The organism is Achromobacter sp. MFA1 R4 (genome assembly GCF_900156745.1).
Lineage (GTDB): Bacteria > Pseudomonadota > Gammaproteobacteria > Burkholderiales > Burkholderiaceae_B > Achromobacter.
This window is the reverse complement of record NZ_LT707065.1, coordinates 2102016-2159686: the sequence shown is the minus strand read 5'-3', so window position 1 is coordinate 2159686 and position 57671 is coordinate 2102016. Positions and strand designations below refer to the sequence as shown.

The 57671-nt window shown below is 63.4% G+C and carries 48 protein-coding genes and 4 tRNA genes (2 of these 52 cut by a window edge); 7 read left to right on the top strand and 45 right to left on the bottom strand.

Annotation, left to right across the window (positions count from 1 at the left end; translation table 11 throughout):
• The 10 genes from rplB to BXA00_RS09690 all read right to left on the bottom strand — a co-directional run.
• Positions 1-511, bottom strand: the 5' portion of a protein-coding gene (gene rplB, locus BXA00_RS09735) for a 50S ribosomal protein L2 (protein ID WP_076518326.1). It extends 317 nt beyond the left edge of the window; only the first 511 of its 828 coding nucleotides appear in the window; it begins with the start codon at positions 509-511; the stop codon falls past the left edge of the window.
• Positions 512-808: a 50S ribosomal protein L23 gene (gene rplW / locus BXA00_RS09730; RefSeq protein ID WP_006216557.1), complete on the bottom strand. Its 297-nt coding sequence runs from the start codon at positions 806-808 to the stop codon at positions 512-514.
• Positions 805-1425 (bottom strand): 50S ribosomal protein L4, encoded by a 621-nt coding sequence (rplD, locus tag BXA00_RS09725; protein ID WP_076518325.1) that lies wholly within the window; start codon positions 1423-1425, stop codon positions 805-807. The genes rplW and rplD overlap by 4 nt, the downstream gene beginning before the upstream one ends.
• A gap of 4 nt (positions 1426-1429) precedes the next feature.
• Positions 1430-2119, bottom strand: a complete 690-nt coding sequence (gene rplC, locus BXA00_RS09720; protein WP_076518324.1) for a 50S ribosomal protein L3 — start codon at positions 2117-2119, stop codon at positions 1430-1432.
• Between the two features lie 404 nt (positions 2120-2523).
• A complete protein-coding gene (gene rpsJ / locus BXA00_RS09715) occupies positions 2524-2835 on the bottom strand; it encodes a 30S ribosomal protein S10 (RefSeq protein ID WP_003806903.1) in 312 nt (103 codons plus the stop codon).
• Between the two features lie 74 nt (positions 2836-2909).
• Positions 2910-4100 (bottom strand): elongation factor Tu, encoded by a 1191-nt coding sequence (gene tuf, locus BXA00_RS09710; RefSeq protein WP_062839263.1) that lies wholly within the window; start codon positions 4098-4100, stop codon positions 2910-2912.
• A 78-nt stretch (positions 4101-4178) separates the two neighbouring features.
• A complete protein-coding gene (fusA, locus tag BXA00_RS09705) occupies positions 4179-6281 on the bottom strand; it encodes an elongation factor G (protein WP_076518323.1) in 2103 nt (700 codons plus the stop codon).
• A gap of 18 nt (positions 6282-6299) precedes the next feature.
• Positions 6300-6770, bottom strand: a complete 471-nt coding sequence (gene rpsG, locus BXA00_RS09700) for a 30S ribosomal protein S7 (protein WP_006216561.1) — start codon at positions 6768-6770, stop codon at positions 6300-6302.
• Between the two features lie 166 nt (positions 6771-6936).
• Positions 6937-7314, bottom strand: coding sequence for a 30S ribosomal protein S12 (gene rpsL / locus BXA00_RS09695; protein WP_005017264.1), 378 nt, complete (start codon positions 7312-7314; stop codon positions 6937-6939).
• A gap of 535 nt (positions 7315-7849) precedes the next feature.
• Complete coding sequence (locus BXA00_RS09690) at positions 7850-8644, bottom strand: response regulator transcription factor (RefSeq protein ID WP_304528814.1); 795 nt, start codon at positions 8642-8644, stop codon at positions 7850-7852.
• 163 nt (positions 8645-8807) lie between these two features.
• Here BXA00_RS09690 and BXA00_RS09685 point away from each other — a divergent pair, with 163 nt between their 5' ends.
• From BXA00_RS09685 to BXA00_RS09675, 3 genes are read left to right on the top strand one after another with little or no spacing between them, the layout of a single operon-like run.
• Positions 8808-9524, top strand: coding sequence for a response regulator transcription factor (locus BXA00_RS09685; protein ID WP_076518322.1), 717 nt, complete (start codon positions 8808-8810; stop codon positions 9522-9524).
• Between the two features lie 34 nt (positions 9525-9558).
• A complete protein-coding gene (locus BXA00_RS09680; RefSeq protein WP_076518321.1) occupies positions 9559-10665 on the top strand; it encodes a FecR domain-containing protein in 1107 nt (368 codons plus the stop codon).
• Between the two features lie 8 nt (positions 10666-10673).
• Positions 10674-12977: a CHASE2 domain-containing protein gene (locus tag BXA00_RS09675; protein WP_076518320.1), complete on the top strand. Its 2304-nt coding sequence runs from the start codon at positions 10674-10676 to the stop codon at positions 12975-12977.
• A gap of 33 nt (positions 12978-13010) precedes the next feature.
• Here BXA00_RS09675 and BXA00_RS09670 read toward each other — a convergent pair whose 3' ends face one another.
• On the bottom strand, positions 13011-14282 hold the full coding sequence (locus tag BXA00_RS09670) for a serine/threonine protein kinase (RefSeq protein ID WP_076521881.1): 1272 nt from the start codon (positions 14280-14282) through the stop codon (positions 13011-13013).
• 157 nt (positions 14283-14439) lie between these two features.
• Between BXA00_RS09670 and BXA00_RS09665 the strand changes: the two genes are divergently transcribed.
• Positions 14440-14835 (top strand): TssQ family T6SS-associated lipoprotein, encoded by a 396-nt coding sequence (locus BXA00_RS09665; RefSeq protein ID WP_076518319.1) that lies wholly within the window; start codon positions 14440-14442, stop codon positions 14833-14835.
• 173 nt (positions 14836-15008) lie between these two features.
• On the opposite strand, the gene rpoC is transcribed toward BXA00_RS09665, so the two are convergent.
• The 21 genes from rpoC to BXA00_RS09560 all read right to left on the bottom strand — a co-directional run bounded on the left by rpoC (position 15009) and on the right by BXA00_RS09560 (position 38602).
• A complete protein-coding gene (gene rpoC / locus BXA00_RS09660) occupies positions 15009-19253 on the bottom strand; it encodes a DNA-directed RNA polymerase subunit beta' (RefSeq protein WP_076518318.1) in 4245 nt (1414 codons plus the stop codon).
• A complete protein-coding gene (gene rpoB, locus BXA00_RS09655) occupies positions 19253-23365 on the bottom strand; it encodes a DNA-directed RNA polymerase subunit beta (RefSeq protein WP_076518317.1) in 4113 nt (1370 codons plus the stop codon). Before rpoB ends, rpoC begins: the two co-directional genes overlap by 1 nt.
• 161 nt (positions 23366-23526) lie before the next feature.
• On the bottom strand, positions 23527-23907 hold the full coding sequence (rplL, locus tag BXA00_RS09650; protein WP_008157777.1) for a 50S ribosomal protein L7/L12: 381 nt from the start codon (positions 23905-23907) through the stop codon (positions 23527-23529).
• An 81-nt stretch (positions 23908-23988) separates the two neighbouring features.
• Positions 23989-24513: a 50S ribosomal protein L10 gene (gene rplJ, locus BXA00_RS09645; protein WP_056320723.1), complete on the bottom strand. Its 525-nt coding sequence runs from the start codon at positions 24511-24513 to the stop codon at positions 23989-23991.
• A 273-nt stretch (positions 24514-24786) separates the two neighbouring features.
• Positions 24787-25488, bottom strand: coding sequence for a 50S ribosomal protein L1 (gene rplA, locus BXA00_RS09640; protein WP_056320726.1), 702 nt, complete (start codon positions 25486-25488; stop codon positions 24787-24789).
• 2 nt (positions 25489-25490) lie between these two features.
• Positions 25491-25922: a 50S ribosomal protein L11 gene (gene rplK, locus BXA00_RS09635; protein WP_043542688.1), complete on the bottom strand. Its 432-nt coding sequence runs from the start codon at positions 25920-25922 to the stop codon at positions 25491-25493.
• Between the two features lie 63 nt (positions 25923-25985).
• Positions 25986-26519 (bottom strand): transcription termination/antitermination protein NusG, encoded by a 534-nt coding sequence (gene nusG, locus BXA00_RS09630; RefSeq protein WP_006389586.1) that lies wholly within the window; start codon positions 26517-26519, stop codon positions 25986-25988.
• Positions 26520-26528: 9 nt separating this feature from the next.
• Positions 26529-26909, bottom strand: a complete 381-nt coding sequence (gene secE, locus BXA00_RS09625) for a preprotein translocase subunit SecE (protein WP_056571941.1) — start codon at positions 26907-26909, stop codon at positions 26529-26531.
• Positions 26910-26973: 64 nt separating this feature from the next.
• Positions 26974-27049 (bottom strand) — tRNA-Trp (locus BXA00_RS09620).
• Positions 27050-27240: 191 nt separating this feature from the next.
• Positions 27241-28431 (bottom strand): elongation factor Tu, encoded by a 1191-nt coding sequence (tuf, locus tag BXA00_RS09615; protein WP_062839263.1) that lies wholly within the window; start codon positions 28429-28431, stop codon positions 27241-27243.
• Positions 28432-28486: 55 nt separating this feature from the next.
• Positions 28487-28561 (bottom strand) — tRNA-Thr (locus tag BXA00_RS09610).
• Between the two features lie 21 nt (positions 28562-28582).
• Positions 28583-28656 (bottom strand) — tRNA-Gly (locus tag BXA00_RS09605).
• 147 nt (positions 28657-28803) lie between these two features.
• Positions 28804-28890: transfer RNA gene (locus BXA00_RS09600), tRNA-Tyr, on the bottom strand.
• A 113-nt stretch (positions 28891-29003) separates the two neighbouring features.
• Positions 29004-30167 carry an iron-containing alcohol dehydrogenase gene (locus tag BXA00_RS09595; protein ID WP_076518316.1) on the bottom strand — a complete coding sequence of 388 codons (1164 nt, stop codon included), beginning with the start codon at positions 30165-30167 and terminating at the stop codon, positions 29004-29006.
• 55 nt (positions 30168-30222) lie between these two features.
• Positions 30223-31611 carry an aldehyde dehydrogenase family protein gene (locus BXA00_RS09590; RefSeq protein WP_076518315.1) on the bottom strand — a complete coding sequence of 463 codons (1389 nt, stop codon included), beginning with the start codon at positions 31609-31611 and terminating at the stop codon, positions 30223-30225.
• Between the two features lie 30 nt (positions 31612-31641).
• Entirely contained in the window at positions 31642-33027 is a 1386-nt protein-coding gene (locus BXA00_RS09585; RefSeq protein ID WP_076518314.1) for a glutamine synthetase family protein, read from the bottom strand.
• A gap of 57 nt (positions 33028-33084) precedes the next feature.
• On the bottom strand, positions 33085-33891 hold the full coding sequence (gene hisN / locus BXA00_RS09580) for a histidinol-phosphatase (RefSeq protein WP_076518313.1): 807 nt from the start codon (positions 33889-33891) through the stop codon (positions 33085-33087).
• A 181-nt stretch (positions 33892-34072) separates the two neighbouring features.
• On the bottom strand, positions 34073-35074 hold the full coding sequence (locus BXA00_RS09575; protein WP_076518312.1) for a tripartite tricarboxylate transporter substrate binding protein: 1002 nt from the start codon (positions 35072-35074) through the stop codon (positions 34073-34075).
• A gap of 149 nt (positions 35075-35223) precedes the next feature.
• Positions 35224-36819, bottom strand: coding sequence for a rhodanese-like domain-containing protein (locus tag BXA00_RS09570; protein WP_076518311.1), 1596 nt, complete (start codon positions 36817-36819; stop codon positions 35224-35226).
• Positions 36819-38012 (bottom strand): cystathionine beta-lyase, encoded by a 1194-nt coding sequence (gene metC / locus BXA00_RS09565; RefSeq protein ID WP_076518310.1) that lies wholly within the window; start codon positions 38010-38012, stop codon positions 36819-36821. The genes BXA00_RS09570 and metC overlap by 1 nt, the downstream gene beginning before the upstream one ends.
• A gap of 2 nt (positions 38013-38014) precedes the next feature.
• The gene (locus tag BXA00_RS09560; protein WP_076518309.1) at positions 38015-38602 is read right to left on the bottom strand and encodes a cysteine dioxygenase family protein; all 588 of its coding nucleotides are present in this window, start codon (positions 38600-38602) and stop codon (positions 38015-38017) included.
• Positions 38603-38757: 155 nt separating this feature from the next.
• Here BXA00_RS09560 and BXA00_RS09555 point away from each other — a divergent pair, with 155 nt between their 5' ends.
• A complete protein-coding gene (locus BXA00_RS09555) occupies positions 38758-39633 on the top strand; it encodes a LysR substrate-binding domain-containing protein (RefSeq protein ID WP_076518308.1) in 876 nt (291 codons plus the stop codon).
• A gap of 19 nt (positions 39634-39652) precedes the next feature.
• On the opposite strand, the gene BXA00_RS09550 is transcribed toward BXA00_RS09555, so the two are convergent.
• The 8 genes from BXA00_RS09550 to BXA00_RS09515 form a co-directional block, all read right to left on the bottom strand.
• Entirely contained in the window at positions 39653-40657 is a 1005-nt protein-coding gene (locus tag BXA00_RS09550; protein WP_076518307.1) for an asparaginase, read from the bottom strand.
• On the bottom strand, positions 40650-41567 hold the full coding sequence (locus tag BXA00_RS09545; RefSeq protein WP_076518306.1) for a ParB/RepB/Spo0J family partition protein: 918 nt from the start codon (positions 41565-41567) through the stop codon (positions 40650-40652). The genes BXA00_RS09550 and BXA00_RS09545 overlap by 8 nt, the downstream gene beginning before the upstream one ends.
• Positions 41568-41612: 45 nt before the next feature.
• Positions 41613-42434: a GNAT family N-acetyltransferase gene (locus BXA00_RS09540; RefSeq protein ID WP_076518305.1), complete on the bottom strand. Its 822-nt coding sequence runs from the start codon at positions 42432-42434 to the stop codon at positions 41613-41615.
• 9 nt (positions 42435-42443) lie between these two features.
• The gene (locus BXA00_RS09535; RefSeq protein WP_076518304.1) at positions 42444-43244 is read right to left on the bottom strand and encodes a ParA family protein; all 801 of its coding nucleotides are present in this window, start codon (positions 43242-43244) and stop codon (positions 42444-42446) included.
• Positions 43241-43930 carry a 16S rRNA (guanine(527)-N(7))-methyltransferase RsmG gene (rsmG, locus tag BXA00_RS09530; protein ID WP_076518303.1) on the bottom strand — a complete coding sequence of 230 codons (690 nt, stop codon included), beginning with the start codon at positions 43928-43930 and terminating at the stop codon, positions 43241-43243. Before rsmG ends, BXA00_RS09535 begins: the two co-directional genes overlap by 4 nt.
• Positions 43927-45846 carry a tRNA uridine-5-carboxymethylaminomethyl(34) synthesis enzyme MnmG gene (gene mnmG, locus BXA00_RS09525; protein WP_076518302.1) on the bottom strand — a complete coding sequence of 640 codons (1920 nt, stop codon included), beginning with the start codon at positions 45844-45846 and terminating at the stop codon, positions 43927-43929. The genes rsmG and mnmG overlap by 4 nt, the downstream gene beginning before the upstream one ends.
• Before the next feature lie 2415 nt (positions 45847-48261).
• Complete coding sequence (locus BXA00_RS09520; protein ID WP_056566091.1) at positions 48262-48468, bottom strand: cold-shock protein; 207 nt, start codon at positions 48466-48468, stop codon at positions 48262-48264.
• Between the two features lie 222 nt (positions 48469-48690).
• Positions 48691-49761: an AbrB family transcriptional regulator gene (locus BXA00_RS09515; RefSeq protein WP_076518301.1), complete on the bottom strand. Its 1071-nt coding sequence runs from the start codon at positions 49759-49761 to the stop codon at positions 48691-48693.
• A gap of 74 nt (positions 49762-49835) precedes the next feature.
• Between BXA00_RS09515 and BXA00_RS09510 the strand changes: the two genes are divergently transcribed.
• Positions 49836-51002, top strand: coding sequence for a pyridoxal phosphate-dependent aminotransferase (locus BXA00_RS09510; RefSeq protein WP_076518300.1), 1167 nt, complete (start codon positions 49836-49838; stop codon positions 51000-51002).
• A gap of 161 nt (positions 51003-51163) precedes the next feature.
• Here the strand turns inward: BXA00_RS09510 and BXA00_RS09505 are convergent, their stop codons facing one another.
• The 5 genes from BXA00_RS09505 to BXA00_RS09485 form a co-directional block, all read right to left on the bottom strand.
• A complete protein-coding gene (locus BXA00_RS09505) occupies positions 51164-52690 on the bottom strand; it encodes a tripartite tricarboxylate transporter permease (RefSeq protein WP_076518299.1) in 1527 nt (508 codons plus the stop codon).
• Complete coding sequence (locus tag BXA00_RS09500; protein ID WP_076518298.1) at positions 52687-53124, bottom strand: tripartite tricarboxylate transporter TctB family protein; 438 nt, start codon at positions 53122-53124, stop codon at positions 52687-52689. Before BXA00_RS09500 ends, BXA00_RS09505 begins: the two co-directional genes overlap by 4 nt.
• A gap of 122 nt (positions 53125-53246) precedes the next feature.
• The gene (locus BXA00_RS09495) at positions 53247-54212 is read right to left on the bottom strand and encodes a tripartite tricarboxylate transporter substrate binding protein (RefSeq protein ID WP_231952270.1); all 966 of its coding nucleotides are present in this window, start codon (positions 54210-54212) and stop codon (positions 53247-53249) included.
• 151 nt (positions 54213-54363) lie between these two features.
• Positions 54364-55848, bottom strand: a complete 1485-nt coding sequence (locus BXA00_RS09490; RefSeq protein ID WP_369825603.1) for a sensor histidine kinase — start codon at positions 55846-55848, stop codon at positions 54364-54366.
• Complete coding sequence (locus BXA00_RS09485; RefSeq protein ID WP_076518296.1) at positions 55838-56515, bottom strand: response regulator; 678 nt, start codon at positions 56513-56515, stop codon at positions 55838-55840. The genes BXA00_RS09490 and BXA00_RS09485 overlap by 11 nt, the downstream gene beginning before the upstream one ends.
• 489 nt (positions 56516-57004) lie before the next feature.
• Between BXA00_RS09485 and BXA00_RS09480 the strand changes: the two genes are divergently transcribed.
• Positions 57005-57671, top strand: partial view of a ClcB-like voltage-gated chloride channel protein gene (locus BXA00_RS09480; protein ID WP_076518295.1) — the beginning only. The gene runs 713 nt beyond the window's last position; only the first 667 of its 1380 coding nucleotides appear in the window; the start codon lies at positions 57005-57007; its stop codon lies off the right edge, out of view.

Genomic DNA, 57671 nt, shown 5'->3' with positions numbered 1-57671 from the left:
AGATGCCTTCGCGAGCCAGCAGGACGGCGGAAGCGCCGGCCGAGCGGACCATCTGGGCACCCTTGCCAGGCAGCATTTCGACGCAGTGAATCGTCGTACCCACCGGGATGTTGCGGATCGGCAGCGTGTTGCCGGCGCGGATCGGCGCGTCGGTGCCCGACAGCAGGGTCGCACCGACTTCCAGACCACGGGGAGCGATGATGTAACGACGTTCGCCGTCGGCGTAGCACAGCAGAGCGATGTGCGCCGTACGGTTGGGGTCATATTCCAGACGCTCGACCTTTGCCGGGATGCCATCCTTGTCGCGACGGAAGTCGACGACGCGGTAGTGCTGCTTGTGACCACCGCCACGGTGACGGATGGTGATGTGACCGTTGTTGTTACGGCCAGAACCACGGGTCTTCTTTTCGAGCAGCGGCGCGTAGGGCTCACCCTTGTGCAGGTTCGGGCTGACAACCTTCACCATGCCACGGCGGCCAGCCGAAGTCGGCTTAACTTTTACGAGGGCCATTTACTTCACCTCCGCAAAGTCGATTTCCTGGCCGTCCTTGAGCGAGACGTAAGCCTTGCGCTCATTACGGCGGCGGCCAACGAATCGGCCAAAGCGCTTGACTTTGCCCTTACGGTTGAGGACCTGCACGGACTCGACCTGCACCTTGAAGAGCAGTTCGACGGCAGCCTTGATTTCCGGCTTGGTAGCGTCAGCCACGACACGGAAAGCGACTTGCTGATTCTTCTCAGCGACGAACGTGGCCTTTTCGGTCACGATCGGAGCCAGAATGACTTGCATCAAGCGTTCAGCGTTCATCCCAGCATCTCCTCGAGTTGAGCGATGGCCGGCTTGGTGATCAGCACTTTCTTGTAGTGGACCAGCGACAACGGATCGGCATAACGGGGCTCGACAACGGCAACGTGCGGCAGGTTGCGGGTGGCGAGGTAAACATTTTCATCGACGCTGTCGGTGATGATCAGGACCGAATCCAGGCCCAGGCTCTTCAGCTTTGCAGCGGCAGCCTTGGTCTTGGGCGATTCCAGATCAAACGATTCAACGACGGCGATGCGGTCTTCACGAGCGAGCTGCGACAGGATCGAACGGATCCCGGCGCGGTACATCTTCTTGTTGACCTTCTGGCTGAAGTTCTCTTCGGGCGAGTTCGGGAAGGTCCGACCACCACCACGCCACAGCGGCGACGAAGTCATACCGGCGCGAGCGCGGCCGGTACCCTTCTGGCGCCAGGGCTTCTTGGTGGAGTGCTTGACTTCCGTACGGTCCTTCTGAGCGCGGTTGCCAGCACGGGCGTTGGCTTGGAAAGCCACCACGATCTGGTGAATCAGCGCTTCGTTGAAGTCACGGCCGAAGATCGTGTCGGGCGCGCTGAACGTAGCAGCGGCCTGACCTTGGTCGTTCAGGAGCTTGAGATCCATTTACTTACGCTCCCTTCTTGGCCGGGGCCTTGATGGCCGGGCGCACAACGATGTCCGCGCCAGCGTGGCCGGGGACAGCGCCCTTGACCAGCAGCAGGCCGCGCTCAACGTCAACGCGAACGACGTCGAGGTTTTGAACGGTGCGGGTGACGTCACCCAGGTGACCAGCCATGCGCTTACCCGGGAAAATACGACCCGGATCTTGAGCTTGACCAATCGAGCCGGGAACGCGGTGCGAACGGGAGTTACCGTGCGACGCGCGCTGCGAACCGAAGTTGTGACGCTTGATGGTACCGGCAAAGCCTTTACCAATGGTCGTGCCCGTGACGTCGACCTGTTGGCCGGCTTCGAACACGGATTCCACGGCGATCACGGAACCGGCCGAAAATTCAGCGGCGCGAGCGGGATCAAGGCGGAATTCTTTGAGGATGCTACCGGCTTCAGTGCCGGCCTTGGCATAGTGGCCCGTTTGCGGCTGAGCCACACGCGAGGCACGACGATTGCCATAAGCCACCTGGATGGCGGCGTAGCCGTCGGTTTCCAGCGACTTAACTTGGGTCACGCGGTTGTTGGACACGTCCAGCACGGTCACCGGGATGGATTCACCTTCCTCGGTAAAAATGCGGGTCATGCCGACCTTGCGACCCACCAGCCCCAGCCGGTGAGCGGCGGGCGTGGGTGTCGAATTCGACATCGTTTTCTCCATTCCCGACTGCGATTGGTCGGGGCTAATCAGGCAAAAGGTAACGGCCTTTGCCCTACGACTATGTACAACCTGGGCTAGGCCCGTCAGTGCCAAACAGCGGAAATGACCGGCGCTTTGCCCATAGTTAGTCTTGCCACAAAATGGCAAGCTTCGCATATTAGCATGATTTTTTCAGGCGGCACAAGCACTTAGCGGATTTGCGGCGTGCGGGCGTAGGCATTTTCGCGACGTTCTGCGCGTGCAGAAGTGGCCGTCGCTGCCAGGTTCGGTTGGCGCCGGTAGTAAGCGCCCGCTCACATGGCTGCGCAGAAAAACAAAATGGCCGCAGTCCGTGAGGAGTGCGGCCATTTTTTGACGAACCTGCCGGCGAAGGTAGCAGGCCCGCGAGCGCCTTATTGCAGCGCGATTTCGACGTCGACGCCGGCCGGCAGGTCCAGACGCATCAGGGCGTCAACGGTCTTGTCGGTGGGATCAACGATGTCCATCAGGCGCTGATGGGTGCGGATTTCGAACTGGTCGCGCGACGTCTTGTTGACGTGCGGCGAACGCAGGACGTCATAGCGACGGATACGCGTGGGCAGCGGCACCGGACCGCGGACGACGGCGCCGGTACGCTTGGCGGTGTCGACGATTTCAGCGGCCGATTGATCGATCAGCTTGTAATCGAAGGCTTTCAAGCGGATGCGGATCTTTTGGTTTTTCATGGCGTTTCCTAAAGAACGAAATGCGAGGGCGGGATCACGCCCTCGCTGGTTGGGTGCTGCTTAACAGATCCGGATTACTTCAGGATCTTGGCGACGACGCCGGCGCCGACGGTACGACCGCCTTCACGGATGGCGAAACGCAGACCTTCTTCCATGGCGATCGGGGCCAGCAGCTTGACGGTCATCGTCACGTTGTCGCCCGGCAGAACCATTTCCTTGTCGGCCGGCAGGTCGATCGTGCCGGTCACGTCCGTCGTGCGGAAGTAGAACTGGGGACGATAGCCGTTGAAGAACGGGGTGTGGCGGCCGCCTTCTTCCTTGGACAGGATGTACACCTCGGACGTGAAGTCCGTGTGCGGGGTGATCGAGCCCGGCTTGGCCAGAACCTGGCCGCGCTGGACGTCTTCACGCTTGGTGCCGCGCAGCAGGATGCCCACGTTGTCGCCGGCTTGACCTTGGTCCAGCAGCTTGCGGAACATTTCCACGCCCGTGCAGGTCGTCTTGACCGTCGGCACGATACCGACGATTTCGATTTCTTCGCCGACCTTGATGATGCCGCGTTCGATACGGCCGGTCACCACGGTGCCGCGACCCGAGATCGAGAACACGTCTTCAACCGGCATCAGGAACGCGCCGTCGATGGCACGCTCAGGCGTCGGGATGTACGAGTCCAGCGCAGCAGCCAGCGCCAGGATGGCCTGTTCGCCCAGTTCGCCCTTGTCGCCTTCCAGCGCCAGCTTGGCCGAACCCTTGACGATCGGGGTGTCATCACCCGGGAAGTCGTACTTGGACAGCAGTTCGCGAACTTCCATTTCCACCAGCTCGAGCAGCTCGGCGTCGTCAACCATGTCAGCCTTGTTCAGGAAGACGATGATGTACGGCACGCCAACCTGGCGGCTCAGCAGGATGTGTTCACGCGTTTGCGGCATCGGGCCGTCAGCGGCCGACACGACCAGGATCGCGCCGTCCATCTGGGCAGCGCCCGTGATCATGTTCTTCACATAGTCAGCGTGGCCCGGGCAGTCAACGTGCGCGTAGTGGCGCGTTTCCGTTTCGTACTCGACGTGGGCCGTGTTGATCGTGATGCCGCGGGCCTTTTCTTCAGGAGCTGCATCGATCTGGTCGTAGCCCTTGGCTTCGCCGCCGAACTTGGTCGACAGAACGGTCGTGATCGCCGCCGTCAACGTCGTTTTGCCGTGGTCAACGTGACCAATCGTACCCACGTTCACGTGCGGCTTGGTACGTTCAAACTTGCCTTTTGCCATGATCTCTATCCTTTAAACTTTCAAGGAAACTTGATTTCTGCCAGGGCCGCCCGAATGGGCGGACCCGGCAAGGGTTATTTACTTGGCCCGAGCGGCGATGACTTCGTCAGCGACGTTCTTGGGGGCCTCGGAGTAATGCTTGAATTCCATCGTGTACGTGGCACGACCTTGCGTCAGCGAACGCAGGTTCGTGGCGTAACCGAACATCTCGGCCAGGGGCACTTCAGCCTTGATGGTCTTGCCACCGCCGACCATGTCGTCCATGCCTTGGACCATGCCGCGACGCGAGGACAGATCGCCCATCACGGTGCCTGCGTAGTCTTCCGGCGTTTCGACTTCAACGGCCATCATCGGTTCCAGCAGCACGGGGCTAGCCTTGCGCATGCCTTCCTTGAACGCCATCGAGCCGGCCATCTTGAACGCGTTTTCGTTCGAGTCCACGTCGTGGTACGAACCGAAGAACAGCGTGACCTTGACGTCCACGACCGGGTAGCCGGCCAGGATGCCCGAAGGCAGCGTTTCCTGGATGCCCTTGTCCACCGCGGGGATGTATTCGCGAGGAACCACACCGCCCTTGATGGCGTCCACGAATTCGTAGCCACCGCCAGGAGCCAGGGGCTCGACCTTCAGCACCACGTGACCGTACTGGCCGCGACCGCCCGACTGCTTGACGAACTTGCCTTCGACTTCTTCGCACGTCTTGCGGATGGTTTCGCGGTAGGCCACTTGCGGCTTGCCGACGTTGGCTTCCACGCCGAATTCGCGCTTCATGCGGTCGACCAGAATTTCCAGGTGGAGCTCGCCCATGCCGGAAATGATGGTTTGGCCGGATTCTTCGTCGCTGCGCACGCGGAACGACGGATCTTCCTGAGCCAGACGCGACAGCGCCAGACCCATCTTTTCCTGGTCAGCCTTCGACTTGGGTTCGACGGCCTGCGAAATCACGGGCTCCGGGAAAATCATGCGTTCGAGCAGGATGTGGGAGTCGATGTCGCACAGCGTTTCGCCGGTGGTCACGTCCTTCAGGCCGACCACGGCGGCGATGTCGCCTGCCAACACTTCCTTGATTTCTTCGCGGTTGTTCGCGTGCATCTGCAGAATGCGACCGATACGTTCCTTCTTGCCCTTGATGGGGTTGTAGACCGTATCGCCCGACTTCAGGACGCCCGAGTACACGCGCACGAAGGTCAATTGACCCACGAACGGATCGCTCATCAGCTTGAATGCCAGCGCCGAGAACTTCTCGTTGTCGTCGGCATTGCGCTTGATCGCGTTGCCATCGTCGTCCTGACCGTCGACCGGGGGGATGTCCACGGGCGAAGGCAGGTAATCGATGACCGCGTCCAGCATGCGCTGCACGCCCTTGTTCTTGAAGGCGGTGCCGCACAGCATCGGCTGGATTTCGCCAGCGATGGTGCGTTGGCGGATGGCCAGGTTGATTTCGGCTTCTTCCAGCGAACCCGTTTCCAGGTACTTGTTCATCAGCTCTTCCGACGACTCGGCGGCGGCTTCAACCAGCTTTTCACGCCATTCGTTCGCCAGACCTTCCAGCTCGGCCGGAACGTCCTTGTAGTCGAACTTGGTGCCTTGGCTGGCCTCGTCCCAAATGATCGCCTTCATCTTGACCAGGTCGACCACGCCTTGGAACGTGTCTTCGGCGCCGATGGGAATGACGATCGGCACGGGATTGGCGCGCAGGCGGTTCTTCAGCTGGTCATAGACCTTGAAGAAGTTGGCGCCGGTACGGTCCATCTTGTTGACGAAGGCCAGACGCGGCACGCCGTACTTGTTGGCTTGACGCCACACGGTTTCGGACTGGGGCTGCACACCGCCCACCGCGCAGTAGACCATGCAGGCACCGTCCAGGACGCGCATGGAACGTTCCACCTCAATGGTGAAGTCCACGTGTCCCGGGGTGTCGATGATGTTGATGCGGTGCTCGGGGTAGTTGCCGGCCATGCCACGCCAAAACGCCGTCGTAGCAGCCGACGTAATGGTGATGCCACGCTCTTGCTCTTGCTCCATCCAGTCCATGGTGGCTGCGCCATCATGCACTTCGCCAATCTTGTGATTGACGCCGGTGTAGAACAGGATACGTTCGGTCGTGGTGGTCTTCCCTGCATCGATGTGCGCAGAGATACCAATGTTGCGATAGCGCTCGATCGGGGTTTTGCGGGCCATGGTGGATTAATCCTTAAATTACCAGCGGAAATGGCTGAAGGCCTTGTTGGCCTCTGCCATCTTGTGCGTGTCTTCGCGCTTCTTCATCGCGGCGCCACGACCTTCGGAGGCGTCGATCAGTTCGCCAGCAAGGCGCAGATCCATCGACTTCTCGCCACGCTTCTTGGCGGCTTCACGGAGCCAACGCATAGCCAGGGCCAGGCGGCGCACGGGGCGCACTTCAACCGGCACTTGGTAGTTGGCACCGCCAACGCGGCGGCTCTTGACTTCGACGATCGGCTTGATGTTGTTGATCGCCAGGCTGAAAACCTCGATCGGCTCCTTGCCGGTCTTGGTTTGCACTTGCTCGAGGGCGCCGTAAACGATGCGCTCGGCGACGGCCTTCTTGCCGTCCAGCATGACGACGTTCATGAACTTGGCGAGTTCGACGCTGCCGAACTTGGGATCGGGCAGAATCTCGCGCTTGGGTACTTCGCGACGACGGGGCATTGTTGCTTCCTTGTGTCTGTTCAGTTGAACCGTGTTTCATTACACGGCCATGGCCGCCCATTGGGACGACCCCTTACGTGCCGCGCACCTTCCCATCATCTGGATGGCGCGGTCGCACTTCCCTGGTGACGGACTTCCGCCACGTGGGGGTACTACTGACTTGTTATTAAGCCTTCTTCGGGCGCTTGGCGCCGTACTTCGAACGGGCTTGCTTACGGTCCTTGACGCCTTGCAGGTCAAGGGAACCGCGCACGATGTGATAACGCACACCGGGCAAGTCCTTCACACGGCCGCCACGCACCAGAACCACCGAGTGCTCTTGTAGGTTGTGGCCTTCACCGCCGATGTACGAAATGACTTCGTAACCGTTGGTCAGACGCACTTTGGCAACCTTACGCAGAGCGGAGTTCGGCTTCTTGGGGGTGGTGGTGTACACGCGAGTGCACACGCCGCGGCGTTGCGGGCAGTTTTCGAGCGCGGGGCTCTTGCTTTTGATGATGCTGACTTCGCGCGGCTTGCGCACGAGTTGGCTAATGGTAGGCATGACCTTTGAAATCCCTTTTACGTACCACTGGTAAGTACTTACGTACTCGTCTCCTGGAGCGGACGCGCTTTTGGAGAAGGCAGTTCGCGCAAAACCGCCTCAAACGTTCAAATACGTAAAAGAGCGGGCTTGCCAACAAACCATGACAAACGCACAAAACCGGAAAGCAGCCAGATCGGACAGTTGCTACTGATGGGCCGAATAACAAAAGGCTCGTGACGCACCTTCGTTAAGGGCCCTGAACTGCCTGCCTGAGCGTGCAGATTTTGCGCGCGAAATAAAGCAGTAAGCCCTTTAGCATAACTGAGATAAGGGACTACTGTCAAAATTTTTTGTAAGCGCCACCTAGCGGCAAGTTCGCGCCAGGAGACGGGAACTTGCACGGTGCTGGTGGAAATTGGGGCCACGTAGCGGAAAGTTGCGCGGCGCGGCAATGCGGCGGCTGCAACGATTTGCGGTGGCGGGAACAGCTCCGCGATGAATCCATGCGGTGAACCCGGACGCAGTGTACCGCGTGCAGCCTTGGGCAGTGCGTCTATCGGTCGGTAAACAGGTAGCCGCTGCCGTAGACCGTCCGGATCGGCAGGACCACACCCGCCTGTTCCGCCTTGCGCCGCAACCGGCTGACAATGACGTCGATGCTGCGGGCGCTGCTCGCGCGCGCTCCGTCCCCCTCTACCTGCAGTTCACGGCCGAGCGCCTCGCGGCCCACTGCCTTGCCCGCCGCATTGAGCAAGGTGCGCACGATGAGGCGCTCGTTGGCCGACAGCGACAGGATGACCCCGGACGGCGCGGCCAGGGTCCAGCCCTGGTCGCGCAATTCCCAGCGGCCGTTGCCCGTTCCACCCATGTCGGCGGGATCCGCGGCGGCCGGCAGGCGCCGGGACAGGGATAACAGGATACAAACCAGTTCGCGGGGGTCCTGGGGATCGGGCAGGCAGGCATCCGCGCCACTTTGCAGGCAGCGCAGACGGTTGTCCACTGACATGCCCCGGCCGATGACGACGATTCCCAGCGGCGCGGAACCATGCAGGCGCGCCACGAGGGCGTAGCCGATTTCGCCCGACGCCCCCAGATCGAGCACCACGGCGTCGTAATGCGTGCTGTTGAGCAGGCTGAACAATTCCAGCGAAGTCGAGCAGCCGCGGGCCGATATGCCGGCCTGTAACAGCGTGGACACGGCGGATCCGCGTACAGCGTCGTCCATGGACATCACAAGTATGCGCAATTGATTCATCTTCTTTCCCGTCTGCATTCCCTCCCCTTGCACCGCCGGCTGTGATCGCGGCTGGTGGATACCTTTGAGACAGTGTGGCGCGCGGTAACGCAACAACTCCAGTCAAGATTCGTCAACTTTGCAATGTTTGACAGTTCTTGCCATAACGTTGCCGCCGAAGGGTTTTCCCGAGTTATCATTCGTTTACATAAATCCCCCGTTTTGCTAGGTCGCCTCGCGCGCGCCTGCGCAGCCAACTCTCGCGAGAACTCTTCTAATGAAAATCGCGTCGCTGGAAGACGACCTTGACCAGGCTCGGCGCATTCAGCAGGTCCTGTCCGCCGCTGGCTATGCTTGCACCAGCTACCACCAAAGCCGGGATCTGCTTGCGGCCCTGCGTACTGAAGTGTTTGACCTGGTGCTGCTGGACTGGCACCTGCCCGACATCGATGGCGACGACGTGGTCCGCTGGCTGCGCGCCCACATTGGCGCACGCATCCCCGTCATCTTCCTGACCAACCGGTCAAGCGAGGACGACCTGGTCGAGGGCCTGCGCGCGGGCGCGGACGACTACATCGTCAAGCCGCTGCGCCCCCTGGAACTGCTGGCCCGCGTGGCGGCGCTGCTGCGCCGCAGCCAGATCTCGGAGCCCGTCGACGAAACCATCGAGGTTGCGCGATATCGCGTCGATCCCGCGGCGCGAACCATTTCGCTGGACGACGTGGCGATCCCGCTGGCCCCCAAAGAATTCGAACTGGCGCTGCTGTTCTTTCGCAACGTGGGCCGACTGATGTCGCGCGACGTGCTTGCCGAATGCGTATGGAACCGCGAGATTCCCGCCACCTCGCGCACGCTGGACACCCACCTGTCGAACATCCGGCAAAAGCTTCAGCTCCGTCCCCAGCACGGTGTGCGACTGACGTCGTCCTATGCGCTTGGCTACCGGCTCGAACTGGTCGGTCCATCTGAAGACAGCCACGGCAGTTCGTCTTAGCCGCGTTGCCTGAATCCCTGGAGAATCGATTGCCATGAGCCGCTTCCGCGCGCTTTCTTTGCTTGTCCTGATTTCCTCGATCACGCTGGGCGCCCCCGCGCGCAGCCAACCCGCCGGCGCATTGGGGGAAGACTTCATCCATCGCGTCCGCCAAGGCGATACGCTGATCGAACTGGCCACGCAATACACGCGCAACCAGGCCAACTGGGGCCGACTGCAGACGATCAACAACGTCCTTACTCCGGAACGCCTGCCCATCGGCCTGGAGCTGCATATCCCCTTGTCGATGATTCCGGTGCGCGACGCGCAGGCGCAGGTGGTCCACGTCAGCGGGCAGGCAAACCTGAATGGCAAGTCCCTGCAGCCCGGAACGCCGGTGCCCGAAGGCAGCACGCTGGAAACCGCGCCCAATGGCTTCGTCACGCTGCAGCTTGCCGACGGCTCCCGGCTCACGCTGCCCTCCAATGGGGCGGTCGAGCTCACGCGCCTGCGCCAGTTCGAAGGGACCGCGCTGACTGATTCGGTCATCAACGTGCGACGGGGAAGCGTGGAATCGAGCGTCGCGCCAGCCGGCCAGGGCGTGGGCCGATTCGAGATCCGCACGCCCGTGGCGGTGACGGGCGTGCGCGGCACGCGCTTTCGCGTTCAGAGCGGCGCGCAGGGCGTTCATAGCGAAGTGCTGCAGGGCAGCGTGAGGCTGCAGGCCCACGCGCCGGGCGACGCGCCCGCCAAACCCGTCGCGGTGTCGCAGGGCTACGGCGCCGCGGTGGGAGCCGACGGCACCGTGTCCGGCGTGCGCCCGCTGCTGGCGGCGCCGCAACTGGGCGAGCCGGTCCGCTCGGGCGGCACCTGGTCGGTCCCATTTGGCCCGGTGGAAGGCGCGCTCAGCTATCTGGTGCGCGTCTCGCGCGACGCAGAAGGCACCTTGCCGGTGTCGTCCGCCAGCTTTCCCACCAACGACATCCGCTTTTCCGCCCCGGGTCCCGGCACGTTCTACGTGTCGGTACGCGCCGTCGACAACCTGGGCCTGCACGGACAGGATTCGGTCCGCGCTTTCGAAGGGGCGAACATGCTGATGACATCGTACGGACTTGGCGTCAGCAGCGGCACAGGCGGACTCGTGACGCTCACCGCGTACTAAGGCGCGCCATGGCCGACGCCGCCGACTCGCACGATCGGCCCTCGCGATCGGGGCTGTGGCTGACGATGGCGCTGGCTGCGCTGGCGGCGTTTCTCGGTTCATTCAACGGACTTGGCCGGCTCGACCAGGTCTTCTATGACCGCGCGGTCATGATGACCGAGCGCGCCGCCGATCCTGACATCCTGGTGGTGGCGATCGACGACGCGAGCATCGAGGCGCTGGGGCGCTGGCCCTGGCGGCGCGCGGTCCACGCGGCGCTGCTCGACCGGCTGAAGGGTGCGCGCGCCGTGGGGCTGGACCTGATCTTTGCCGAGCCGGATACGGTGAATGCCGGCGACGACGCGATACTTGCAGACAGCATCCGGCGCAACAGCCATACCGTGCTGCCCGCGATCCTGGATCGCTTGAGAAATCCGAGCGCCATCGGCCTGCCCCTGCCCGAACTGGCGCAGGCCGCGGCGTCCATCGGCTTCATCAATGCGGTGATCGACCCGGACGGCGTGGTGCGGGAAGCCGTGCTCACGACGCAGTTCGCGGGACACCGCTGGAACCATCTCGCCATCTCGATGCTGGAGGCCGGCGGCGAAGCCGAACACGCCCGGCGCCTGCTCACACGCGCCAATGCCGAGGGCCGTATCCTGATTCCGTATGCCGGCCCACCGACCCACATTCGGACGGTGTCCTACCTGTCCGTGCTGCGCGGCGACATTCCCCCGCAAACCCTGCGCGGCAAATATGTGCTGGTGGGCGCCTGGGCAACCGGCCTGGGCGATGACTACCCGACCCCGGTGTCGCATGACGTCAGCGGGATCTCCGGCGTGGAGATCATCGCCAACATCCTGCAGGCGGCCCGCACCGACGTCGTCTATCAACGTCCGGCGGCCGGGTGGAATGCGTTGTTCGCGCTGCTGCCGGTGCTGCTCGCGTGCCTGTCCCTGTGGCGCCTGGCGCCCAAGAAGGCGCTGCTCGTCAGCCTGGCGCTGCTGGCCGTCATCCCGCTGGCGTCCTGGCTGCTGCTGGCCCACGCGTTCCTGTGGTTTGCGCCGACGGCCGCGTTGGCCGGCGTGGCGCTGTGCTATCCGCTCTGGAGCTGGCGCAACCAGGAAGCCGCGCTGCGCTATATGGACAACGAGCTGCGGCGGCTGCAGCGCGAATACCCGCCGATCCTGAACGAGGCTCGTGTCCCGCTCGCCAATCCGAATGCATCACTGGAAAGCCGTGTCGGCGAACTGCGCCGCGCGCTCGCGCGCGTGCGCAACCTGCGGCGGTTCCTGGCCGACGGGCTGGACGGCATGCCGGATGCGACGCTGGTCTTCGATCAGGATGGCCGCATGCGATTCCGCAACCAGGCCGCCGTCCTGTTCTTCCAGCACCTGGGCATTCGCGCGCCCCGCATCGGCCGGCCGGCGGCGCACCTGCTGGAGCGCACCCTGGCCGACGAAGGCGCGCGAGCGCGCGTGGCCGAGGCCCTGAGCGGACGCCACGCGGCCGATCCGGGAACGCCCTGGAGCGCGGACCTGGAAGTGCGCGACCGCGCGGGACGCGACCTGATATTGAAGTGCGCCCCCATCCACACGGCCGAAGGCCAGTTCGCGGGAACGGTGGCCACGCTGACCGACATCTCGCGCATCCGGCAGGCCGAGCGCCAGCGCGAAGAGACCCTGCGCTTCATCTCGCACGACATGCGTGCGCCGCAAAGCTCGATCCTGGCGCTGGTGGAGCTGTCCCAGGAGGCAGGAGCGCAAGCGCTTGGCAACGACACGCTGGACCGCATCGCAATGCTGGCAAACCGCACGCTGCGGCTGGTCGATGACTTCGTGCATCTGACGCGCGCCGAATCCATGACGATCAGCGCCATCGAACTGGACCTGGGCAGCCTGCTGCAGGACGCTGTCGACGATCTCTGGCCGTCCGCCAACAGGCGCGGCATTACGCTGGAGGTCACGACTCCGCTGCCGGTCGCCTACACGCGCGGCGAACAGACATTGCTGATGCGCGCGCTCTGCAACCTCGTCGACAATGCCATCAAGTACAGCGCCTCCGGCACGCGCATCGAATGCGGCATCGACGAGCAGCCCGGCTTCTGGCGGGTGTGCATCCAGGACCAGGGCCAGGGAATCGCGCCGCAGGATCTGGCGCGGCTGTTCGAACCCTTTGCGCGCGTGGGGGTGGAAAACCGCGGCGATATCGGCGGGGCGGGTCTGGGGCTGGCGTTCGTGCGCACCGTCGCCGAGCGCCACGGCGGACGCATCGAGGTGCAGAGCGAACCCGGCGTGGGCTCGCTGTTCATGCTGCACTTGCCGCAGGTGTAGTCCCGCCGCGTGCCGCCTGCGTTCCTATTCGAACTATTCGAACGTATGCGAAATGACGGCCGGCTTGCCCGGCCTGACTTCCAGCGTCATGCGTTTGGGCGGAAGGTCGGCGTTGCGCACGACGACCTGGTACTTGCCCGGCACCAGCTTGAGTTCCTTGACCGGCGGACTGATGCCGCGCGCCACGCCGTTGATCCAGACTTCGCCCCAAGGACGGATGTCCAGGCGCACCGTGACCGGGACCGGCTTGGGCTTGGGCGCCTCGTCGACGGCGGCGGGCGCCGGGGTGGATTCCTGTGCGGCAGGCGGCGGCGCGGGCGTGCTCGTGACATCGGCCGGCGCCGCGGGATTCGCCGTCGACGGTGTGGCGGCGGAATTGGCTGCCGACTCCGGACCAGGCATCGCGCCGCTGCCCGGCTGGGGCGCGGGATCCGCGGGCTTCTGCGCCACAGCGGGCGGCGGGGCCGGCGCCGCGGCTTGCGGCAAGGGATACACCGCCGGCGGATTTGGCTGCACGACTTCCGATCGGGTGATGAGGGCGTTGGGCGTTCCCAGGCCCCATTGAAACCACGCGTACACGCCCGCGCCAATAAGCGCGAGGATCAGCAGCAGCAACAGCAGCGGTCCGCGCCGACGGGCGGGCGGGCGGGGCTCCGGGAAGCCGGGCGCGGGCGCGACCTTGGCCGACTCGTCCAGGTCGTCCGTCTCCGCGACGGGTTCATCATAGGCGGCCACGCCCAACAGGCTGGCCAGCTCGGCCAGGGTTTGGGGCCGCGCCTGCGGATCCATCGCCAGCCCCGCATCGATGACCTGGAGGAATGCTTTGCCGTACTTGGGCAGCTCCATCGAGGCCAGGGGCTCATACGCGTCGTGGGCGCGGCGCTCCGGCGCGGGCGGCGGCCGGGTCCCGGTCACGAGAGCGTGCGCCACCGCGCAAAGCGAATAGATGTCGGTCCAGGGGCCTCGCGGCCATTCCATGGAATCGGTATAGAGTTCGAACGGCGCAAAGCCGGCAGCCGGCGTCCTGCTCGCGCGCCGCGAGCGCGCCACCACCAGTTCGGGCAGCAGGTGCGCACGCGCCCCCTCGTCCATGCCCACGGTTTCCAGCGAAATATCGCCGCAGACTTCGCCCTGGGCGTGCAGGGCGACGAGGGACGGCAGCAGGTCGGAAAGGAGCCGCTTGATGCGCGATTCCGGGACGCCGCCCGCCGCGCTGGCGGCAATGGCGCTCAACGGGCGCAACGCCAACGGCGCGGCGCCGGAAAACGGGCCACGCGGCGTCAACAGGCCGGCGGGAGTAGACATCATCGAGAAGCTGCGCGGGCGCGCCAAAAACGGTTCAGGGGCTATTTAGGCGGAATATTATCCAATCCGCAGCATCAGGACATTGCCGAAGATGTCCGAGCGCATCAGGCTGTGGCACGATAGCGTACCGCGTCACCACCCTACATCTTTGGAAGCCATGAAAATTCGCATCCTGAGCAGTCTGCTTGGCGTATCGGCCCTCCTGGCCGGCTGCGCGGGCATCTCCGCATCACAACCCGAGAGCCCCCCCACGGCCGAAGCGCTGGCCGAGCTGCAACAGGTGCGCGACCAGTACGGTGCCGGCCGTTACGGCGAGGTGATCCGTGGCGTCGCCACCTCCGATACGCTGGCGGCCTCGTCCAAAGCGGTTCGCATCGAAGCCTACAAGCTTCAGGCTTTCAGCTATTGCGTCACCCGCTACACCCAGCTTTGCGAGGACAGCTTCTCCCGCATTCTTGCCCTGGATCCGACTTTTGAACTCGCCCCCAACGAGGCCGGTCATCCGGCTTGGGGCCCCGCCTTTCAGCGCGCACGCGCACAGCTTGTGAAGTAGTCCTGCCGTCCCCTGTCAGTCGCACGCTGCACGCCGCACACAGCACCCAATACGCAACACACAACACACAACACACAACACACAAAAAGAAAGGCCGCTGATTTTCATCAGCGGCCTTTGATTTTCAGGCTGTCCCCCGCATCGCTGCGGGGGAACCTGTCCGGGAATCCCGCTTATTCGGCGGAGTTCTCGGCGCCGGTGTCGGGCGCGGGCGTTTCCACATCCGAGCCCACCGTGACCGGCGCGTCCTCGAACGGGTTGGCCTGCTGGCGAGCGGCTTCGCGTTCCGCCGCCTCCAGCTGTTCCTTGTCGCGGCGAGCGTGGTGGTACGCCAGGCCGGTACCTGCCGGGATGAGGCGGCCGACGATGACGTTTTCCTTCAAGCCGCGCAGGTCGTCGCGCTTGCCCATGATGGCGGCTTCGGTCAGGACCCGGGTGGTTTCCTGGAACGAAGCGGCCGAGATGAACGAGTCGGTCGACAGCGAGGCCTTCGTGATACCCAGCAGCACGTTGTCGTACGTTGCCGGACGCAGGTCGGCTGCCGTGACGCGGTCGTTTTCGTTCAACAGCTCGGAGCGCTCGACCTGCTCGCCCGGGATGAACTCGGTGTCGCCCGCGTCGACGATGTTCACACGACGCAGCATCTGACGAACAATCACTTCGATGTGCTTGTCGTTGATCTTCACGCCCTGCAGACGGTAGACGTCCTGCACTTCGTCGACGATGTACGTCGCCAGCTTCTCGATGCCTTGCAGGCGCAGGATGTCGTGGGGATCGGCCGGGCCGTCCACGATCATTTCGCCCTTGTTCACCACCTGGCCGTCGTGCACCAGAACCTGCTTTTCCTTCGGAATCAGGAACTCGTGGCTCACGCCTTCCAGGTCGGTGATGACCAGGCGCTGCTTGCCCTTGGTGTCCTTGCCGAACGAGACCGTACCGGTGACGTCGGCGAGCATGCCGGCGTCCTTCGGCGAACGGGCCTCGAACAGTTCGGCCACACGCGGCAGACCGCCGGTAATGTCGCGGGTCTTTTGCGATTCCTGCGGAATACGCGCCAGGACTTCACCCACGGCAACCTGCTGGCCGTCACGCACGGTGATCAGCGCGCCCACCGGGAACGAGATGTTCACCGAGTGATCGGTGCCGGCGATCTTGACGTCTTCGCCGTTCTCGTTGACCAGCTTGATCTGCGGACGCATGACGATCTTGCCGCCACGGGTCTTGGGCGTGATGACGACGAGCGTCGACAGGCCGGTGACTTCGTCCACCTGCTTGGCAACGGTCACGCCTTCTTCGATGTTCTCGAAGCGGACGGCGCCGCCGTATTCCGACACGATCGGACGGGTCAGCGGATCCCACGTCGCCAGGCGCGCGCCAGCCTTCACGGCTTCGCCATCGCCCACCAGCACGGTCGCGCCGTACGGGATCTTGTGGCGTTCGCGTTCGCGGCCGTTGTCGTCGAAGATCGCCAGTTCGCCCGAGCGCGAGATCGCGACACGTTCGCCCTTGGCGTTCGTGACGTAGCGCATCGTGCTGGCAAAGCCGACGGTACCGGTGGACTTCGTTTCCACCGCGCTGGCCAGGGCCGAACGCGAGGCCGCGCCACCGATGTGGAACGTACGCATCGTGAGCTGCGTGCCCGGTTCACCGATGGACTGGGCAGCGATGACGCCGACTGCCTCGCCCTGGTTGACCGACGAGCCGCGACCCAGGTCACGGCCATAGCAGTGCGCGCACAGGCCGTGACGCGTTTCGCAGGTCAGCGGCGTGCGGACCTTGACTTCGTCCACGCCGATGCGGTCGATGGTGTCGACCAGGTCTTCGTCCAGCAGGGTGCCGGCGACGATGGCCGTTTCCTGCGTGTCCGGGTTGACGATGTCCACGGCAGCCACGCGGCCGAGGATACGGTCGCGCAACGGTTCGATGACTTCACCGCCTTCGACCAGGGCTTTCATGTTGTAGCCCTGCGAGGTGCCGCAGTCGTCTTCGGTGATGACCAGATCCTGCGTCACGTCGACCAGACGGCGGGTCAGGTAACCCGAGTTCGCGGTCTTCAGTGCCGTATCGGCCAGACCCTTACGCGCACCGTGGGTGGAGATGAAGTACTGGAGTACGTTCAGGCCTTCACGGAAGTTCGCGGTAATGGGCGTTTCGATGATCGAGCCGTCCGGCTTGGCCATCAGGCCGCGCATGCCGGCGAGCTGGCGGATCTGGGCGGCCGAACCGCGGGCGCCCGAGTCAGCCATCATGTAGATGGAGTTGAACGATTCCTGGCGCACTTCCTCGCCGTGACGGTTGATCACGGGCTCGGTCGCGAGCTGTTCCATCATCGCCTTGCCGACCTTGTCGCCAGCCTTGCCCCAAATGTCCACAACGTTGTTGTAGCGCTCTTGGGACGTGACCAGACCCGACGAGTACTGCTTGTCGATTTCCTTCACTTCGCGGCTGGCTTCGGCCAGGATGCCTTCCTTGGCGGTCGGGATCAGCATGTCGCCCATGGCGATCGAGATACCGCCGCGCGTGGCCAGCCGGAAGCCCGACTGCATCAGCTTGTCAGCGAAGATCACGGTGTCGCGCAGGCCGCAGCGGCGGAACGACTGGTTGATCAGGCGCGAGATTTCCTTCTTCTTCAGCGCCTTGTTCAGGACGGTGAAGGGCAGGCCCTTGGGCAGGATCTCGGACAGCAGCGCACGGCCGACCGTCGTCTCGTGACGGCGGATGACGGGCTGCCATTCGCCGTTCTCGTCGCGCTCGTGTTCCTTCAGGCGCACGGTGACGCGGCTTTGCAGCTCGACTTCGCCGTTGTCATAGGCGCGCTGGACTTCAGCGACGTCCGTGAAGAAGATGCCTTCGCCACGGCCGTTGATGCGCTCGCGGGTCGTGTAGTACAGACCCAGCACGATGTCCTGCGACGGCACGATCGACGGTTCGCCGTTGGCCGGGAACAGCACGTTGTTCGACGCCAGCATCAGCGTGCGCGCTTCGAGCTGGGCTTCCAGCGACAGCGGCACGTGAACGGCCATCTGGTCACCGTCGAAGTCGGCGTTGAACGCCGCGCAAACCAGCGGGTGCAGCTGGATGGCCTTGCCTTCGATCAGCACCGGCTCGAACGCCTGGATGCCCAAACGGTGCAGCGTGGGCGCACGGTTCAGCATGACCGGGTGTTCGCGGATGACTTCTTCCAGGATGTCCCAGACCACCGGTTCCTGGCTTTCGACCAGCTTCTTGGCAGCCTTGATGGTCGTGGCCAGGCCCATCATCTCCAGACGATTGAAGATGAACGGCTTGAACAGTTCCAGGGCCATCAGCTTGGGCAGGCCGCACTGATGCAGCTTGAGCTGCGGACCCACCACGATGACCGAACGGCCCGAGTAGTCGACGCGCTTGCCCAGCAGGTTCTGACGGAAACGACCGCTCTTGCCCTTGATCATGTCGGCCAGCGACTTGAGCTGGCGCTTGTTGGCGCCCGTCATGGCCTTGCCACGGCGGCCGTTGTCCAGCAGCGAGTCGACAGCTTCCTGCAGCATGCGCTTTTCGTTGCGCAGGATGATTTCAGGCGCCTTGAGCTCCAGCAGGCGCTTGAGGCGGTTGTTGCGGTTGATGACGCGGCGGTACAGGTCGTTCAGGTCGGAGGTCGCGAAGCGGCCGCCGTCCAGCGGCACCAGCGGACGCAGGTCCGGCGGCAGCACGGGCAGCACTTCCATGACCATCCACTCGGCCTTGATGCCGGACTTCTGGAAGCCTTCCAGCACCTTCAGGCGCTTGGAGATCTTCTTGATCTTGGCTTCCGAGCTGGTGGCCTTCAGTTCGCCGCGCAGCGTTTCCACTTCGCGGTCGATGTCGATGGTGCGCAGCAGTTCGCGCACGGCCTCCGCACCCATCAGGGCACGGAAGTCGTCGCCGTACTCTTCGGTCTTGGCGAGGAAATCGTCATCCGACATGATCTGGCCGCGCTTGAGCGGCGTCATGCCGGGCTCGATCACGCACCAGGCTTCGAAGTACAGGACGCGTTCGATGTCGCGCAGGGTCATGTCGAGCACCATGCCCAGACGCGACGGCAGGCTCTTCAGGAACCAGATGTGCGCGACGGGGCTGGCCAGCTCGATGTGGCCCATGCGTTCACGGCGAACCTTGGCGACGGTGACTTCCACGCCGCACTTTTCGCAGATCACGCCACGGTGCTTCAGACGCTTGTACTTGCCGCACAGGCACTCGTAGTCCTTGATCGGGCCAAAGATCTTGGAGCAGAACAGGCCGTCGCGCTCGGGCTTGAACGTGCGGTAGTTGATGGTCTCGGGCTTGCGGACTTCGCCGTAGGACCACGAACGGATCTTCTCGGGCGAGGCGATGCCGATCTTGATGGCATCGAACTGCTCGTCTTGCGAGACTTGCTTAAAGAGGTCGAGTAGCGCTTTCATTAGTTACGCTCCAAATCCATGTCCAGGGCCAACGAGCGGATTTCCTTGACCAGAACGTTGAACGATTCCGGCATGCCGGCATCGATCACGTGGTCGCCCTTGACGATGTTCTCGTAAACCTTGGTACGACCGTTGATGTCGTCCGACTTCACCGTCAGCATTTCCTGCAGGGTGTAGGCGGCGCCGTATGCTTCCAGCGCCCACACTTCCATTTCCCCGAAACGCTGGCCGCCGAACTGCGCCTTGCCGCCCAGCGGCTGCTGGGTCACGAGCGAGTACGGGCCAGTGGAACGCGCGTGCATCTTGTCGTCGACCAAGTGGTGCAGCTTCAGGTAGTGCATGTAGCCGACGGTCACGGGGCGCTCGAATTGCTCGCCCGTGCGGCCGTCGAACAGCCATGCCTGCGTACGCGAAGGCGTGAGCGCCATGCGCTCGGCGACGTCGTCCGGATAGGCCAGTTCCAGCATCTTGGTGATTTCCTCTTCGGTCGCGCCGTCGAAGACGGGCGTCGCGAACGGCACGCCGTTCTTGAGGTTCTGGGCCATTTCCATGACTTCGTCGTCGGTCAGCTCGTCGATGCGCGCGCCGGAGCCGGTCGTGTTGTAGACCTTGTCCAGATACGCGCGGACGTTCTTGACCTGCGCCGTGCGCTCGTCGCGCAGCATGTCGGCGATGCGATGGCCGACGCCCTTGGCAGCCCAGCCCAAGTGAACTTCCAGCACCTGGCCGACGTTCATCCGCGAGGGCACGCCCAGCGGGTTCAGAACGATGTCGGCCGGCGTGCCATCAGCCATGTGCGGCATGTCTTCCACCGGCGTGATGCGCGAGACCACGCCCTTGTTGCCGTGACGGCCCGCCATCTTGTCGCCAGGCTGCAGACGACGCTTCACGGCCAGATAGACCTTGATCATCTTCAGCACGCCCGGGGGCAGCTCGTCGCCCTGCGTCAGCTTCTTGCGCTTCTCTTCGAAGGCCAGATCGAACTGGTGACGCTTCTGCTCGAGCGATTCCTTGGCCTGTTCCAGCACGACGGCGTGCGGCTCATCGGCCAGGCGGATGTCGAACCACTGCCAGCGATCCAGGTCGGCCAGGTAGGCCTTGGTGATCGTCGCGCCCTTGGCCAGCTTGCGCGGGCCGCCGTTGACGGTCTTGTTGATCAGCATCTTCTCGATACGATCGAACTGGTCGTTTTCAACGATGCGCAGCTGGTCGTTCAGGTCCTGGCGATAGCGGCGCAGTTCATCGTCGATGATGGACTGGGCGCGCTTGTCGCGCACGATGCCTTCACGCGTGAACACCTGCACGTCGATCACGGTGCCGGTCATGCCCGAGGGCACGCGCAGCGAGGTGTCCTTAACGTCGGACGCCTTTTCACCGAAGATGGCGCGCAGCAGCTTTTCTTCCGGCGTCAGCTGGGTTTCGCCCTTGGGCGTGACCTTGCCGACCAGCACGTCGTCGGCGCTGACTTCGGCGCCGATGTAGGTGATGCCGGAATCGTCCAGGCGGTTCAACTGCGTTTCAGCCAGGTTGCTGATGTCGCGGGTGATTTCTTCCGGACCGAGCTTCGTGTCGCGGGCGACAACCGTCAGTTCCTCGATGTGGACCGAGGTGTAGCGGTCATCGGCCACGACCTTTTCGGAGATCAGGATCGAGTCTTCGAAGTTGTAGCCGTTCCAGGGCATGAACGCGATCAGCATGTTCTGACCCAGGGCGAGTTCGCCCAGGTCGGTCGATGCGCCGTCAGCCAGCACGTCGCCCTTGGCGACGCGGTCGCCACGCTTGACGATCGGACGCTGGTTGATGTTCGTGTTCTGGTTGGAACGGGTGTACTTGATCAGGTTGTAGATGTCGACGCCCACTTCGCCGGCGACGTTTTCTTCGTCGTTCACGCGAATCACGACGCGCTCGGCGTCGACGTGGTCGACCAAGCCGCCACGCAGCGCCTGCACGGTGGTGCCCGAGTCAACGGCCACGGTGCGTTCGATACCCGTACCCACGACCGGCTTTTCCGGACGCAGGCAAGGCACGGCCTGACGTTGCATGTTGGCGCCCATCAGCGCGCGGTTCGCGTCGTCGTGCTCCAGGAACGGAATCAGCGAGGCAGCGACCGACACGATCTGCGACGGGGCAACGTCCATGTAGTGCACGTTGGCCGGCGCGGTCAGCATCGTTTCGCCCGCTTCACGGCAGGCCACCAGGTCGTCGACGAAACGGCCTTCTTCGTCCAGCGCGGCGTTAGCCTGCGCGATGACGTAGTGGCTTTCTTCGATGGCCGACAGGTAGTCGATCTGGTCGCTGACGCGACCGTCGACGATCTTGCGGTAAGGCGTTTCCAGGAAGCCGTACTCGTTCAGGCGAGCGTACAGCGCCATGGAGTTGATCAGGCCGATGTTCGGGCCTTCCGGCGTTTCGATCGGGCAGACGCGGCCATAGTGGGTCGGGTGCACGTCGCGGACTTCGAAGCCGGCGCGCTCGCGGGTCAGACCGCCCGGGCCCAGTGCGGAAACACGACGCTTGTGCGTGATTTCCGACAGCGGGTTGGTCTGGTCCATGAACTGCGACAGTTGGCTCGAACCGAAGAACTCCTTGATGGCGGCCGAGATCGGCTTGGAGTTGATCAGGTCGTGCGGCATCAGGTTTTCCGTCTCGGCCTGGCCCAGACGTTCCTTGACGGCGCGCTCGACACGCACGAGACCGGCGCGGAACTGGTTTTCGGCCAGTTCGCCCACGCAACGCACGCGGCGGTTGCCCAAGTGATCGATGTCATCGATCTGACCACGGCCGTTACGCAGCTCGACCAGCACCTTGATGGTTTCAAGGATGTCTTCGTTGGTGAGCGTCATCGGGCCGGTGATGTCCTCACCACGGCCCAGGCGGCTGTTGACCTTCATGCGGCCAACGCGCGACAGGTCGTACGTTTCTTCGCTGTAGAACAGGCGCTGGAACAGCGCTTCCACCGCTTCTTCGGTGGGCGGTTCGCCAGGACGCATCATGCGATAGATGGCGACGCGCGCGGCCATCTGGTCGGCGGTTTCGTCGGTGCGCAGCGTTTGCGAAATGTACGGGCCGCGATCCAGGTCGTTGGTGTACAGCGCCTGGAATTCGTGCACGTTCGCGGCGCGCAGGGCGCCGAGCACGCTTTCCGTGATCTCATCGTTAGCGTTGGCGATGACTTCGCCGGTGTCTTCGTCAACGATGTTCTTGGCCAGCACGCGGCCGTACAGGAAGTCTTCCGGCACGGAGATGCGCTGGATGCCGCCGGCAGCCAGGTCGCGCAGATGCTTGGCGTTGATGCGCTTGTCTTTTTCGACGATCACCTTGCCCGAACGGTCGGCGATATCGAAGCGGGCCATTTCGCCCTTCCAGCGCTCAGGCACGAATTCCATCATCGCGCCTTCGCTCTTCAATTCGAAGTTGTCGAAGTCGAAGAAGTTGGCCAGGATGGATTCCGGCGTCATGCCGATGGCCTTGCACAGGATCGTGACGGGCATCTTGCGACGGCGGTCGACGCGGAAGAACAGGATATCCTTCGGGTCGAATTCGAAGTCCAGCCACGAGCCGCGGTAAGGAATCACGCGGGCCGAGAACAGGAGCTTGCCGGAGCTGTGCGTTTTGCCGCGGTCATGTTCAAAGAACACGCCGGGCGAACGGTGCAGCCGCGACACGATGACACGTTCGGTGCCGTTGATGACGAAGGAACCCGTGCCCGTCATGAGCGGAATTTCGCCCATGTAGACTTCCTGTTCCTTCACTTCCTTCACGGTGGGCTTGCTGACTTCGCGGTCAAGCAGCACCAGGCGGACCTTGGCTCGCAGGGGCGAGGCATAGGTCAGGCCACGTTGCTGACATTCCTTGACATCGAACACCGGTTCGCCGAGCACGTAGCTCACGAACTCCAAGCGCGCCATACCGTTGTGACTAACGATCGGGAAAATCGACGAGAACGCCGCCTGCAAACCGTCGGCTACGCGTTCGGACGGGGCGGTATCCGCCTGCAGGAAAGTTAGGTAGGATTGAAGCTGAGTCGCCAAAAGGAAGGGAACGTTTTGAACGTCTTCACGCTTGGCGAAGCTTTTGCGGATGCGCTTTTTTTCGGTGTACGAGTAAGGCATGAGCACTCCGACTCGAGGTTGCATGGGCCGTCAACCACGGCCCCAGGTGATACGACTCCAGGAAACCCCTCTGAATGGGCATGCCCCCAGTAGGGGTTTCCTGGAAACGCAAAAGCCCGGGGACTGCAAACTGTGCTGTCCCCGGGCAGTTGACGCAGGTCTTACTTGACTTCGACCTTGGCGCCAGCTTCTTCCAGCTTCTTCTTGGCGGCTTCGGCGTCAGCCTTGGCCACAGCTTCCTTGACGGGCTTCGGAGCGCCGTCGACCAGGTCCTTGGCTTCCTTCAGACCCAGACCGGTCAGCTCGCGCACGGCCTTGATGACGCTGACCTTGTTCGCGCCGGCTTCTTGCAGGACGACGGTGAACTCGGTTTGCTCTTCAGCAGCGGCGGCAGCGCCACCAGCGGCGGGAGCAGCGACAGCGACGGCAGCGGCAGCAGCCGACACGCCGAACTTCTCTTCCATTTCCTTGATCAGCTCGGACAGCTCGAGCACGGTCATGCCAGCGATGGCGTCAAGGATTTCAGCTTTGTTAAGTGCCATTTTTCAGAACTCCAAATATTTTGGTAATGCCAGGGTTTGGGTGTCGCTTCGTCGTTCAGCGAATTCCGGACAGCAGGGCGATCAGGCCGCTGCCTTCTGGTCGCGCACGGCAGCGAGGCCACGGGCGAACTTGGTCGGAACTTCGTTGAGCGTACGCACGAATTGCGCGATGGGGGCTTGCATGGTGCCAAGCAGCTTCGACAGCAACTCTTCGCGCGAGGGCATGGTGGCCAGAGCCTTCACACCTTCTTGGTTCAGCAAGTTGTTGGGCAGAGCGCCCGCCTTGATGACCAGCTTATCGTTGCTTTTCGCGAAACCAGCAATGACCTTGGCCGCCGCTACCGGATCAGTGCTGATGCCATAGATCAGCGGACCGGTCAGTTGCTCAGCCAACGGCTCGAAAGCCGTGCCGGCAACAGCACGACGGGCCAGCGAGTTCTTCAGAACACGCAGATACACGCCCGATTCACGCGCAGTTTTGCGCAGTACGGTGACAGAGGCGACGTCCAGACCACGGTACTCAGCGATAACAATCGATTGGGCCTTGGCGACTTCCGCCGAGACTTCCTCGATCACCACCGCTTTCTCTTGACGATTGAGACTCACGGTTTGAACACTCCATCAAAAGACGCCTGGGGCCGGAGCCTTGCGCGTCAACCGAATGCGGCGCCTGGACGAGTTCTTCGGGTAAAGAATTCTTCCTGGGGACGCCGTCTACGCTGGATCCGGACTAGGTGAGCTCCGGGATTAAGCGGGGCAGCGGCGATGCTGCTTTCCTTGCGGAAGGTAGATCCCTTCCACTGCCCTGCTCCAGCGGTCTTTGACAGCAACATCCGGAGGTTTCCGGATGCAGCCCAAAGTACGTTTACTGCTGTTGGCTTAGTTGGAAGCCGACAGCGAGGCAATTTCCACGCGCGCACCGCCGCCCATCGTGGACGAAACGGCGAGCTTGCGCAGGTAGATGCCCTTGGCGGCGGCGGGACGAGCCTTTTGCAGGGCGTCGACCAGCGCGGCCAGGTTGGTTTGCAGCTGTTCCACGCCGAACGACGCACGGCCGATCGTTGCGTGGATGATGCCGGCCTTGTCGGTGCGGTACTGGACCTGACCGGCCTTGGCGTTCTTGACGGCGGTGGCGACGTCGGGCGTCACGGTGCCGACCTTGGGGTTCGGCATCAGGCCGCGCGGGCCCAGGATCTGACCCAGGGCGCCGACGACACGCATCGTGTCGGGCGAGGCGATGACGACGTCAAAGTCCATCTGACCGGCCTTGATGCTGTCGGCCAGATCGTCCAGACCGACGATGTCGGCGCCGGCGGCCTTGGCGGCTTCAGCCTTGTCGCCTTGGGCGAACACGGCCACGCGGACCGACTTGCCGGTGCCGGCGGGCAGCACGACCGAACCGCGAACCAGTTGGTCCGACTTCTTCGGGTCGATGCCGAGTTGCACGGCCACGTCAATGGATTCATTGAACTTGGCGACGGCGGTTTCCTTGACCAGGGTCAGGGCTTCAGCGACCGGGTACAGCTTGGTGCGGTCGATCTTTTGCGCAATAGCGGCGGCGCGCTTGGACAACTTAGCCATGATTAGATCCCCTCAACCGTGATGCCCATGCTGCGGGCGCTACCAGCGATCGTGCGCACTGCAGCTTCCAGATCGGCGGCGGTCAGGTCGGGACCCTTGGCCTTGGCGATTTCTTCAGCTTGAGCGCGGGTCAGCGTGCCGACCTTGTCGGTATGCGGCTTGGCCGAACCCTTTTGCACGCCAGCGGCCTTCTTGATGAGGACCGTCGCGGGCGGGGTCTTCATGATGAAGGTGAAGCTCTTGTCCGCAAAGGCAGTGATCACCACCGGAATCGGCAGACCAGGCTCCATGCCTTGGGTCTTGGCGTTGAACGCCTTGCAGAATTCCATGATGTTCAGGCCGCGCTGACCCAGGGCCGGGCCAATCGGGGGGGAGGGGTTAGCCTTACCAGCCGGTACTTGCAGCTTGATAAAGCCGACGATCTTCTTCGCCATGCTTTGCTCCTTGCGGGTGATATCGCCCTGGCTAATGCGGACAGGGCTCCCCGGGGGTTAAATTCAGGTCTTTTCGACCTGGCTGAAATCGAGCTCGACGGGCGTGGCGCGACCAAAAATGGTGACGGACACACGCACCTTGCTCTTTTCGTAGTTGACTTCTTCGACGTTGCCGTTGAAGTCCGCAAACGGACCTTCCTTGACCCGAACCATCTCGCCCACTTCGAACAGGATCTTGGGGCGGGGTTTCTCGACACCCTCTTCCATCTGGGAGAGGATCTTCTCGACTTCCTTTTCGGAAATCGGGGTCGGACGGTTGCCCGAGCCACCCAAAAAGCCGGTGACGCGGTTGGTGTTCTTGACCAGGTGCCACGTTTCGTCGGTCAGGTCCATTTCAACCAGGACATAACCAGGGAAAATGCGGCGCTCGGTGATCGATTTTTGACCACCCTTGACCTCGACGACTTCCTCGGAGGGCACAAGGATGCGACCAAAAGACGTCTGCAGGCCCGCGCGCTCAATGCGCTCGTTCAGGGCCTTGTGGACGCTTTTTTCCATGCCGGAGTACACATGGACGACATACCAACGCTTACTCATTCGCCGTCCTTATTTCCAGCCCAACAACAGGCCGTAGAGAATCCATTCGATGCCCTTGTCGAGCACCCACATGAAAATGCCCATGACCGCCACGAACGCAAAAACGATACCCGTCATCTGGGTCGTTTCCTTGCGGGTGGGCCACGCGACACGCTTGACTTCGTTGTAGGACTCGCTGGCAAAGCTGAGGGTGCGGCGGCCGGGTTCGCTGAACCAGGCGATCGCGGCTGCGATCACGAGGCCACCGACGAACACACCGATACGGGCGGCCATCGGCTGTGCGCTGAGCACGGAAAACCCGACGATGCCAGCAATAACGACGAGAACCGCCAGTCCGAGCTTGACCCGGTCGGCGGTACTGGTTACGGTTTCTACGCTGGTATTAGACATATTGCGACGCGAGCCGCCGTGAATGCGTAACTCGCGATGATCTCCCGCGGGTTTATCCTGGCGGTGGCAGGGGCAGTAGGAATCGAACCTACAACCTTCGGTTTTGGAGACCGACGCTCTGCCAATTGAGCTATGCCCCTAAACACTTCAACACTACACCTTGCTGCACAGTCGCTAGCACAACTGCTAGGCTCTTACGTCGACTTGCACTTTGGCATTGCTTTGCACTTTGTTCCGCCTGCGTTGGCTTGCGGAACCATACATAGTACTACTTTTACAGCAAAGATGGATAGAGGGGCATGAATGCCCACCCTACCCATCTGGGTATTGCTTACTTCAGGATCTTGGCGACGACGCCGGCGCCGACGGTACGACCGCCTTCACGGATGGCGAAACGCAGACCTTCTTCCATGGCGATCGGGGCCAGCAGCTTGACGGTCATCGTCACGTTGTCGCCCGGCAGAACCATTTCCTTGTCGGCCGGCAGGTCGATCGTGCCGGTCACGTCCGTCGTGCGGAAGTAGAACTGGGGACGATAGCCGTTGAAGAACGGGGTGTGGCGGCCGCCTTCTTCCTTGGACAGGATGTACACCTCGGACGTGAAGTCCGTGTGCGGGGTGATCGAGCCCGGCTTGGCCAGAACCTGGCCGCGCTGGACGTCTTCACGCTTGGTGCCGCGCAGCAGGATGCCCACGTTGTCGCCGGCTTGACCTTGGTCCAGCAGCTTGCGGAACATTTCCACGCCCGTGCAGGTCGTCTTGACCGTCGGAACGATACCAACGATTTCGATTTCTTCGCCGACCTTGATGATGCCGCGTTCGATACGGCCGGTCACCACGGTGCCGCGACCCGAGATCGAGAACACGTCTTCAACCGGCATCAGGAACGCGCCGTCGATGGCACGCTCAGGCGTCGGGATGTACGAGTCCAGCGCGGCAGCCAGCGCCAGGATGGCCTGCTCGCCCAGTTCGCCCTTGTCGCCTTCCAGCGCCAGCTTGGCCGAACCCTTGACGATCGGGGTGTCATCACCCGGGAAGTCGTACTTGGACAGCAGTTCGCGAACTTCCATTTCCACCAGCTCGAGCAGCTCGGCGTCGTCAACCATGTCAGCCTTGTTCAGGAAGACGATGATGTACGGCACGCCAACCTGGCGGCTCAGCAGGATGTGTTCACGCGTTTGCGGCATCGGGCCGTCAGCGGCCGACACGACCAGGATCGCGCCGTCCATCTGGGCAGCGCCCGTGATCATGTTCTTCACATAGTCAGCGTGGCCCGGGCAGTCAACGTGCGCGTAGTGGCGCGTTTCCGTTTCGTACTCGACGTGGGCCGTGTTGATCGTGATGCCGCGGGCCTTTTCTTCAGGAGCTGCATCGATCTGGTCGTAGCCCTTGGCTTCGCCGCCGAACTTGGTCGACAGAACGGTCGTGATCGCCGCCGTCAACGTCGTTTTGCCGTGGTCAACGTGACCAATCGTACCCACGTTCACGTGCGGCTTGGTACGTTCAAACTTGCCTTTTGCCATGGCTGACTCCTGACCTGGATTGCGCTTCTGACTGAAGAAAAGAATTTGGAATTCGTGGTGCCCATGGCGCGGATCGAACGCGCGACCTCTCCCTTACCAAGGGAGTGCTCTACCACTGAGCCACATGGGCAGCATGTACTGATGTCAATCTTGGAGCGGGTGAAGGGAATCGAACCCTCGTCGTAAGCTTGGAAGGCTTCTGCTCTACCATTGAGCTACACCCGCGGCAAACCCTTTCACCTTCTCTTTCCCACACCCTTCGAAATCAAGGCCATCGCAAACCTGACGCCTTCTTTGCGAAGGCAACCTAAGCTTGCTAGGCCTTACATTGCAAATCCAGGCAAACCGCGCCTGGATTCGGGAATGGGTCTCTGGTGGAGGAGGTTGGATTCGAACCAACGTAGGCGCAAGGCCAACAGATTTACAGTCTGCCCCCTTTAACCACTCGGGCACCCCTCCAGCGGAGAACTTGAGATTATGAACACTTTCAAATCCGCTGTCAAACCATTCGGACGAAAAATTCAAAATTTCTGTTCTTCCTCCGCCGCGTTTCCGCGCAGAGGGGGCGAAGCTTACAGGTTTCCGCGAATTGCTGCACGAAAAAGCTGAGAATATTGTTCGGCCGAGAGGTTGAGGGGGTTGGTGCCGGCGGATGGATCCTGGCTTGCCATGCGCCCTACCCGGTCGGCCTGCGCGTCGTCGAGGCCGATTTCCGCGAGGGTGTGAGGAATGCCGACCGCCTTGCGAAGCGCCAGCACCCAGTCGAGCACCGCGTCCGGACCGGCCTGCGGCAGGCCAAGGTAGCGGGCCAGCGTTTCGAGGCGCGGCGCCACCGCTTGTTGATTGGCCTTGAGCACATAGGGCATGAGGATGGCGTTGAGCAGGCCGTGGTGCGCGTCATACAGCGCGCCCAGCGGGTGCGCCAGCGCATGCATGGCGCCCAGCCCGCGCTGGAAGGCGGTGGCGCCCATGCAGGAAGCCACCAGCATTTGCTGGCGCGCCTGCAGGTCGGCGCCGTTTGCCACCGCCTGAGGCAGGTATTCCTTGATGAGTCGCATGGCTTCGACGGCGATACCGGCCGCCATCGGATGGTAGAACGGCGAGCAATAGGCCTCGAGGTTGTGTGAAAGCGCGTCCATGCCGGTGGCCGCCGTAATGCGCGGCGGCAGGCCGACCGTGAGTTGGGCGTCCAGGATGACGATGGACGGGAGCATGCGCGCATGGAAGATGATGCGCTTGACCTGCGCCGACTCGTCAGTGATGACGGATGCGCGCCCGACCTCGGAGCCGGTGCCCGCCGTCGTCGGCACGGCCACCACGGGCGCCATTCCGGAGACATTGACGCGCAGGTAGTTGTCCCCTACGTCTTCGAAGTCCCATAACGGGCGGTCCTGTCCCACCATCAGCGCGATGGCCTTGGCCGCATCCAGCGCGGATCCTCCGCCGAAAGCGATTACGCCGTCATGGCGGCCGCGCTTGAATGCCGTCACGCCGTCGTCGACGTTGCGCCCGGTCGGGTTGCCCTTGATGTCGTGGAACACCGCGCACCCAAGGCCCGCCTCACGGCATGCACGCTCGGCGTGCTCAAGCATCGGCAACGGGGCGAGAGCCGGATCGGTCACCAACAAGGGCCGCTCCATGCCCAGCGCCCGGCAATGGTCGGGCAATTCATCGATGCGGCCAGGGCCCACCTTGATCGCGGTGGGATAGTTCCAGTTGACGGATGGCACGGTCATGGTTCGATTTCCAGAGACTTGGGAGACTTGGCACTGATGGCGGATTGAGTTGGTATCACACGCTGCGCATGTGGAAGGACTTGGGCTGCGTGAGCTGTTCATATCCCACGGGCGACAGCGACGCGCCGCGGCCCGAGTTCTTGACGCCGGTCCACGCAAGCGCGGGGTCGAGATAGTCACAACGATTCATGAAGAACGTGCCGCAGCGCAATTGGCGGCCAATGTGCAGCGCCGCTTCTTCGTCCTGAGTGAACGCGGCAGCCGTCAGGCCATACGGGCTGTCGTTCATGAGCGCAATGGCCTGTTCGTCGCTATCGACGGGCATGATGCCGGCGACCGGGCCGAAGCATTCATCGTTCATGATGTGCATGCGGTGATCGACCTGCGTCAGCAGGGCCGGCGCGACATAACACGAGCTTTCACTCGCATTGCTGAAATGCGAGGGATCAATCACGTTCACGGCGCCAGCGCCGACGGCTTGGGCAATGACGTCGCGAATCTCGGCCGCGGCGCGCGTGCGTACGACCGGGCCCAGCGTCGTTTCCTGCCGCAGCGGGTCGCCCAACACGTAGCGTTCGGTCAGTGCGGCGGCGCGTTCGACGAATTGGTCGTACACGCCGCGGGCCACATAGATTCGCTGGATGCCGCAACACGACTGGCCGGAATTGAAGAACGCGCCATCCACCAATGCATCCACGGCCGCCTCCAGGTTGGCGTCCGCCCTCACGTACGCGGGATCGTTGCCGCCCAGTTCAAGTCCCACGCCGATGAAGCGTCCCGCCGCGCACGCCTGGACCTGGCGCCCCCCGCGCACGGATCCGGTAAAGGACACATAACCGATCTCGGGTGCGCGGATGAGCCGCTGCGTGATGTCATGGTTGGCGTGCAAATACTGGAAAACGCCCTTGGTCGCCCCCGCCTCGCGGAAGGCGCGGTCGATGAGCTCGGCGCACAGGGGCGTCTGGTCCGAATGCTTGAGGATGACGGTATTGCCTGCCATCAAGGCCGGCACGATGCTGTTTACCGCCGTGAGCAACGGGTAGTTCCACGGCGCGATGGTCAACGCCACGCCGATGGGGTCGCGGCTGATGAAGCGGGTAAGACCGGCCTGAGCGGGCGCGGCAATGGGCGCCAGGGCCTGTCCCGCGATTGCGATCATATGGCGGGCCCGGGCCTCGAAGCCGTCGACCTCCAGGGGAGCGTAGCGCAATGGGCGGCCCATCTGGATGGTGATGGCCCGCGCGATCTCGTCCTTGGCCGCCACGAATCGGTCGACCGCGTCCGACACGATGCGTCCCCGCGCCTGCACACCCAGCGCGTGCCAGCCGGGCTGCGCGGCCTGGGCGTCGGCCAGCGCCTGCGCGATCTGCGCTTCGCTCGCGTAGGCCCGGCGGACGACTTCGCGCCCGTCGATCGGGCTGATGGTGATCAGTTCATCGGTCATAGCAAGGCCTGTAGCAAGCGGTGGACGGAATCAGATGATTTCAAAGTAACGCGCCAGCTCCCAGTCGGTGACGTGGCGCCGGAACTGGCGTTCCTCCCATTCACGCGTCGCGGCGTAGTGCTCGACGAATGCGTCTCCGAACAGCAGCCGCGCGGCTTCCGAGCCCCGCAGACGCTGCGCGGCCTCCCACAGCGTCAGAGGCAGGTGCAGATGCGCGGGAAATTGCTGCGTGTAGGCGTTGCCCTGGACCATGGGCTCGGGCGAGAGGCCCTGCTCTATTCCGTACAGGCCGGAGGCCAGCGCCGCAGCCAGGGCAATGTAGGGATTGGCGTCGGCCGAGCCGATGCGCACTTCGACGCGCTGCGACTTGTCGCTGCCGGGGATGAGACGCAGCGCCGTCGTGCGGTTCTCCATGCCCCAGGTGGCGTCCAGCGGCGCCCAATAACCGGGCACCAGGCGCGAGTAGCTGTTGATGGTCTGCGCATAGAGCGCCATGAACTCGGGCAGGTACCGCTGCACCCCGCCCATGAACGCGGCCTGCGTGGCGCTGATGCCGTGCGGCTGCGACTCGTCGAAGAAGGCGGACAACCCCGTCTTGCGGTCGCGCAGCGACAGGTGGATATGACCGCTTTGGCCAGGGTGTTCGGGCGACCACTTTGCCATGAACGTGGCCATCAGGCCGTTCTGCTGCGCGAGCGCCTTGGTGAAGGTCTTGAACAGGAAGGCCTTGTCGCCCGCCGCCGCCGCATGGTCCACGGCGATCGCAGCCTCCAGCACGCCCGGCCCGGTCTCGGTGTGCAGGCCTTCGATGGGCATGTCCATGCGTTCGCACATGTCGAGCAGCTTGCGATAGAAGTCGCCTTCCACCGTGCTTCGCAGCATGGAGTAGCCGAAATTGCCGGGTGTCCAGTTCTCCAGGTTGCGGTAGTGCTTGGCGCGCACGGAATGCGGCGTCTCGCGAAACATGAAGAACTCGTACTCCAGCGCCGCATAGGCGTCGTAGCCCATGCCGGCGGCGCGGTCTATCACGCGGTGCAGCAGGCGACGCGGACAGATGGCGCCGGCGTCGCCTTCGAATTCCGCCAGGAACAGCAGCATGTCTTCGCCGCCCGGCCCCTGCTCCAGCGTGAGCCGGCGCGCGGTCTGCGGCACGATCCTCAGTTTTGCGTCGGGGTAGGCGGTGTGCCAGCCGGTATACCGGGTGTTGTCGTAGAGCTGGTCATCCAGGTCCCACCCGAACACCACGTCGCAAAACGCCAGTCCGCCGTGCAAGGCGCCCAGGAACTTGTCGCGCCGCAGGTATTTGCCCAGCATGACGCCGTCCACGTCGGACAGCCCCACCTTGATGTGCGAGAGCGGGCTGGATTGCACCAGCCGCTGCGCATCTTCCACCGTTGCTACCCCTAGTGCATGCATGCCTGTTCACCTTGTGGCTGAAGCGTTGCGTTGAACTGCGGGTGGGCGGCGCGCCGGTCAGGCCATGGCCGCCCCCAGCAGCCGCATCGCTTCGCGATGCAGCTGCGGCGTGGCGGCCGCGATCACGCGGCCTTGCGACTGCAGGCCCAGCGGCTGTCCCGTCCAATCGGTCATGACGCCGCCCGCGCCCTCGACCACGGGCATCAGGGCAAGGTAGTCGTACGGTTGCAGGCCGGCCTCCACGACGAGATCGATATGGCCGCTGGCCAACAGCCCGTAGCTGTAGCAATCGCCGCCATAGCGGCGCATGCGGCAGGCGGCGGCCAGTGCGTCAAAGGCGGCAAGTTCGGCGCCGCTGAAGATGTCGGGCGCGGTGGCGTAAAGAATGGCCTCTTCCAGCGCGGCGCACGTACTCGTCCTGCACTCGCCGCCGTTCAGACGGGCCGCTGCGCCCGCCGCGCCGATCCAGCGTTCGTCCAGCATGGGGATGTCGATGAGGCCCAGCACGGGCCTGCCCCGGTGCAGCAGCGCCAGCAACGTGCCCCATAACGGGTTGCCGGAAATGAAGGCGCGCGTCCCGTCGATGGGGTCCAGTGACCACACGAGCTCGGCCTCGGCGCGCGAGGCGCCGAATTCTTCGCCGAATATGCCGTGATCGGGATACTGCGCGGCGATGGCCTCGCGCAGGGCTGCCTCGACATCCCGGTCCGCTTGCGTGACGGGACTTTCGTCGGCCTTGGTGTCCACCGGGAGCGGATGCCGGAACCACTTGCGCGACAAGGGGCGCACGCGGTCCGCGAGGGTCTGTGCGAACGCGGCGTACGCAGCAAGCTGATCCGCGGACAGGGCCGGGAAACTCTGCATCGTTGCCCTCCCAAATGGCGAGCGGGGATGACCGGGAAAAAAGGCGCGCGCATGCGCGCTGTCCCAGTCTAGGCAGGTTGCCTCAGCTTTGCAATCGCGGACCGGACGGTGAAACCCCGACTTGTCGCAACGGGCGGCCGGGGGAGGCACGCTGGCCGTGCCGCCCCCGGCCATTGCGCGTTCAATCCAGGGAGACGCCCGCCGTCTTCACCATTTCGGCCCAGTAGGCGGTGTCCTGCTGCAGGCGGGTCTTGAAGGCGTCAGGGGCGCTGCCCACCGGCTGGCTTCCCCCGCTGTTGATCTTGGCGATCACGGCGGGCGACTTCATGGCCTGGTTCACGGCCTGCGCCAGGTAGGCGATGCGTTCGGGAGGCGTGCCTGCCGGGGCGAACAGGCCATACCAGTCATCCGCGGTGATGCCTTCCAGGCCGGCCTGTTTCAAGGTGGGCGCGCTCTTGAAAATGCCGACGCCGTCGCCGTGGCTCATGGCGAGGATGCGCAGCTTTCCTGCGGCCACCATGGGCTCGGCCGACGCGGGCGACGTGATGAGCATGTCCACCGTGCCGCCCATCAGGTCCGTGATGGCGGGCGCCGCCCCGCGGTACGGCACGTGCACGAGCTTGACGTCCGCCTTCTGCGACACCAGGGCGCCCATCAGGTGGCTCATCGTGCCGTTGCCGGGCGTCGCATAGGTAATGACGCCGGGCTGCTTGCGCGCCGCCGCGAGATAGTCGTTCAAGCTCTTGTACGGGCCCTCGGTGCGCGACACCAGCACCAGCGGCGCCGAGGTGATTTGCGAGATCGGCACGAAGTCCTTCAGCGGATCAAAGCCGACGTTCTTGTACAGACGCGGATTGACGGCCATGACGCTGGTCTGCGACATGACGAGCGTGTAGCCATCGGGCTTGGCGCGCGACACTTGCGCCGTGCCGACGCTGCCGCCCGCCCCCGAGCGGTTCTCGACCACCACGCTCTGGCCCGTGATGGCGCCCAGCTCCTGCGCGATCAGGCGCGCGACGCCGTCGTTACCGCCGCCGGGTGGAAACGGCGAGACCACGGTGATGGCCTGTTTCGGAAAGTCTGCCAGCGGTGCGGGCGCCTGGGCATGGGCCGCGATTCCCCACAGCAGACCGGCCACCGCCGTCGCGGCGGTCCTGCAAGCGTGCAATGCGTGTTGCTTCATCTGGATTTCCCCTTGAGTTGGCGGCCGGTTGATCGGCCGTCCTTTGCATTCCGGTTCGCCATGAACCGTCCGCACCCCGGCCGCCATGGCCGCCGGGGCGTATTGATCAGGTTGAAGCGTGGGCCGCGCCGTGAGGTGCGGCGCGGGTGTCAGCCGGCCGGGAATCGGTACGCGGCGCGCTCCCGTTCGTCGATCTGCCTGACCAGGTTGGTTTCCCAGGCGAGATACTGGCGCGCCGCGGCCTTGTTGCCGTCATGACGGTCATGCACGAAGAACAGATAGTCGATGCAGTCGCCGTCGGCCGGATCCGCGGGCGTGGATGCCAGCGGGATCCCCTGCGCGGACCAGCTCTCGGGCGTGCCGGTGTTTGCGCTGACGTCCCCCAAGCCCGACGCGCGCAGATCGTTCGCGGCCCAGGCTGCGAGCGCGGCGTCTTCGGCCAGGAGGATCACGGGACGCGCCGGATCGAGCGGCAGGCGGTCCAGGCGCGGACGGATCGACCAGCGCGCGCCAACGATGTGGTTGGCCCGATACCGCATGCTGGGGCGGATATCGATGACCTGGGCGCCTTGCGCCAGCGCTTGCGAGAGCTCGGCATCGGACAGGACCGCGATAGGCGGGACTGGCGTCTGGACCGGTTCGTTGACCAGCGCGGCGCCAACGCCTTCTTCAAGCGTGCAGGCCTCCCAACCCATTTGCCGCAGCCAGCTTGCGACCACCGGGGCGCGTACGCCTTCGGCATCGAACACCACGATGCGCGCGCCGCGCACGGCCAGGTACTGGTCCGTCGCCTGGATGAGCTGGCCGCCGGGCGCATGCTGCGCGCCAGGCAGGGAACCCTGTGCGAATTCTTCTGCGCTGCGCACATCGCACAGGAACGTGGTGCGCGTTGCGTCGCCCAGCCAGGCCTGCACCTGGGCGGCGTCTGCCGTGGGCACGCCATGGCGCTGCGCGAGCTGCGCGGAACGCTGGGCCAGCGCGGGCACGTCCGCGGGCGGGATGTCGTCGCTATAGCGACGGCGTGCGCCGTGTTCGAGCTGCAGGTCTTCCAGATACCAGCCCTGCGTGCCGTTCTCGAGCGCATAGACAGGATTGGGGACGCCCAGGTTGATCAGCGTCTGCGCGCCGATGATGCTGCGCGTGCGGCCCGCGCAATTGATGACGATGGTGGTGTCCGGCCGCGCGGCCAGCGTATGGGCGCGCAGCGCCAGCTCGCCGTTGGGGCAGCAGATGCCGCCGGGAATGCTCATCTTCTGGTATTCGGCAAATGGCCTGCCATCCAGCACGATGAGATCGTCGCCGCGCCGCTGGCGCTCGGCCAATTCGCGCGCGCCGATGCGCGGGGTGTGGAAAACCTCTTCGGCCAATTCGCCGAAAGTCTTGCTGGGCACGTTCACGCCGGCGAAGGTCGCGTAGCCATCGTGCTGCCACTGTGCGATGCCCCCCGCCAGCCGGTGCACGTCCGTGTAGCCCAGCGCGGCAAGCGCCCGCGCGGCGCGCGCCGCGGTGGGGTCTTCGCCGCCATTGTCGTAGACCACGACGCGCACGCCGCGCCGCGGTGCGAGGCGCACGATGTCGACCTCCAGCCGGCTGTAGGGCACCGGCGCGGCGTAGAACAGATGGGACTCGCCGTATTGGCCATGCTCGCGCACGTCCAGGAGCGCGATTTCGCCACCATCGTGCAGCCACTGCTTGAGCGTATGCGCATCGACGTCGGCGTGGGTATGGTCGTGAAGGGACTGCATCATGAGATTCGGAGGGAACGGAGGGGTTGGGACAACGCGGCAAAACCGCGTTCCAGGTCGGCGATGAGATCGTCGGGATCTTCCAGGCCGATATGCAGGCGCAGCATGGGGCCGCGCACGTCGCTGCCGGGCAGCGACCGTGCGGCCTGCAGGAAAACCGGGATCACCAGGCTTTCGAAGCCGCCCCACGACGCGCCGATGCCAAAGAGCTGCAGACTGTCGATGAGCCGCTCCGCATCGGCGTCGGTGTGCGCATCGGACAGTTCGAGGGTCAGCAGGCCGTTGGCGCCGCAGCAATCGCGCAGCCAGAGGGTGTGAGCCGGATCGCCGGGCAATGCGGGACACAGCACGCGGGACACTTCGGTCCGCGCCTGCAGCCACTGGGCGACCTGCATGGCGCTGCGGGCGTGCTGCGCCATGCGCAGCGGCAGCGTGCGCATGCCGCGCAATACCAGGAACGCATCGTCGGCCCCGACGGTCTGGCCAAAGTCGATCGTGGCGCGTTCCAGCGCGCGCCAGGCGCGTTCGTTCGTGACCACGGCGCCCATCATGACATCGGCATGCCCGCCCAGATATTTGGTGGCCGCCAGAATGGAAATATCGGCGCCCAGGGTGAGCGGCTTCTGTACCAGACCGGACGCCCACGTGTTATCCACAGCCAGCCAGCAATCGTGTTTTTTCGCGGTTGTGGATAACTCGATGAGGTCGGGCATTTCATACGTCAGCGACCCCGGCGACTCCGCATAGATCATGCGGGTGTTCGGACGGATCAGCGCCTCGATGCCCGCGCCATCGGGCCGGTAATACGTGACTTCGATCCCGAGTCGCGTCAGGTGCTCGGCGCAGAACCTGCGCACCGGCTCATAGACGGCGTCGGTGATCAGAACGTGGTCGCCCGCGCGCAAATAGGCAAGCAGGACGGTGGCGATCGCGGCCTGGCCCGTGGGGTACAGCTTGGCGCGAAAGCCCGCTTCCAGCTCGATCAATGCGTCTTCCAGCGCGTGCGTGCTGTCGGTGCCGCGGGCGCCGTATGACGGCAGGCGCTCCTGTTCGCGGCGCGCCCGCGTATCGCGCCAGGCTTGCACGCTGTCGAATACGTAAGTGCTGGCGCGGGAGACCGGCGTGTTGACCCAGCCTTGATGGGGACGCCCCGCTCGCAGCAGGCGCGTCGCGGACCGGAAGGGCTTGCTCATGATCAGCGCCGCGTCTGCACGCCGATGGGCATGATCTTGCAGGTGCCGGTCTCCAGGTCGAAGCCCAGGCGCTGATCCAGGGTTTCCAGCGCGCGTCCGTACATGTGCAGGTGGCGGATGACGCTGTCGCCCTGGATTTCGACGGCGTGGATATCGTCGGGCATCAGCGCGATGCCGGTGCCCGGCCCCACCACGACGGTATCTATCTTTTCCAGCTTGCCCACGCCGGGCACGGAGCCGTCGTCGATACGGTCGTAGACGTAGTTGGTTTCCACGCCTTCGACGGCCGCGATGCACGCCCAGGTGGTGTGGTTGTGCGGCACGATCTTCTTGCCCGGGCGCATGACGTTCAGATAGAGCGCATAGCTTTTGTCGGCGTCCTCGGCGATGAGGTAGCGGGCCTGGCGCTCATCCCCCTCGGGGGCCGGATAGCGGTCGGCGCCCCACCACGCGGTATTGCCGGCCAAGGCGACAAGATCGTCCAGCACGGACTGGAGGCTGTCGCGGTTCAGGCCCTTATTTCCTACAGTTTTTTTAATATTTTCGACGGTGCTGTCGATGCCAGCCTGATGCGGATGTGCGGTGCTCACGTTGACTTTCCCTCTTGTTTCATGAGTTATTGCACTTACTGTATCGCCCGGCTTGGCCCTCAACAATTTAAATTGCTTTAAACATTCATTAGCAGTGGTAATGTATCGGGTTATCCCTGAACCCTTGTGAACCCTTGGATGGCTGGGCTACCCCAATGCGCAACCTGGATCTGGACCTGCTACGCACGCTGACGGCGATCGCCCAGCATGAGACTTTTTCCGAAGCCGCCAACCGGCTGCACAAGACCCAGTCGGCCATCACGCAGCAGATGCAGCGGCTCGAGGCCATGATCGGGCTGCCTCTCTTCGAGAAGCACGGCCGCAACAAGCTGCTGTCCTCGCATGGGCGGCGGCTGGTCGAGTACGCGCGGCACATGCTGGCCATCAACGACGAAGCATTGCGCGCGTTGCAGGACGGGCCCCTGGAGGGCGATCTGCGGTTGGGCGCACCCCTGGACGTGGCCGACACGATCCTGCCCACGCTGCTGACGCACATCGCGCGCGTGGCGCCGCGCGTGAAACTGGAGATCCGTGTCGATCGCAGTCCGTTCCTGATGGATGCGCTGCGTGCCGGCGAAATAGACTTGACCATCTCGACGCGCTTCGACCAGGATTTCGAGGGCGTGGCGTTGCGAACGTCGCCAACGGTCTGGCTGGCCTCGGCCGATTACGTGCACGATCCGCATACGCCCGTGCCGCTGGTGCTGGCCGACGAACCGAGCATTTTTCGGCGCCTGGCGCTCAATGCGCTGGAGCAGGCGCAGGTGCGCTGGCACACGAACTACGTGGCCCCGAACCTGGTGGGGATCAAGGCCGCGCTACGCGCCGGCCTGGGCGTGACCGCGCGCAGCGTGGAGCTGCTGGGGCCGGAAATGCGGGTGCTCGGAGAAAAGGAGGGATTGCCGCCCTTGCCGGACGTGACCTACTTCCTGTGGATAAGGCGTGATCTCATCAATCCGCTCACGCGTCAGGTGTACGACATGCTGCGCACCAACCTGGGCCTCGCGCAGCAGGGCGCCGCGACAGCGTAGGCGTCGCGGCGCGAGGCGTTCAATAGCGGTCGAAGATCTGCTGCAGACCGGCCGGATCGCGGGTGACCGAAAGCGCAAGCATGAGCAGGATGCGCGCCTTCTGCGGATTCAGGTCCCCTGCCGCGACAAAGCCCAGCGTGGCGTCATCGAGTTCGACATCGCGCGCGACAAAGCCGCTGCCCGTCCGACTGGACCGCACGACCGCCACGCCATCATCGGCCGCGCGGCGCAGGCTGTCGATGGCCAGGTCGGTGGCGTTGCCGTCGCCCACCCCCGCCAGCACGATGCCGTCCACCGCGCTGGCCAGGAAATCGATCAGGTCGGCCTGCAGGTTGGCGTGGGCGTAGACGATGTCCACGCGTGGCCAGCCGGCCTTTTCCAGCAATGCGAGTGAAAACTCGCTTTGCGCGCCATACACGGTGGTGTTGCGCGAATAGAAGCACGGCACGCCGCCATGCATGACGCCCGCGCGGCCGCGATTGGGCGACGCGAAGGCGCACAGTCCGGCGCTGGCGATCTTTTGAAGTTCACGGGCGTAGTGCACGTCTTCGTTCATGACGACGAGCGGCCCGCGGCCGCGCGCGTCGGGATGGCGGGCCAGCGCCACTGCGTTGTACAGGTTGGCGGGGCCCTCGGCGCCCAGCGCCGTGGCGGGACGCATGGCGCCTACCAGCACGACGGTCTTGTCATGGCGGTTCACCAGGCTGAGGAAATAGGCGGTTTCCTCGAGCGTGTCCGTGCCATGCGTGATGACGATGCCGGCCACCGAGGCGTCCTGGCAGAGCGCATCCACGCGCTGCGCGAGCGTGCGCCAGACCTCGTGCGTCATGTTCTGGCTGCCGACGTTGGCCACCTGTTCGGCGCGGATCTCGGCGATGCCGGCCAGCTGCGGCACCGCCGCGAGCAGGTCGTTCACGGAAAACGAGCCGGACTTGTAGCCCGCGGACGTGGCATCCGCCTGCGCGCCTGCGATCGTGCCGCCCGTAGCCAGCACCGCGATGACGGGCAAAGCGCGATCAGGCATCCACGGCTCCGGACAGGCCTTGGCGCTCGAGCAGCGAATTCAGGTGTTCCCATCCGTGGAAATCGATCACGATCTGCCCTTTTTCCTTGGCGCCCACTTTCAACGCCACGCGCGTTCCCAGGTGGTCGGACAGCGCTTCTTCCAGGCGGGTCAGGTCGCGCGACACGCCGTTCGCCTTCTTTTTGGGCGAGGCCGAGGTTTCGGCTTCCTTGACGGTCTTGGCGACGAGCTTTTCGGCTTCGCGAACCGACAGGCGGCGCGCGATGATGAGGTTGGCAAGCTGGATCTGGGTGGCTGCGTCCACGGCGAGCAGCGCACGCGCGTGCCCCATGTCCACGTCGCCAGCCAGCAGCATGGTCTGCACGGGCGCGGCCAGATTCAGAAGGCGCAGCAGGTTGCTGGTGGCCGACCGCGAGCGGCCGATGGCCTGCGCGGCCTGTTCGTGCGTGAGGCCGAACTCGTCGAGCAGGCGGCGCACGCCGTGCGCTTCTTCCAGCGGGTTCAGGTCTTCGCGCTGGATGTTTTCGATGAGCGCCATGACGGCCGCATTTTCATCGGCGACCTCGCGCACCAGCACCGGCACTTCTTTCAGGCCCGCAAGCTGCGCCGCGCGGAAGCGGCGTTCACCGGCAATGATCTCGTAATGGCCGGGCGCGTCGCCCAGCGCGCGCACGAGAATCGGCTGCATGATGCCTTGCGTGCGTATCGATTCGGCCAGCTCGCCCAGGGCCCCCTCGTCCATGCGCGTGCGCGGCTGGTACTTGCCGGCGCGCATCTTCGAGATGGGCAGGGTGGACGGCGGACCCTCGGGCTTGGCGACCGCCTTGCCGATGTTGTCGATGGCAGGCGCGTCCGCGCCCAGCAAGGCGTCCAGTCCGCGACCCAATCCCTTGGGTTTCTTGGTGGCCATAGTTAAATCCTCTTTCCTTCTGTCTTTGTATCCCGGGCCCAGGGCTCAGGCGCCCGCCTGCTCGGCGGGCAGGCGGTACCAATACGCGTAACAGTCTTTGAAACCGTAGCGGGCATACAGCGCCCGCGCGGCGGTGTTTTCCGGCTCGACCTGCAGGTAGGCCGTGCGGGCGCCACCGGCGGCGCCTTCGGCCAGCAAATGCTCCACCAGGACGGCGGCATAGCCTTTGCGCCGATGTCCGGGATGGGTAACGATGTCGAACAGGCCAAGCAGGTCGCCGTCGCGCACGGCCATGCCCGCGGCGACCACCTGCCCTGCCGCGTCGGTCGCGAGCACCGGCTGCTTATCCACAGCCAGTCCCGACAAGCGCGCCTGGTGTTCGCCGACGTGCATCGCGGATGCGCCGCGCATGACGCCGACCGCCGCCGCAAAGCGCTCGGCATCGACCATGCTGAAATGCAGATCGCCCCTGCCGCACGTGCGGGGGGCGAGCGGCGTGCTCATGACTCGAGTCTCACCGGTATAGGTATAACCGCGGGCCTCCAGCTCGGCGTCGAGCGAAAAATCGGGGCCGATGGAGGTAATGCGCAGCACCATGGGCAAGCCATGGCGCGCATACAACGATGAACAATACGCCAGCCGCTCATCCAAAGGACGTGTGGATAACCCCAGCACATTCACGCTTCGGACCCGCTTGGCGGGCGAATGGGCAAAACGCACCAGCCAGCCATCATAGATCAGTTGCGCGCCCACCGCGGTGGCATTGAGCGCCGCCTCTTCGAGCCGCACGCGCAGCGCATCGCGCACGTCGGCGGGCGGCGTGGAGCAGGCTGTCTGTGGCGGAAAAAAGAGCGCGGCGTCGGGCATCGGGTACGGCTAGTTCAGGTCTTTCCGGACGCGCTCGATCATTTCGGCGCCGAACGAGATGTACGCTTGCGCACCCCGCGAGGCGCGGTCATACACGACGCCCGGCATGCCGTAACTGGGGGCTTCGGCAAGGCGCACGTTGCGCGGCACCACGGTCTTGAAGACCTTGTCGCCGAAGTGCGATTCGAGCTGCGCGGACACCTGCTGTTGCAGGGTCATGCGCGGATCGAACATGACGCGCAACAATCCGATGACGCGCAGGTCATCATTGATGTTGCGGTGAACGCGCTTGATGGTGTTGACCAGGTCCGACAGTCCTTCGAGCGCAAAGTATTCGCACTGCATCGGAATGATGACGCCATGCGCCGCGGCCAGGCCGTTGAGCGTCAGCAGGGACAGCGTGGGCGGGCAGTCGATGAGCACGAAGTCGTACTGGCTGGCGACGGTGTCGATCGCGGCCTTCAACTGGCGTTCGCGCTGGTCCATCTGCACCAGGTCGATCTCGGCGCCCGAGAGTTCGCGGTTGGCGGGCAGGACGTCGTAACCGCCCGACTCCGACTTCACGCGCGCCTGCTCGATCGAGGACTCACCGATCAGCACCTGATACAGATTGGATTCAAGCGAATTCTTATCGATGCCGCTGCCCATCGTGGCATTGCCCTGCGGATCCAGGTCCACCAGCAGCACGCGTTGGTTGTGCGTGGCAAGGCCAGCCGCCAGGTTGATGGCGGTCGTGGTCTTGCCCACGCCGCCCTTCTGATTGGCAATGCAGAATACGCGGGCGGATGTGCTGGGGGGTATGTTCTTCATAGGGTTCCTTGACTGCGGCGCATCCAGATCAGGCAGCGTTCTGCTTGCAGCTCCGGGACTTGGAGCGGCTGAATATGGTCGACTTGCCATTCCCCGCGCGCATGCAGCGCCTGGATTTCTTCTTCGGGGACCTTGCCCTTCATGGCGACGAGGGTACCATTCTTGGCCACGTGGCGACCCGCGAGTTGCGCAAAATCATCCAATGATGCAAACGCTCGCGAGGTGACGATGTCGCACTCGGCGGGATCCAACGTTTCTATGCGCGCGTGCCGCGATTGCAGGTTGGGCAACGCCAACGCGCCGCTCATCTGACGCACGAACGCGGTCTTCTTTTCGACGGCGTCGATGCAGGTCACGGACCAGGCGGGCCGCATGATCGCCAGGACGACGCCAGGCAGGCCGCCGCCCGAGCCGACGTCGTAGACCTTGGCCGGCGCATCGGGCGCGGCCAGCGCCTCGCTGAAGGGCCTTACGGCAGCCAGGCTGTCGAACAGGTGCTGCACGAGCATCTGCTGCGGATCGCGGATCGCGGTGAGGTTGTACGTGCGATTCCAGCGCTGCATCTGCGCCAGGTAGCTCAGCAGCTTGGCAATGGCCGCATCGTCGGCGCACAGGCCCAGTTCCTCGCATGCGCGAGTGAGTCGGCCGGCCATGTCCGAGCCGGCCTGATTGGCGGGCGCGCTCATGCCGCTTGCTTGCGCGAGCCGTAATGCAGGCGCTTGAGATGGATGAGCAGGAGCGAAATCGCGGCCGGGGTGACGCCGGAGATGCGCGCGGCCTGGCCGATGGTCTCCGGACGATGGGTCTTGAGCTTCTGGCGCACTTCAAACGACAGGCTGGTCACGGCGTCGTAATCGACATCCGCGGGAATCGGTTGCTGTTCATGGGCGATGTGCTTCTGGACCTCGTCCTGCTGGCGAGCGATGTAGCCCGCATACTTGACCTGGATCTCGACCTGCTCGGACAGCACATCGTCCTCGACCACGCCCGGGCCGGCCAGCAGCGAGCCGTCGGCATTGCGCGCCGCCATCAGGGCCTCATACGACACATTCGGGCGCTTCAGCAGGTCAGCGAGTGAGTACTCACGTTCAATTGCCTTGCCCAAGAGGGGCTCGGCCACCTCGGCGGGCAGGAGCCGCGGATTAACCCATGAGGATTTCAAGCGCTCGACTTCGGCGGCCACTGCATCGCGCTTGCGATTGAATGCATCCCAGCGCGCATTGTCGACAATTCCGAGTTGGCGTCCGATTTCGGTCAGGCGCAGGTCGGCGTTATCTTCGCGCAGGCTCAGGCGGTACTCCGCGCGCGAGGTGAACATGCGGTAGGGTTCCGTCACGCCGCGCGTGACCAGATCGTCCACCAACACGCCCAGGTAAGCCTCGTCCCGACGCGGCGTCCACTGGTCACGGTCCTGCGCTTTGAGCGCGGCGTTCACGCCGGCCAGGAGGCCCTGTGCCGCGGCCTCTTCGTAGCCGGTCGTGCCGTTGATCTGACCCGCGAAAAACAGGCCGTTGATCGCCTTGGTTTCGAGCGTGCTCTTGAGTCCACGTGGATCGAAATAATCGTATTCGATCGCGTACCCGGGCCGCATGATGTGCGCGTTCTCCAGGCCGGGCAGCGAATGGATCAGGTCGAGCTGCACATCGAAAGGCAGGCTGGTCGACACACCGTTGGGATAGACCTCGTGGGTGTCCAGCCCTTCAGGTTCAAGAAAGACCTGGTGAGATTGCTTGTCGGCGAAGCGATGGATCTTGTCCTCGATGGAAGGACAGTAGCGCGGGCCCACCCCTTCGATGACGCCGCTGTACATCGGCGAGCGGTCAAGACCGCCGCGGATGATGTCGTGCGTGCGGGCGTTGGTGTGGGTGATCCAGCAGGGAAGCTGCTTCGGGTGCATGGACACATTGCCCATGTACGAGAACACGGGAATCGGATCCAGGTCGCCGGGCTGCTCCTCGAGCACCGCGTAGTTGATCGTGCGACCGTCGATGCGCGGCGGCGTGCCGGTCTTCAGGCGGCCTTGGGGAAGCTGCAGTTCCTTCAGGCGTTGACCCAGCGAGATGGCTGGCGGATCGCCGGCGCGGCCGCCCGAGTAGTTCTGCAACCCGACGTGGATCAGGCCATTGAGGAAAGTACCTGCCGTCAGCACCACCGTCTTGGCGCGGAACTTCAGGCCGACTTGCGTCACCGCGCCCACGACACGGTCGCCCTCCACCATCAGGTCCTCGACGGCCTGCTGGAACAGCCAGAGATTCGGTTGGTTCTCCAGGCGTCCGCGGATCGCCTTCCGGTACAGGACGCGGTCCGCCTGCGCGCGCGTGGCGCGCACGGCCGGGCCCTTCGATCCATTCAGGATGCGGAACTGAATGCCGGATTCATCCGTGGCCAAAGCCATGGCCCCGCCCAGGGCATCCACCTCTTTGACAAGATGGCCCTTGCCAATTCCGCCGATGGACGGATTGCACGACATTTGGCCAAGGGTTTCGATGTTGTGCGTAAGCAGCAGCGTCTGCGCGCCCGACCGAGCAGCGGCCAAGGCCGCCTCAGTACCGGCGTGGCCGCCACCGACGACGATGACATCGAATTCGCGGGGATAGTCCATGATGGGGGAGATGTAGGAGAGAGCGTTCGGCGCTCATTATAGAGGCAGGGGTGGCATGTTTCACGTGAAACATGTTGCGCGCAGTCTGCACGCGGCGAAATTGAAATCGGTGTCGGAGCCAATGCCTGTTCGTGGGGGCGAAAAGTGTTGGCACGTGCCGGCGTATAGGCCTCTGGTTCCACGTGGAACATGACTGTGCATTGTCGCGCGGAGGGGCTTGTTGGCGACCGATGTTTCACGTGGAACATCCCTGGCCTGTATTCCTGCCTTGGCCTCTGGGAAACATTGCGGCGGCCTGCGGTGATGCGTCATCTTAATCGCTTAGTTTGAATCCACTCCCCGGTTAGGTCACTGGGCGGCGGCGGGTTCAGGTGCGAAACACACCACCCCTATGCCGCAGTCAGCCCGATTAGGGAGAGACGTCGCCTCGCGCCAGGGCCGGTCCGGGTGCGCTGGCGCTGTGGAACAAGAGGATCCGGTGCGTGAATGTTCCACGTGAAACATGGACGAGATGCGGGTCGGGTACCTTCGCGCCCTGCCCTTCCCTATGTTTCACGTGGAACATTTTGCGTAAATACCTACACGGATCGGGGCGACGTTGCCCTGGCTGGACCACAAAAGTGGTGAATGTGACTCAACAGAAAACTAGGCTGCCAAAGAAGCAGCGAGCCGAGGCAGACATTCCGATCAGCACGCATGGCCATGTTTCACGTGGAACAACAGGGTCTTTTCGCGAAAGCAGGCGCGCCACCCGCCTCGACTGTTTCACGTGAAACACACGCGGTCGCGTAGATTCGACGTCAGATGGCTAAAACACTAAAGAGACCTGACGGAATGAACGCACACCAAATTACGGCTACCCGCAGCCGACAAAGGTAAGAAATATGAAAAAAAACGATTTATTCCACCCTACCCTACCCCTTAGCCGAAAAAAGGGAATTTTTGGCATTTACCAAACTCAGAAGCTCCCGAAAATCGCACGGAGAGATTTTCGAAGACAGCACCAACAATGAGTAAGGGAAGAACGCGATGCGGAAACTTACCGATGGTCCTGGGTGAAATAGCACCGACTACCAGCACAAAAAACGAGGTGCAATTTTCGAAGCTGTGGCTAGCCGTACCTGATTCATTCGCCTCCCACTTCGAGGCGGAATCCAGGACTCGATCGACCTAGCTCATTTATCCACAGATCTACTAAAGTCGCGACCCTCTATGGAAAACACGTTGCCGCGCAAAGCAACTGCAGGGTTACGCACATTCTTATCAACAGGCAAACAGCGGGCAGTACTTATAAAGTCAGTTATCCACGTGAAAACGGCAAAACCCGCAAGGTCCGACTTAACACCGTCGCCGAATCACTTGCAAGGCGGCAAGTGGACCTCACTCCGCCAGCACGGATTACTCGCCAGCCCTGTACTTATCCACATCGCGTCAACCCGATCCCGTTGTATGCCGATGGGACGCCGTCCACGGGAAACCCACCCGTGCAAGGTCCAACTCCCACCGTCGCAGCCGGAACCAGAACAGAATGAACTCCAACTCCAAACCGCTGTCAAAACGCGCTGCGCAAATCGGGGCGATTTATTCACAAAATTATCCCCACCCCTGATTCGCATGTCTGCTTCCCACACCAAAAGCCGCAGGCTTCATTGACCCGACAATTATCTTGCTCGTACTCAATGAACCGCGCCATCATCCATATGGCCGATGTGTGGAAGGTTCACGCGAAACGCTGTGGAAAAGTCGCTGGCGCGATCTTGCGGTGGATTTGGCCGTCACGCTGACCGCCCTATTGGAAGCAATCACCAGAGCACCCGCGCCGCGAAAACGCCCGCACACACGGCGCCCTCCTCTCACACTTTCGGCAATATCCCCATTTCTATCCACAGGTTGACACCCCCAATTTGGCGTATCAGGGAAGTAATTCTGTGCATAACCGGGATGGGGATATCTTTGTGAACAACCGCCCATAAAGCGCCGTAAATGCGTGCCGCCGCACGCGTTAATTGCCATGGAGCTCGGCTTCAAGCCAGACCGGCCAGCCGATGGAAAGGGACTGTTTCCCTATGAAAACCGAGTGTGAGGCGCCGGATTCCAGGGAGATTGAACGGCTGGAGGACGTATCGGAGAAGCCCGGTAATCCTGTTGCGATTAATACGGATAACTGTGCAAAACCGGGCGGCTGTGCGTGCGTTGCTTCATTACTGAGCATCGAAATGCTCATATACGGAAATAATTATCCACAGAGTTATCCAGTGCTCGAGGATATGTTAGTGAATACTAACTTCTGCGTGCCGGCGCCGCGCAGGCGTCCCTTTTCGCGGACGCCCAAATGAAACAACGCCCCAGACCATGAGGTCTTGGGGCGTTGTAGCCAGGCCGAGCCTGGCGGACGGGAAATTGGGATTTCCCGATTTAGAGCGGGCGAATTTCGGCCGCTTGAGGTCCTTTCGGACCATCCTTGACTTCGTATTCGACTTCCTGGCCTTCGTTAAGGCTGCGATAGCCGCGACCCTGGATGGCGGAAAAGTGTGCGAACACATCGGTGCCGCCCACGTCCGGCGTGATGAAACCGAAACCCTTGTCAGCGTTGAACCACTTGACTTTGCCCTTCTGAGCCATTTTTTCTAGCGTCCTGTAATTAAATCGAAATGCAATGAATCAAGGACGCCGTGCGAACTGAACGATCGGTGCAAAACCTGAGTTCCCGCTTGTCGCCTGTGCCACAGAACGAGTCTGCGCGCTGCTTGAATCAACTGCGGAATCAGCATACTCATCCCGCATTACAGAGTCATATAGTTGTTTACCCCAATGTCGTATTTTTTGCACTGGGAGGCCATACCGCTACGCGGAATTATCCCGGCGCCGCGCCAGAAATGCGTAAACCGGACCCGTGACGATCACGACGAAAACCATGCGTGTGACGTGAAACGCCGTCACTACCGGCACACCCAGCTGCAGCACCTTCGCAGTGATGGCCATCTCCGCGATGCCGCCCGGCGTCGTGCCCAGGATCAATGTCGGAATGGGCGCCGCGGACCACAATGACAGCAATGCGCCGACGCCGAACGCAAGCGCCAAAGCCAATACCGTAAAGCCCGCCACCGCGGCAATGAAGCGCGGCGCAGCACGGAAAAAATCCGGCCGGTAACGGTCGCCAAGCGACCAGCCGATAAGCAACTGTCCGGCCTTGGGCACATAATCCGGCAGCGCGGACAATTCAATGCTGCAAGCCGTCAGCACCATCGCGGCAAGCATGGGCCCCAGGACCCAAGGATTGGGCAGCCGCAGCTTGATAAACGCCGCGCCGCCCACCATGGTCAGCGCGACCAGCGCAATCAAGCCCACACCGTGCACCTCGGTGGGCCCGGGCACCGTCGGATCCAGGCCCGCCACGCCCCACCACTGAAAAATGAACGGCACCGCGACCACCACGAGCAACACGCGGACGCTGTGCGCGGTGGCCACGCGATCGATCCGGGCGCCATGGCGTTCAGCCAGATTGGCCATTTCGCTCGCGCCACCGATTGCCGATGAAAACCATGCCGTCTTGAAATCCACATCGGTGTAGCGACGAAGGATGGCCGTACCCAGAAACGCAAGCGCCAGCGCGAACAGCATCCCCACCAAAATGGGCCCGGCATTGTTCCCGATATGGCCAATCACCTGCGGCGTGAAGTACAGCCCCAGCGACGTTCCGATGACCCATTGGCCCGCATTGCGCGCCGGGCGTGGACACGCCGTTCCCAATCCGGCGATCCTGGTCGCCGCGGTCAACAGCAACGCGCCCAGCATCCAGGGCAGCGGCATGTGCGCCCATACCGCAAGCAGCGCGCCGACCAGCGCGACGCAAAATCCACCCAGCACCCGCACCCACTTGTTGTGAACCACAATCCCGTCCGCGTAAATGCCCATGAAAAATGAATTATGAGTTAGTGGGATACTTACGAAAACTTTCCTTGGCTACCCGTGTTCACTTCGCGTCCAACATGATCCGATCCAAACTCCCCGACGTCGGCACCACCATCTTTACCGTGATGAGCCGCCTTGCCATCGAGCACAAGGCCATCAACCTGGGCCAGGGCTTCCCTGACTTCGACCCGGACCCCGCGCTGTGCGCGCTGGTCACCAAGGCCATGGCTGACGGCCACAACCAGTATCCCTACATGCCCGGCGTCGCGCCATTGCGCGATGCCATCGCCTCCAAGACGCGCGAGCTCTACGGACACGCCTACGACCCCGAGACCGAGATCACGGTGACCAGCGGCGCCACCGAGGCCCTCATGGCGACGGTGCTGGCCGCCGTGGGCAGCGGCGACGAAGTGGTCGTGATCGAACCCTGCTACGACTCGTACCTGCCCGCGATACGCCTGGCGGGCGGCACCGCGGTGCCCGTGCCGCTGCGCGCGCCCACCGAAGCCGACCTGTACTACCGTATCGACTGGCAGCGCGTGCGCGACGCCATTACGTCCAAGACGCGCTTGCTGATGCTGAACTTTCCGCACAACCCGACAGGCGCCGTGCTCGACGACAGCGACCTGGATGCGCTTGAAGCCATTGTCCGCGACACGGGCGTGCTGCTGGTGTCGGACGAGGTCTACGAACATATCGTCTTCGATGGCAAGCCGCACGCCAGCGTGTCCCGCCGTCCCCTGCTGGCCGAGCATGCCTTCGTGATTTCGTCGTTTGGCAAGACGTATCACACCACCGGCTGGAAGATCGGCTACTGCTGCGCCCCCCGTCACCTGAGCGCAGAGCTGCGCAAGGTGCATCAATTCATGGTGTTCACGGTCCCGTCTCCGATGCAGTTCGCGCTGGCCGAATTCATGCGTGATCCCGCACCCTACCTGAATCTGCCGGCCTTCTACCAGGCCAAGCGCGACCGCCTGTCGCAAGGCCTGGCGCAGACACGCTTTCGGCCCTTGCCCAGTCCCGGCACCTTCTTCCTGCTGGCCGACTACAGCCAGATCTCGAAGCAGAACGAAGCCGACTTCGCGCGTGACCTGACCGTCAAGCATGGTGTGACGGTGATACCGGTGTCCGCGTTCTATCGTCAGCCCGATGCGCCCGAATCCAATCACCGCATCGTGCGCTTCTGCTTTGCAAAGAAGGATGCGACACTGGACGCCGCGCTGGAAAGGCTGAAGCAAGTTTGATCGCTTCGTATGTGAGTAAAAGCTCATATACGGAAACGGAAACTTCCACGGCAAACGCCGCATGAAAAACGGGGCGCCCAAAAGGCGCCCCGCGTGCGTTTGTCGGGACTGCGGCCAACGCCGGATTCGGCACCGATCAGCCCCAGCCCTGGCTCCGGCAATCAGACCTGACCGGTGGCCGCCCTTCTCGCCTTGCGCAGACGACGCAGGGCCTGAGGCACGATGACAACCGCCAATGCCGCCACCCACAGCGAAATCGACACGGGGCTGGAAAACAGCACTCGCACGTCGCCGTCCGTCATCGACAGCGCGCGGCGCAGGTTCTGTTCCATCATGTTGCCCAGCACCACGCCCAGCACCAGCGGCGCCATTGGCACGCCGAATTTGCGCAGGAAATAACCCAGCGTTCCGATGCCCGCCACCAGCAGCAGATCGAACGTTCCCGCATTGATCGCATAGACGCCGATATAGCTGATGCACAGAATGCCCGGCACCATCAGCCAACCCGGCACAGACAGCACCTTCGAGAACAACCGGACCAGAGGCACGTTCATCACGAAGAGCAGCACGTTCGCCACGAACAGCGAGGCGATCAAGCCCCAGACAAGCTCCGGCTTCGTGTCGAACAGCACCGGCCCCGGGGTGATGTTGTAGAGCGTCAGCGCCCCCATCATCACCGCGGTGGTGCCCGATCCGGGCACGCCCAGGGTCAGCATCGGGACGAACGAACCGATCGCGGAGGATGTCGCCGCGGCTTCCGGGGCGACCAGCCCGCGCAAGTCGCCCTTTCCGAACTTGGCCTCGGGATCCTTGGCTTCGATGATGCGCTTTTCCTGCGAGTAGGCCACGGCCGCCGCCACGCTGGCGCCCGCTCCCGGCAGCACGCCGACACCAAAGCCCACCAGCGCGCTGCGAAGCACGCTCCACCACGTGAACGCCAGCTCCTTCAGATTGAAAAGCTTGCGGCCGCTGGGCGTGACCTCGACGCTGTGGCCGGCGGCCACCTTCTCGAGCATTTCCAGCATCTCGCTGACTGCAAACAGCGCAATCACCACCACCACGAAGTCGATGCCGTCGGCCAGGTGCACGGATTCGAAGGTGTAGCGATAGACGCCCGAGTTCGCGTCCACGCCCACCACCGAGATGGACAACCCGATCATCGCGGCCAGCACGCCTTTGACGGGCTGCTTGCCCAGCAGGCTGGTCAGGCAGCAGAACGCGAAGATCATCAGGACAAAGTACTCGGCAGGACCGAAGGCCAGCGCCCATTTGGCCAGCAGCGGCGCGAGCAGGATGATGCCCACCACCGACACGATGGCGCCAAAGAACGCGGACCACGCCGACAGCGACAGGGCCACGTTCGCCAAGCCCTGGCGCGCCAGCGGATAGCCGTCCAGCGTCGTCATGATGGCGCTGGCCTCGCCCGGCACGTTCAGCAGAATCGCGGTGATGCGCCCGCCGTATTCCGCCCCCACGTAGACCGCCGCAAGCAGGATCAGCGCGGTTTCGGGAGGCAGGTTCATCGCGAATGCGATGGGGATCAGCATGGCGACGCCATTAACCGGCCCCAGGCCGGGCAGCACGCCCACCATGGTTCCGATGAACGAACCAATCGCCGCGACCAGAAGATTCGTCAGCGAAAAGGCGACCCCAAAGCCGATCGACAGATGATCGAGAATGCCGCTCATATCAGGTTCTCCAGCAGTCCGCCGGGCAGGACGACGTCCAGCACCTTGTCGAACAACACGAAAAAGAAAAGGCTCATGACGACGCCGCCGATGGCGCACTTGATCCAGCTGCCACCGAACAGCCGGCCCACGAAAACCGACATGAGCGAAGTCGCGATGACGAAGCCCAGCCACTGGAACAGAAATGCATACGCGGTCGCGCAAACCACCATCAGGGCGATGCGCGCATTGGCGCCCGCCGGGTTGGATTCGACGGCGCGTCCGCCCTTGTAGACGAGCCACAGTCCGCAAAGGCCGATGATCAAGGCCAGCAGCAGGGGAAAGGCGCGCGGGCCGACAGGCTCGTAGGCGAACGGCGCCTCGATGCTCCAGCCGGCGGCCGTCATGAAGACGGCCAGCGCCAGGGCGGCAATGCCCAGGATTCGATCATTCATGATCCAAGTTTCCGTGTTGGTCGGATCGCGCGGCGCAGGGGTCCCCGCAGGAGTCTCCTTGCGCCGGCAAAGCCGGCGGGAGACCCCCTGCGCGCGATCGGGAAATCAGCCGGACGGCTGGATTACTTTTTGATCAGGCCGAACGTATCGGCCAGTTCGCCGTACTGCTTGACCTGATTCTTCACGTAAGCGTCCAGCTCGGGTCCCGTCTTGTTGAACGGAAACAGGCCTTGTTGCTGGCGCAGCTTTTCGAACTCGGGCGTGGCCATGGTCTTGTTGAACGCGTCGACCCAGAACTGGTAATCGCTGTCCGACACCTTGGGACCGACGTAGAACCCGCGGATGATCGGCCAGACGATGTCATAGCCCTGTTCCTTGGCCGTGGGCACCGTGCCCAGCTTGCCCGGCAGCCGCTGATCGTTGAAGACGGCCAGCACGCGGATGGGCGCGCCGCCCTCCAGCATCGTGAACGCTTCGGCCGCGTCGCCCATGTAGGCCTGGATGTGGCCGCCACGCAGCGCCGTCACGGCCTCGCCGCCCCCTTCAAAGGCGACGAAGCGCATTTTCTTGAAGTCGACGCCAGCCGCCTTGGCGGTCAGGGCCGCCTTCATCCAGTCCTGGCTGCCCACCGTGCCGCCCGCGCCCAGCACGATCTTGGTCGGATCCTGCTTGAAAGCATCCATCAGGCTCTTCAGGTCCGTGTACGGCGAGTCGTTGCGCACGACGGCCACGCCGTAGTCGGTGCCAATGCCTGCCAGCCAGCGCACGTCATTGACGTTGTACTTGCCGAACTTGCCCTGGGCCAGGTTGAGCAGCGATCCGCCCGAGAACGCGACGATGGTGCCGGGTTCGTTGGGATGCTGGGCCACGATGTTGTTGTACGCCACCGCGCCAATGCCGCCGGGCATGTAGACGATACGCATGGCGCTCTTGAGCGCGCCGCTCTGCTTCAGGCCTTCGGTCGCGAGGCGGCAGGTCAGGTCGAAGCCGCCTCCCGGCTGGGCCGGTGCGATGCACTCCGGACGGCGGGGTTCATCGGCGGCATGCGCCGCGCCCAGGGACAGGGTGATGGCGCCGAGCGCCGCCATGGCTGCGATGCGCAGCTTCAGACTCGTCTGCATTGTTGCGTCTCCAGAATTTATAGGTCTAGGTATCGCTGGTAGCGGCGCTGCGGTGCGTAATTGCGTCGAGCGGCTCCAGTGGACGCAACCGTACAAAACCGAAGCTTTCCGCAAGCTTTCAATTCCGGCCGTTTTCGTGACGCGACGCAGCATCCGCACCCGGTTCCAGGGAAAACACCAATGCCGCGCGCAGCCCCGGATGCCCGGTCCGGTTCTCGAGCACCAGGCGCGCGCCCAGGATTTCGGCAATCGTACCCACGATGGCCAGCCCCAAGCCGGCGCCCGATGTGTTCTTGCCCGCCGCTCCCCGACGGAACCGGACGCAGGCCCGGGCGATGTCCTCGTCCGACATGCCGGGGCCATCGTCTTCGACCGCCAGCCGGACTTCGCCGGGGACCGATTCTATCCGGACGGTGACCACGCCCCCGGCGGCCGCGTAGCGGATGGCGTTGTCCACCAGGTTGCTGACCGCCTCCCGCAGCAGCCATTCCGCGCCATGGACCACCGTTGGCCCGCCGGCCGCTTCCAGGCCGATGTCCAGTTGCCGGGCGCGGGCATTGGGCAATTGGGTACGGATCACCCCGTCGGCCAGTTCGACGAGGTCGACCGGTTCGGGGCTGGATCCACCTTCGGCCAGGGAGGCGTCCTTGGCGCGCGCCAGGGCGAGCATCTGGTTGGTGGTGCGTACGGCCCTGTCCAACCCCTCCTGCATCGCCAGAAGGGCTGTACGGACCTCCTGGGGGTCTTCTTCCCGCAAGGCGTACGCCATCTGGGTCCGCAAAACCGACAACGGCGTGCGCAACTGGTGCGACGCGTCGTCCAGGAACTGGGCCTGGACCCTCCCCAACGCCGCAAAACGGGCCATGTGGAGGTTTATTGCCGCGACCAGGGGTAGGACCTCACCTGGCATGTCGGATGCGCTGACGGGGCTTAAATCGTCTGCAGAACGGCCTTTGACTTCCTGGCGCAGCCGCTCCAGGGGGCGCAGGGCCATGAAAACGCCCAGGATGATCACCAGGACGCTGATCAGGACCACGGCCAGGTCGCGCTCCACCGAGCGCACCAGCACCTTGTGAAGGAACGCCTGACGGCTTTCCAGGCCTTCGGCCACCTGGACCACGACCCGGCCCCCTTTGTTTGCGTACAAGGGGGGATCCATGGGCCGCGCCAGCGCCGCAACCCGTACAGGCTGCCCCTGGTAAGTCGCATAAAAGAACCTGGGCTCCCCGGAAACCAGGGGCTGCGCCGGCAGGGGCAGGTCGGGATGGCCGATTTCGGCCAGCCCGTCCTCGGTGGCTACCCGGTAGAAGACGTTGCCATTGGCCGTCAGCTCGAAAAATTCGAGCATCAGGTAGGGCTGCTCCATGGCTAATCCACCGCTGGCTGTGGATATGTTGTGGTCGATCGCGCGCAGCGCGCCGGCGAGGGATCGGTCATAGGCCATATCGACCTGGTTGCGCAGCTGGTGGTTGGACAGCCACAAGGCGCCCATCATCACGAAGACCAGCGTCGGAATGAGCCACCAGAGCAATTGGGTCTTCAGCGTTCGCGGACGCCTTTTCGCTGCGAAATCAACGCTTTTTTGCGGACTTCTAGTTGTCAACAAGGTTCTCCAGGCAGTACCCCATGCCTCGCATGGTCACGATCTGGACGCCAGTGTCCGCCAATTTTTTGCGCAGACGGTGAACCAGGACCTCGATCGCCTCAAGGTTGATGTCGGCATCGTCGGTCAGGATGCGATCCAGGATCTGCTGCTTGTTGATGGGTTCGCCGCTTTTCTGGATCAGTACTCGAAGTACCGCGTGTTCACGTGGGGATAACTGCAAAGGCTGTCCATTGACCGTGAATTTTTGCGCCGAGGTATCAAAAACCAGGTTTCCCAGGGCCAACCGTGGATGGTCACGGCCGCGGCTGCGGCGGATGAGCGCAATCAGGCGCGCTTCCAACTCTTCCACAACAAAGGGTTTCGGCAGGAAATCGTCCGCTCCCTCGTGAAGGGTTCCGATTCTTTCGGCCAGGGAATCGCGCGCGGTCAAGACCAGCACCGGCGTACGGTCGTCACGCGCGCGAATCTTCGCCAGCAAGGTATGGCCATCCATGCCGGGAAGTCCGAGATCCAGGATGACCGCGTCGAATTCTTCGATCGCGAGCCGCCGTTCGGCGACCAACCCGTCATCAGCCCACTCCACGACAAAGCCGGCATGTCTGGCCAGGCTTCTGGAAAGCCAACGAGCAAGTTCGGCTTCATCTTCGATCAAGAGGATACGCATGGACGCAGTCCGGGGGGCGGTGGATGGGCGGAATGGGAAAGCATGTTTGGCTTTTCCTTTATTTCTCTTTATATAAAGACTAATGATTAATAAGGGCTGTGGATAACTACCTTAACCTTGAAAACCTCTTTTTTTTCATCGCCTTGCGGCCGTTTTTGCCTGTGCAAGAACTCTGTGTGGGAAAAAAGCTGAAGTTGGACAAGATTTTGGACCTGGCCAGAAACCCCTGCTTGTTCAACTTGCCTCCACAACATGTGCACAAGCAGCCGCCTTAGGAGTTATCCACAGGGCCATTCTGCCAAACCGGAGACCAAAACGGCCCTTTTACCCTGGAAAACAGCCTGTAGCCCACCTCGATTTTTGCCTCGGCAAGGGGGCAAAACGGGCCGCTGGGGCGCTCTGGAAACCGGGGATTCGAGGGGAGACGAGCGCGGTTCCATGACAGGCGGCTGAACAAAAAGTGAGCAGGATCCGCCGTAGAATTCGGCCATGGAAAGAGCGTTGAAAATCCGCAAGCCGGCCTGGGCGCGGCGATTGAGAAGCGGCCTGTTGGCCGAGAATTTGACGGTCACGCTATGCGCGGCCGGGTTGATGGGCCTGCTGGGCGCCCTGGCGACCGTGGTGTTTCGCGAGGTGTTGAGCTGGGCCCAATTGCTGCTGGGCGGGGGAGAGATTCCACACGGGATGGTGTCGTTGGCCCGCGGACTGGATCCCTGGCAGCGGTTCCTGATGCCGGCAGTCGGGGGCGCAATCGCGGGCGTCGTCCTGCAGTCGGCCACCCGATGGCTGCCCAGGCGCGGCGCGGCCGACTACATGGAAGCGATTTCGATCGGCCGGGGCGTGATCGGCTTTCGCCAGACCGTTGCGCGCAGCCTGTCATCGATTTTTTCGATTGGTTCCGGCGCGTCCATCGGCCGCGAAGGCCCGATGGTGCAGCTGGCCGCCATGTGTTCGTCGCTGACGGGACGCTACCTGGTGCTGCCGCCCCGCCACCTGCGCCTGCTGGTCGCCTGCGGCGCGACCGCCGGCATCACCGCCGCCTATAACGCACCGATCGCAGGCGCGATCTTCATTTCGGAGATCGTCTATGGCGTCATTTCATCGGCCACCCTGGTTCCACTGGCCGTGGCGTCGGTGGTCGGCAACATCGTGACCC

Excerpts from the sequence above, each read along its gene's own strand:
- rplW (WP_006216557.1), bottom strand. The coding sequence starts at position 808 with ATGAACGCTGAACGCTTGATGCAAGTCATTCTGGCTCCGATCGTGACC.
- rplD (WP_076518325.1), bottom strand. The coding sequence starts at position 1,425 with ATGGATCTCAAGCTCCTGAACGACCAAGGTCAGGCCGCTGCTACGTTC.
- rplC (WP_076518324.1), bottom strand. The coding sequence starts at position 2,119 with ATGTCGAATTCGACACCCACGCCCGCCGCTCACCGGCTGGGGCTGGTG.
- rpsJ (WP_003806903.1), bottom strand. The coding sequence starts at position 2,835 with ATGAAAAACCAAAAGATCCGCATCCGCTTGAAAGCCTTCGATTACAAG.
- tuf (WP_062839263.1), bottom strand. The coding sequence starts at position 4,100 with ATGGCAAAAGGCAAGTTTGAACGTACCAAGCCGCACGTGAACGTGGGT.
- fusA (WP_076518323.1), bottom strand. The coding sequence starts at position 6,281 with ATGGCCCGCAAAACCCCGATCGAGCGCTATCGCAACATTGGTATCTCT.
- rpsG (WP_006216561.1), bottom strand. The coding sequence starts at position 6,770 with ATGCCCCGTCGTCGCGAAGTACCCAAGCGCGAGATTCTGCCCGATCCC.
- rpsL (WP_005017264.1), bottom strand. The coding sequence starts at position 7,314 with ATGCCTACCATTAGCCAACTCGTGCGCAAGCCGCGCGAAGTCAGCATC.
- BXA00_RS09685 (WP_076518322.1), top strand. The coding sequence starts at position 8,808 with ATGAAAATCGCGTCGCTGGAAGACGACCTTGACCAGGCTCGGCGCATT.
- BXA00_RS09680 (WP_076518321.1), top strand. The coding sequence starts at position 9,559 with ATGAGCCGCTTCCGCGCGCTTTCTTTGCTTGTCCTGATTTCCTCGATC.
- BXA00_RS09675 (WP_076518320.1), top strand. The coding sequence starts at position 10,674 with ATGGCCGACGCCGCCGACTCGCACGATCGGCCCTCGCGATCGGGGCTG.
- BXA00_RS09670 (WP_076521881.1), bottom strand. The coding sequence starts at position 14,282 with ATGTCTACTCCCGCCGGCCTGTTGACGCCGCGTGGCCCGTTTTCCGGC.
- BXA00_RS09665 (WP_076518319.1), top strand. The coding sequence starts at position 14,440 with ATGAAAATTCGCATCCTGAGCAGTCTGCTTGGCGTATCGGCCCTCCTG.
- rpoC (WP_076518318.1), bottom strand. The coding sequence starts at position 19,253 with ATGAAAGCGCTACTCGACCTCTTTAAGCAAGTCTCGCAAGACGAGCAG.
- rpoB (WP_076518317.1), bottom strand. The coding sequence starts at position 23,365 with ATGCCTTACTCGTACACCGAAAAAAAGCGCATCCGCAAAAGCTTCGCC.
- rplL (WP_008157777.1), bottom strand. The coding sequence starts at position 23,907 with ATGGCACTTAACAAAGCTGAAATCCTTGACGCCATCGCTGGCATGACC.
- rplA (WP_056320726.1), bottom strand. The coding sequence starts at position 25,488 with ATGGCTAAGTTGTCCAAGCGCGCCGCCGCTATTGCGCAAAAGATCGAC.
- rplK (WP_043542688.1), bottom strand. The coding sequence starts at position 25,922 with ATGGCGAAGAAGATCGTCGGCTTTATCAAGCTGCAAGTACCGGCTGGT.
- nusG (WP_006389586.1), bottom strand. The coding sequence starts at position 26,519 with ATGAGTAAGCGTTGGTATGTCGTCCATGTGTACTCCGGCATGGAAAAA.
- secE (WP_056571941.1), bottom strand. The coding sequence starts at position 26,909 with ATGTCTAATACCAGCGTAGAAACCGTAACCAGTACCGCCGACCGGGTC.
- tuf (WP_062839263.1), bottom strand. The coding sequence starts at position 28,431 with ATGGCAAAAGGCAAGTTTGAACGTACCAAGCCGCACGTGAACGTGGGT.
- BXA00_RS09595 (WP_076518316.1), bottom strand. The coding sequence starts at position 30,167 with ATGACCGTGCCATCCGTCAACTGGAACTATCCCACCGCGATCAAGGTG.
- BXA00_RS09590 (WP_076518315.1), bottom strand. The coding sequence starts at position 31,611 with ATGACCGATGAACTGATCACCATCAGCCCGATCGACGGGCGCGAAGTC.
- BXA00_RS09585 (WP_076518314.1), bottom strand. The coding sequence starts at position 33,027 with ATGCATGCACTAGGGGTAGCAACGGTGGAAGATGCGCAGCGGCTGGTG.
- hisN (WP_076518313.1), bottom strand. The coding sequence starts at position 33,891 with ATGCAGAGTTTCCCGGCCCTGTCCGCGGATCAGCTTGCTGCGTACGCC.
- BXA00_RS09575 (WP_076518312.1), bottom strand. The coding sequence starts at position 35,074 with ATGAAGCAACACGCATTGCACGCTTGCAGGACCGCCGCGACGGCGGTG.
- BXA00_RS09570 (WP_076518311.1), bottom strand. The coding sequence starts at position 36,819 with ATGCAGTCCCTTCACGACCATACCCACGCCGACGTCGATGCGCATACG.
- metC (WP_076518310.1), bottom strand. The coding sequence starts at position 38,012 with ATGAGCAAGCCCTTCCGGTCCGCGACGCGCCTGCTGCGAGCGGGGCGT.
- BXA00_RS09555 (WP_076518308.1), top strand. The coding sequence starts at position 38,758 with ATGCGCAACCTGGATCTGGACCTGCTACGCACGCTGACGGCGATCGCC.
- BXA00_RS09550 (WP_076518307.1), bottom strand. The coding sequence starts at position 40,657 with ATGCCTGATCGCGCTTTGCCCGTCATCGCGGTGCTGGCTACGGGCGGC.
- BXA00_RS09545 (WP_076518306.1), bottom strand. The coding sequence starts at position 41,567 with ATGGCCACCAAGAAACCCAAGGGATTGGGTCGCGGACTGGACGCCTTG.
- BXA00_RS09540 (WP_076518305.1), bottom strand. The coding sequence starts at position 42,434 with ATGCCCGACGCCGCGCTCTTTTTTCCGCCACAGACAGCCTGCTCCACG.
- BXA00_RS09535 (WP_076518304.1), bottom strand. The coding sequence starts at position 43,244 with ATGAAGAACATACCCCCCAGCACATCCGCCCGCGTATTCTGCATTGCC.
- rsmG (WP_076518303.1), bottom strand. The coding sequence starts at position 43,930 with ATGAGCGCGCCCGCCAATCAGGCCGGCTCGGACATGGCCGGCCGACTC.
- mnmG (WP_076518302.1), bottom strand. The coding sequence starts at position 45,846 with ATGGACTATCCCCGCGAATTCGATGTCATCGTCGTCGGTGGCGGCCAC.
- BXA00_RS09520 (WP_056566091.1), bottom strand. The coding sequence starts at position 48,468 with ATGGCTCAGAAGGGCAAAGTCAAGTGGTTCAACGCTGACAAGGGTTTC.
- BXA00_RS09515 (WP_076518301.1), bottom strand. The coding sequence starts at position 49,761 with ATGGGCATTTACGCGGACGGGATTGTGGTTCACAACAAGTGGGTGCGG.
- BXA00_RS09510 (WP_076518300.1), top strand. The coding sequence starts at position 49,836 with ATGATCCGATCCAAACTCCCCGACGTCGGCACCACCATCTTTACCGTG.
- BXA00_RS09505 (WP_076518299.1), bottom strand. The coding sequence starts at position 52,690 with ATGAGCGGCATTCTCGATCATCTGTCGATCGGCTTTGGGGTCGCCTTT.
- BXA00_RS09500 (WP_076518298.1), bottom strand. The coding sequence starts at position 53,124 with ATGAATGATCGAATCCTGGGCATTGCCGCCCTGGCGCTGGCCGTCTTC.
- BXA00_RS09495 (WP_231952270.1), bottom strand. The coding sequence starts at position 54,212 with ATGGCGGCGCTCGGCGCCATCACCCTGTCCCTGGGCGCGGCGCATGCC.
- BXA00_RS09485 (WP_076518296.1), bottom strand. The coding sequence starts at position 56,515 with ATGCGTATCCTCTTGATCGAAGATGAAGCCGAACTTGCTCGTTGGCTT.